The sequence below is a fragment of the Brevundimonas aurantiaca genome (assembly GCF_014199955.1).
GTDB classification, from domain to species: Bacteria; Pseudomonadota; Alphaproteobacteria; order Caulobacterales; family Caulobacteraceae; genus Brevundimonas; species Brevundimonas aurantiaca.
Genome location: NZ_JACHOQ010000002.1, coordinates 57,419 through 112,752, shown reverse-complemented (window position 1 = coordinate 112,752; position 55,334 = coordinate 57,419). Strand labels below are relative to the sequence as shown.

General features: G+C 66.1%; 56 protein-coding genes, 1 other RNA gene and 1 pseudogene (2 of these 58 running past the window's edge). 20 read left to right on the top strand and 38 right to left on the bottom strand.

Annotated features, from left to right (window positions below; genetic code table 11):
• Positions 1–461 carry the 5' portion of an RpiB/LacA/LacB family sugar-phosphate isomerase gene (locus GGQ93_RS04655; protein ID WP_054765843.1) on the bottom strand. 202 nt of this gene lie to the left of the window's left edge, so only the first 461 of its 663 coding nucleotides appear in the window; the start codon lies at positions 459–461; the stop codon falls past the left edge of the window.
• 224 nt (positions 462–685) lie between these two features.
• On the opposite strand from GGQ93_RS04655, the gene kduD reads away from it, so the two are divergent.
• The 3 genes from kduD (at position 686) to GGQ93_RS04640 (ending at position 4,266) form a co-directional block, all read left to right on the top strand.
• Positions 686–1,444: a 2-dehydro-3-deoxy-D-gluconate 5-dehydrogenase KduD gene (gene kduD, locus GGQ93_RS04650; RefSeq protein ID WP_054765844.1), complete on the top strand. Its 759-nt coding sequence runs from the start codon at positions 686–688 to the stop codon at positions 1,442–1,444.
• A gap of 19 nt (positions 1,445–1,463) precedes the next feature.
• Positions 1,464–2,507, top strand: coding sequence for a sugar kinase (locus GGQ93_RS04645; protein WP_183215423.1), 1,044 nt, complete (start codon positions 1,464–1,466; stop codon positions 2,505–2,507).
• 109 nt (positions 2,508–2,616) lie between these two features.
• Entirely contained in the window at positions 2,617–4,266 is a 1,650-nt protein-coding gene (locus tag GGQ93_RS04640; RefSeq protein WP_183215421.1) for a pectate lyase, read from the top strand.
• A 45-nt stretch (positions 4,267–4,311) separates the two neighbouring features.
• Here GGQ93_RS04640 and GGQ93_RS04635 read toward each other — a convergent pair whose 3' ends face one another.
• The 9 genes from GGQ93_RS04635 to GGQ93_RS04595 form a co-directional block, all read right to left on the bottom strand.
• A complete protein-coding gene (locus GGQ93_RS04635) occupies positions 4,312–5,811 on the bottom strand; it encodes a UxaA family hydrolase (protein WP_183215419.1) in 1,500 nt (499 codons plus the stop codon).
• 3 nt (positions 5,812–5,814) lie between these two features.
• Positions 5,815–7,260, bottom strand: a complete 1,446-nt coding sequence (locus tag GGQ93_RS04630) for a mannitol dehydrogenase family protein (protein WP_224764258.1) — start codon at positions 7,258–7,260, stop codon at positions 5,815–5,817.
• A 32-nt stretch (positions 7,261–7,292) separates the two neighbouring features.
• A complete protein-coding gene (gene uxaC / locus GGQ93_RS04625; RefSeq protein ID WP_183215415.1) occupies positions 7,293–8,708 on the bottom strand; it encodes a glucuronate isomerase in 1,416 nt (471 codons plus the stop codon).
• 197 nt (positions 8,709–8,905) lie between these two features.
• Positions 8,906–10,060, bottom strand: a complete 1,155-nt coding sequence (gene rodA / locus GGQ93_RS04620) for a rod shape-determining protein RodA (RefSeq protein WP_054765850.1) — start codon at positions 10,058–10,060, stop codon at positions 8,906–8,908.
• Complete coding sequence (gene mrdA / locus GGQ93_RS04615; RefSeq protein ID WP_152950321.1) at positions 10,057–12,054, bottom strand: penicillin-binding protein 2; 1,998 nt, start codon at positions 12,052–12,054, stop codon at positions 10,057–10,059. The genes rodA and mrdA overlap by 4 nt, the downstream gene beginning before the upstream one ends.
• A complete protein-coding gene (locus tag GGQ93_RS04610; protein WP_054765852.1) occupies positions 12,051–12,569 on the bottom strand; it encodes a hypothetical protein in 519 nt (172 codons plus the stop codon). Before GGQ93_RS04610 ends, mrdA begins: the two co-directional genes overlap by 4 nt.
• Complete coding sequence (mreC, locus tag GGQ93_RS04605; protein WP_054765853.1) at positions 12,566–13,687, bottom strand: rod shape-determining protein MreC; 1,122 nt, start codon at positions 13,685–13,687, stop codon at positions 12,566–12,568. Before mreC ends, GGQ93_RS04610 begins: the two co-directional genes overlap by 4 nt.
• 151 nt (positions 13,688–13,838) lie before the next feature.
• Complete coding sequence (locus tag GGQ93_RS04600) at positions 13,839–14,879, bottom strand: rod shape-determining protein (protein WP_054765854.1); 1,041 nt, start codon at positions 14,877–14,879, stop codon at positions 13,839–13,841.
• A gap of 284 nt (positions 14,880–15,163) precedes the next feature.
• The gene (locus GGQ93_RS04595; protein ID WP_183215413.1) at positions 15,164–15,877 is read right to left on the bottom strand and encodes a TVP38/TMEM64 family protein; all 714 of its coding nucleotides are present in this window, start codon (positions 15,875–15,877) and stop codon (positions 15,164–15,166) included.
• 124 nt (positions 15,878–16,001) lie between these two features.
• Here GGQ93_RS04595 and GGQ93_RS04590 point away from each other — a divergent pair, with 124 nt between their 5' ends.
• Entirely contained in the window at positions 16,002–17,207 is a 1,206-nt protein-coding gene (locus GGQ93_RS04590) for a pyridoxal phosphate-dependent aminotransferase (RefSeq protein ID WP_054765856.1), read from the top strand.
• A gap of 51 nt (positions 17,208–17,258) precedes the next feature.
• Here GGQ93_RS04590 and GGQ93_RS04585 read toward each other — a convergent pair whose 3' ends face one another.
• From GGQ93_RS04585 to serS, 8 genes are all read right to left on the bottom strand, one after another.
• Positions 17,259–18,563: a cation:proton antiporter gene (locus GGQ93_RS04585; protein WP_183215411.1), complete on the bottom strand. Its 1,305-nt coding sequence runs from the start codon at positions 18,561–18,563 to the stop codon at positions 17,259–17,261.
• A 110-nt stretch (positions 18,564–18,673) separates the two neighbouring features.
• Positions 18,674–19,663, bottom strand: a complete 990-nt coding sequence (secF, locus tag GGQ93_RS04580) for a protein translocase subunit SecF (RefSeq protein ID WP_054765858.1) — start codon at positions 19,661–19,663, stop codon at positions 18,674–18,676.
• Complete coding sequence (secD, locus tag GGQ93_RS04575; protein ID WP_183215409.1) at positions 19,663–21,255, bottom strand: protein translocase subunit SecD; 1,593 nt, start codon at positions 21,253–21,255, stop codon at positions 19,663–19,665. The genes secF and secD overlap by 1 nt, the downstream gene beginning before the upstream one ends.
• A gap of 35 nt (positions 21,256–21,290) precedes the next feature.
• The gene (gene yajC, locus GGQ93_RS04570; RefSeq protein WP_054765860.1) at positions 21,291–21,608 is read right to left on the bottom strand and encodes a preprotein translocase subunit YajC; all 318 of its coding nucleotides are present in this window, start codon (positions 21,606–21,608) and stop codon (positions 21,291–21,293) included.
• Positions 21,609–21,712: 104 nt separating this feature from the next.
• The gene (locus tag GGQ93_RS04565; RefSeq protein ID WP_260171165.1) at positions 21,713–22,750 is read right to left on the bottom strand and encodes a peptidoglycan DD-metalloendopeptidase family protein; all 1,038 of its coding nucleotides are present in this window, start codon (positions 22,748–22,750) and stop codon (positions 21,713–21,715) included.
• Positions 22,751–23,037: 287 nt separating this feature from the next.
• Positions 23,038–23,682 (bottom strand): protein-L-isoaspartate(D-aspartate) O-methyltransferase, encoded by a 645-nt coding sequence (locus tag GGQ93_RS04560; RefSeq protein ID WP_054765861.1) that lies wholly within the window; start codon positions 23,680–23,682, stop codon positions 23,038–23,040.
• The gene (gene surE / locus GGQ93_RS04555) at positions 23,679–24,470 is read right to left on the bottom strand and encodes a 5'/3'-nucleotidase SurE (protein WP_183215407.1); all 792 of its coding nucleotides are present in this window, start codon (positions 24,468–24,470) and stop codon (positions 23,679–23,681) included. Before surE ends, GGQ93_RS04560 begins: the two co-directional genes overlap by 4 nt.
• A gap of 126 nt (positions 24,471–24,596) precedes the next feature.
• Positions 24,597–26,027: a serine--tRNA ligase gene (serS, locus tag GGQ93_RS04550; RefSeq protein WP_183215405.1), complete on the bottom strand. Its 1,431-nt coding sequence runs from the start codon at positions 26,025–26,027 to the stop codon at positions 24,597–24,599.
• A gap of 268 nt (positions 26,028–26,295) precedes the next feature.
• On the opposite strand from serS, the gene GGQ93_RS04545 reads away from it, so the two are divergent.
• The 4 genes from GGQ93_RS04545 to GGQ93_RS04530 are packed head-to-tail and all read left to right on the top strand — an operon-like array spanning position 26,296 to position 28,303.
• Positions 26,296–27,147, top strand: a complete 852-nt coding sequence (locus GGQ93_RS04545; protein WP_183215402.1) for a thymidylate synthase — start codon at positions 26,296–26,298, stop codon at positions 27,145–27,147.
• A complete protein-coding gene (locus GGQ93_RS04540) occupies positions 27,147–27,446 on the top strand; it encodes a nucleoside triphosphate pyrophosphohydrolase family protein (RefSeq protein ID WP_183215400.1) in 300 nt (99 codons plus the stop codon). The genes GGQ93_RS04545 and GGQ93_RS04540 overlap by 1 nt, the downstream gene beginning before the upstream one ends.
• On the top strand, positions 27,443–27,973 hold the full coding sequence (locus GGQ93_RS04535) for a dihydrofolate reductase (RefSeq protein ID WP_054765866.1): 531 nt from the start codon (positions 27,443–27,445) through the stop codon (positions 27,971–27,973). Before GGQ93_RS04540 ends, GGQ93_RS04535 begins: the two co-directional genes overlap by 4 nt.
• A 9-nt stretch (positions 27,974–27,982) precedes the next feature.
• The gene (locus GGQ93_RS04530; RefSeq protein WP_054765867.1) at positions 27,983–28,303 is read left to right on the top strand and encodes a YbjQ family protein; all 321 of its coding nucleotides are present in this window, start codon (positions 27,983–27,985) and stop codon (positions 28,301–28,303) included.
• A 34-nt stretch (positions 28,304–28,337) separates the two neighbouring features.
• On the opposite strand, the gene GGQ93_RS04525 is transcribed toward GGQ93_RS04530, so the two are convergent.
• Positions 28,338–29,435 carry an NADH:flavin oxidoreductase gene (locus GGQ93_RS04525; protein ID WP_183215396.1) on the bottom strand — a complete coding sequence of 366 codons (1,098 nt, stop codon included), beginning with the start codon at positions 29,433–29,435 and terminating at the stop codon, positions 28,338–28,340.
• A gap of 75 nt (positions 29,436–29,510) precedes the next feature.
• Positions 29,511–30,584, bottom strand: a complete 1,074-nt coding sequence (locus GGQ93_RS04520; RefSeq protein WP_183215394.1) for an Mrp/NBP35 family ATP-binding protein — start codon at positions 30,582–30,584, stop codon at positions 29,511–29,513.
• A gap of 74 nt (positions 30,585–30,658) precedes the next feature.
• Here GGQ93_RS04520 and miaA point away from each other — a divergent pair, with 74 nt between their 5' ends.
• The 4 genes from miaA (at position 30,659) to GGQ93_RS04500 (ending at position 33,313) form a co-directional block, all read left to right on the top strand.
• Positions 30,659–31,540, top strand: coding sequence for a tRNA (adenosine(37)-N6)-dimethylallyltransferase MiaA (gene miaA, locus GGQ93_RS04515; protein ID WP_267904128.1), 882 nt, complete (start codon positions 30,659–30,661; stop codon positions 31,538–31,540).
• Positions 31,541–31,556: 16 nt separating this feature from the next.
• Positions 31,557–31,924: a transfer-messenger RNA gene (gene ssrA, locus GGQ93_RS04510) on the top strand.
• A gap of 90 nt (positions 31,925–32,014) precedes the next feature.
• Positions 32,015–32,485, top strand: coding sequence for an SspB family protein (locus GGQ93_RS04505; protein ID WP_182713053.1), 471 nt, complete (start codon positions 32,015–32,017; stop codon positions 32,483–32,485).
• Between the two features lie 63 nt (positions 32,486–32,548).
• Positions 32,549–33,313 carry a C13 family peptidase gene (locus GGQ93_RS04500; protein ID WP_183215390.1) on the top strand — a complete coding sequence of 255 codons (765 nt, stop codon included), beginning with the start codon at positions 32,549–32,551 and terminating at the stop codon, positions 33,311–33,313.
• On the opposite strand, the gene GGQ93_RS04495 is transcribed toward GGQ93_RS04500, so the two are convergent.
• Together GGQ93_RS04495 and GGQ93_RS04490 are read right to left on the bottom strand one after the other, a co-directional pair.
• On the bottom strand, positions 33,282–33,638 hold the full coding sequence (locus GGQ93_RS04495; RefSeq protein WP_054765871.1) for a RusA family crossover junction endodeoxyribonuclease: 357 nt from the start codon (positions 33,636–33,638) through the stop codon (positions 33,282–33,284). The two genes, GGQ93_RS04500 and GGQ93_RS04495, sit on opposite strands and share 32 nt — an antisense overlap.
• Complete coding sequence (locus tag GGQ93_RS04490) at positions 33,635–34,252, bottom strand: peptidylprolyl isomerase (protein ID WP_183215388.1); 618 nt, start codon at positions 34,250–34,252, stop codon at positions 33,635–33,637. The genes GGQ93_RS04495 and GGQ93_RS04490 overlap by 4 nt, the downstream gene beginning before the upstream one ends.
• 81 nt (positions 34,253–34,333) lie before the next feature.
• Between GGQ93_RS04490 and fumC the strand changes: the two genes are divergently transcribed.
• Together fumC and GGQ93_RS16525 are read left to right on the top strand one after the other, a co-directional pair.
• On the top strand, positions 34,334–35,725 hold the full coding sequence (gene fumC / locus GGQ93_RS04485) for a class II fumarate hydratase (protein WP_183215386.1): 1,392 nt from the start codon (positions 34,334–34,336) through the stop codon (positions 35,723–35,725).
• Positions 35,726–35,729: 4 nt separating this feature from the next.
• Positions 35,730–36,311: pseudogene (locus GGQ93_RS16525) on the top strand (AAA family ATPase); the annotation flags it as partial.
• Between the two features lie 159 nt (positions 36,312–36,470).
• On the opposite strand, the gene GGQ93_RS04475 reads toward GGQ93_RS16525, so the two are convergent.
• Positions 36,471–36,857 (bottom strand): YccF domain-containing protein, encoded by a 387-nt coding sequence (locus GGQ93_RS04475; protein ID WP_183215384.1) that lies wholly within the window; start codon positions 36,855–36,857, stop codon positions 36,471–36,473.
• A gap of 88 nt (positions 36,858–36,945) precedes the next feature.
• Positions 36,946–37,185, bottom strand: coding sequence for a DUF2171 domain-containing protein (locus GGQ93_RS04470; protein WP_183215382.1), 240 nt, complete (start codon positions 37,183–37,185; stop codon positions 36,946–36,948).
• 144 nt (positions 37,186–37,329) lie between these two features.
• Between GGQ93_RS04470 and GGQ93_RS04465 the strand changes: the two genes are divergently transcribed.
• Positions 37,330–38,565, top strand: a complete 1,236-nt coding sequence (locus GGQ93_RS04465; RefSeq protein ID WP_183215379.1) for a patatin-like phospholipase family protein — start codon at positions 37,330–37,332, stop codon at positions 38,563–38,565.
• Between the two features lie 2 nt (positions 38,566–38,567).
• Positions 38,568–38,756 carry a DUF4169 family protein gene (locus GGQ93_RS04460; RefSeq protein WP_183215377.1) on the top strand — a complete coding sequence of 63 codons (189 nt, stop codon included), beginning with the start codon at positions 38,568–38,570 and terminating at the stop codon, positions 38,754–38,756.
• Positions 38,757–38,759: 3 nt separating this feature from the next.
• Here the strand turns inward: GGQ93_RS04460 and GGQ93_RS04455 are convergent, their stop codons facing one another.
• On the bottom strand, positions 38,760–39,653 hold the full coding sequence (locus tag GGQ93_RS04455) for a DMT family transporter (protein ID WP_183215375.1): 894 nt from the start codon (positions 39,651–39,653) through the stop codon (positions 38,760–38,762).
• 138 nt (positions 39,654–39,791) lie between these two features.
• On the opposite strand from GGQ93_RS04455, the gene GGQ93_RS04450 reads away from it, so the two are divergent.
• A complete protein-coding gene (locus GGQ93_RS04450) occupies positions 39,792–40,016 on the top strand; it encodes a ribbon-helix-helix domain-containing protein (RefSeq protein WP_183215373.1) in 225 nt (74 codons plus the stop codon).
• Positions 40,017–40,040: 24 nt separating this feature from the next.
• Positions 40,041–40,760 (top strand): SIMPL domain-containing protein, encoded by a 720-nt coding sequence (locus GGQ93_RS04445; protein WP_054765881.1) that lies wholly within the window; start codon positions 40,041–40,043, stop codon positions 40,758–40,760.
• Here GGQ93_RS04445 and GGQ93_RS04440 read toward each other — a convergent pair.
• The gene (locus GGQ93_RS04440) at positions 40,741–40,968 is read right to left on the bottom strand and encodes a hypothetical protein (RefSeq protein WP_152950337.1); all 228 of its coding nucleotides are present in this window, start codon (positions 40,966–40,968) and stop codon (positions 40,741–40,743) included. The two genes, GGQ93_RS04445 and GGQ93_RS04440, sit on opposite strands and share 20 nt — an antisense overlap.
• 146 nt (positions 40,969–41,114) lie before the next feature.
• Between GGQ93_RS04440 and GGQ93_RS04435 the strand changes: the two genes are divergently transcribed.
• Together GGQ93_RS04435 and GGQ93_RS04430 are read left to right on the top strand one after the other, a co-directional pair.
• The gene (locus tag GGQ93_RS04435; RefSeq protein ID WP_054765882.1) at positions 41,115–43,472 is read left to right on the top strand and encodes an ATP-dependent helicase; all 2,358 of its coding nucleotides are present in this window, start codon (positions 41,115–41,117) and stop codon (positions 43,470–43,472) included.
• A gap of 95 nt (positions 43,473–43,567) precedes the next feature.
• Positions 43,568–44,659, top strand: a complete 1,092-nt coding sequence (locus GGQ93_RS04430; protein ID WP_183215371.1) for a PLP-dependent cysteine synthase family protein — start codon at positions 43,568–43,570, stop codon at positions 44,657–44,659.
• Positions 44,660–44,972: 313 nt separating this feature from the next.
• On the opposite strand, the gene GGQ93_RS04425 is transcribed toward GGQ93_RS04430, so the two are convergent.
• The 12 genes from GGQ93_RS04425 to GGQ93_RS04370 all read right to left on the bottom strand — a co-directional run.
• A complete protein-coding gene (locus GGQ93_RS04425; protein WP_183215369.1) occupies positions 44,973–45,287 on the bottom strand; it encodes a hypothetical protein in 315 nt (104 codons plus the stop codon).
• A 778-nt stretch (positions 45,288–46,065) separates the two neighbouring features.
• Complete coding sequence (gene lpdA, locus GGQ93_RS04420) at positions 46,066–47,472, bottom strand: dihydrolipoyl dehydrogenase (RefSeq protein WP_183215367.1); 1,407 nt, start codon at positions 47,470–47,472, stop codon at positions 46,066–46,068.
• A 2-nt stretch (positions 47,473–47,474) separates the two neighbouring features.
• On the bottom strand, positions 47,475–47,954 hold the full coding sequence (locus tag GGQ93_RS04415) for a glutathione peroxidase (RefSeq protein ID WP_183215365.1): 480 nt from the start codon (positions 47,952–47,954) through the stop codon (positions 47,475–47,477).
• Between the two features lie 15 nt (positions 47,955–47,969).
• Complete coding sequence (locus GGQ93_RS04410) at positions 47,970–49,283, bottom strand: pyruvate dehydrogenase complex dihydrolipoamide acetyltransferase (RefSeq protein ID WP_183215363.1); 1,314 nt, start codon at positions 49,281–49,283, stop codon at positions 47,970–47,972.
• The gene (locus GGQ93_RS04405) at positions 49,280–50,659 is read right to left on the bottom strand and encodes a pyruvate dehydrogenase complex E1 component subunit beta (protein WP_183215362.1); all 1,380 of its coding nucleotides are present in this window, start codon (positions 50,657–50,659) and stop codon (positions 49,280–49,282) included. Before GGQ93_RS04405 ends, GGQ93_RS04410 begins: the two co-directional genes overlap by 4 nt.
• A 3-nt stretch (positions 50,660–50,662) precedes the next feature.
• Positions 50,663–51,691 carry a pyruvate dehydrogenase (acetyl-transferring) E1 component subunit alpha gene (gene pdhA / locus GGQ93_RS04400; RefSeq protein ID WP_054765890.1) on the bottom strand — a complete coding sequence of 343 codons (1,029 nt, stop codon included), beginning with the start codon at positions 51,689–51,691 and terminating at the stop codon, positions 50,663–50,665.
• A 133-nt stretch (positions 51,692–51,824) separates the two neighbouring features.
• Positions 51,825–52,124 (bottom strand): FtsB family cell division protein, encoded by a 300-nt coding sequence (locus GGQ93_RS04395; RefSeq protein ID WP_054765891.1) that lies wholly within the window; start codon positions 52,122–52,124, stop codon positions 51,825–51,827.
• Between the two features lie 139 nt (positions 52,125–52,263).
• Positions 52,264–53,541 (bottom strand): phosphopyruvate hydratase, encoded by a 1,278-nt coding sequence (eno, locus tag GGQ93_RS04390; RefSeq protein ID WP_054765892.1) that lies wholly within the window; start codon positions 53,539–53,541, stop codon positions 52,264–52,266.
• 89 nt (positions 53,542–53,630) lie between these two features.
• Positions 53,631–54,230, bottom strand: coding sequence for a hypothetical protein (locus GGQ93_RS04385; RefSeq protein WP_183215360.1), 600 nt, complete (start codon positions 54,228–54,230; stop codon positions 53,631–53,633).
• 113 nt (positions 54,231–54,343) lie between these two features.
• Positions 54,344–54,526 (bottom strand): 50S ribosomal protein L32, encoded by a 183-nt coding sequence (gene rpmF, locus GGQ93_RS04380; protein WP_054765894.1) that lies wholly within the window; start codon positions 54,524–54,526, stop codon positions 54,344–54,346.
• Positions 54,527–54,659: 133 nt separating this feature from the next.
• The gene (locus tag GGQ93_RS16395; protein WP_182713070.1) at positions 54,660–55,211 is read right to left on the bottom strand and encodes a sugar O-acetyltransferase; all 552 of its coding nucleotides are present in this window, start codon (positions 55,209–55,211) and stop codon (positions 54,660–54,662) included.
• Positions 55,208–55,334 carry the 3' portion of an NAD(P)/FAD-dependent oxidoreductase gene (locus GGQ93_RS04370; protein WP_183215358.1) on the bottom strand. Its footprint extends 989 nt past the window's final position, so only the last 127 of its 1,116 coding nucleotides appear in the window; the start codon falls outside the window, past its right edge; the stop codon is at positions 55,208–55,210. Before GGQ93_RS04370 ends, GGQ93_RS16395 begins: the two co-directional genes overlap by 4 nt.

Sequence of the window (55,334 nt, the reverse complement as noted above, 5' to 3'; positions counted from 1 at the left end):
TTCTTGCGCATGATCTCCGCACGTTCCTTGGGATAGCCCAGGCCGCGCTCGCCCTCGAACAGTTTGCGATACACGTCCTGAAGGTTCAGCTCCGCCGCCCAACCGAACCCCTTGGCATAGGGCATGGAGATGGCGTTTCCGTCATTGATCTGGCCGAACAGGAAGGCGTCGGTCGGATCAATGACCAGGCCGCAGAAGACGCCCGGCATGCTGTTGCAGGCCAGCATCGATCCCATGCCGGTGCCGCAACCGGTCACCACGAAGTCGGCGGCGCCGGAGTTGAGCAGGATGGCGGTCAGCACGCCGTTCATCACATAGGTCAGCGACGCCTTATCCTCGGCGGCGTACATTCCATAGTGGAACACCTGATGCCCCAGCGGCTCCGCGACGGCGGACAGAGCCGCATGCACCGTCTCGCTTTTTGCGGCCTGGCTGTTTTCGATAATGAGCGCGATCTTCATGGGGACTCCTCAAGGCGAGTTCAGGCGACATCGAACCATGTCGCGCGATTATGGGCTAATGGATTGCATCATAATATGACACCGGTTACCTAGTCCACATGGGGAGAGATGCAAGGTCAGCCGGATCGATTTCCCGGCGAGGCTGACAGAGCGGAACATTAGCCCTTGCCGCATCACACCCGCTAAACGGCGTCGCAAAAGGCGCAGACTAGAGGAAACACAATATGACCACTCCATTCGACCTCACCGGAACAGTCGCCCTGGTCACCGGCGGCAATGTGGGCTTGGGCCAGGGAATCGCTCTGGCTCTGGCGGAAGCCGGCGCCGACATCGTTTCGGTCGCCCTGTCGGATTCCGACGACACGGTCGCCAAGGTGAAGGCCATGGGACGCCGCGCTCATGCGGTCAGCGCCGATCTGACCTCGATCGAACCGGTCGAGCGCGTGGTTCAGGAAACCCTTGAGGCGATGGGCCGGATCGACATCCTGGTCAACAATGCGGGCCTGATCCGCCGCGCCGACGCCGTGGACTTCACCGAGGCCGACTGGGACCTGGTGATGAACATCAATCTGAAGACCGTCTTCTTCCTCAGCCAGGCCGTGGCCCGTCACTTCATCAAACAGGGCGAAGGCGGCAAGATCATCAACATCGCCTCCATGCTCTCCTTCCAGGGGGGCATCCGGGTGCCCTCCTACACCGCCTCCAAGTCGGGCGTGGCCGGCCTGACCAAGCTGATGGCCAATGAATGGGCGCCGCACGGCATCACCGCCAACGCCATTGCGCCTGGGTATTTCGCCACTGCCAACACTCAGGCGCTGCGCGAGGACCCCGTCCGCTCGGCTGAAATCCTGGGCCGCATCCCGGCCGGCCGCTGGGGCGAGCCTTCGGACCTCGGCGGGGCCGCCGTCTTCCTGGCGAGCCGAGCGTCCGACTATGTCCAAGGCGCCATCCTGCCGGTCGACGGCGGTTGGCAGGCGCGCTGAGCGACGGCTAGTCTGAAGCATGACCCACAGCGCATCTCCCCGCCGCATCCTCTGCTTCGGCGAGATGCTGCTGCGGTTTTCGCCCAATCAGCACGAGTTGCTTCTGCAGTCTCCCGCCCTGACGGTCCGTCCAGGGGGCGCGGAGGCGAATGTCGCGGTCTCCCTGGCCCAATTCGGCGCCCCCACGGGTTTGGCGACAGTCTTGCCCGACAACGTCCTGGGTCGCGCCGCGCGTGACGAAGTGCGCCGACACGGCGTCGATACCTCGACGGTCCTGTTCAAGGCCGGTCGAATGGGCCTGTACTTCCTCACCCCTGGGGCCGTAAGGCGCCCATCGGAAGTCCTGTACGACCGCGCCGGCTCCGCCTTCGTCGAACATGTCCATACGGCGTTCGACTGGGACGCCTTGCTGGACGGGGTGGAATGGCTGCACGCGTCCGGCGTCACGCCGGCTACGGGCCCTAACGGCTCGTCCGCCGCCGTCGCCCTGATAGACGCTGCGGCGCGCCTGGGGGTTAAGGTCAGTTATGACGGCAACTTCCGCGGAAAGCTGTGGGAGCAATGGGACGGCGATCCCCCGAGGGTCTTGGGCCGCATGCTGAGCGGCGCGACCCTGGCCTTTGCCGACGATCGCGACTTCGGCCTGGTGCTGAGGACGCGGTTCGACGACGCCGACCCCGCCGTCCGGCGTCGCGAGGCCGCAAAGGCCGCCTTCGACGCCTTTCCTCGTCTTCAGCGCATCGCCTGCACCTTGCGGGTGCAAGACAGCGTAGCCGACCAGGCGCTTTCGGCGGTGATGCTGACGCGAGACGGTGGACGGATCGTCGAAACGCAGGCGGACGCCCTGCACATGGCCGGTGTCGTGGACCGGGTAGGCGGTGGCGACGCCTTCGCTTCCGGCGTGCTGTTCGGGCTCTGGAGCGGCTGGTCGGATCAGCAGGCGCTGGATTTCGGCTTGGCGGCCGCCGGCCTGAAACACTCGGTTCCGGGCGATTTCAACATGTTCTCGGCCGATCAGGTTCGGGCGGCCATGGGTGACAACGGGTTCGACATTCGCCGTTAGATCCCAGCCGGATCCCGTCGAGACTCCCCTAGGAAACCGGTGTCAATCGTGCTTGATTGAGTCTCCAACCGGCCGCGAAGAGCCGTTTCAGAGGTCCAGGAGTTTCAGCATGCATGCCCCTTCCATGAGCCGTCGCGCCGTCTTGGCCGCCGGCGCCGCCGCCACATTCGTCGCCGCCTCAGCACCCGCCCTCGCTGTCGCCGCCTCGGCGCCTCAGCGGGACGCCATCCTGGCGGGGATGAAGCGGGCCGCACGCTTTATGACCGATGAGGCTGCAGTCGAAGGCGGTTATGTCTGGCAGTATCTGCCCGACTTTTCTCGGCGTTGGGGCGAGCTGGAAGCCGGCCCGACCATGATCTGGGTGCAGCCGCCTGGAACCGCGACCATGGGGCACCTGTTCCTGGACGCCTACCATGCGACCGGCGACGAATTCTATTATGAGGCCGCCAAGTCCGCCGCCGACGCTCTAGTCCGGGGCCAACACCCGGCCGGCGGCTGGAACTATGTCATCGACACGGCCGGCGAGGCTTCGCTGAGGCGGTGGTACGACACGGTCGGCAAGAACGCCTGGCGGTTGGAAGAATTTCATCGCTACTACGGCAACGCCACCTTCGATGACGCGGGTACGGCTGAGGCCTCGCAACTGCTTCTTCGCCTGTACCTCGAAAAGCGAGACCGCAAATATCTGGCGCCTCTGAACAAGGCGATCGATTTTGTCCTCGATAGCCAGTATCCGAACGGCGGCTGGCCTCAACGTTACCCCTTCGTGCAGAATGGCGGCGTCCACGGGCACGCTGATTACACGCCCTACATCACCTTCAATGACGATGTCGCAGGCGAGAATCTGGAGTTTCTGATCTACGCCTGGCACGGACTGGCGCGGAACGGACGCGGCGATCCGCGCATCCTGGATGCGATCAACCGCGGCATGGATATCTTCGTCAGAACCCAACAGCCTCAGCCACAGCCCGCCTGGGGCCTGCAGCATTTCCCCGACACCCTAAAGCCGGCCGGCGCGCGGACGATCGAACCTCAGGCCTTCGTCACCCATGCGACGGGCACCAACATCAAGTCGATGCTCGGCTTCTACCGATTGACGGGGGACCGGAAATTCCTTGACCGCCTGCCTGAGGCCCTGGACTGGCTGGATCAGGTCGCGACCAAGCCGCCGCTCAATACACCGGGGCGGACCCATCCCACCTTCATTCTCGAAGGCGCCAACACCCCGATCTACATCCATCGTCGGGGGTCCAACGTCGCCAACGGCCAGTACTACGCCGACGACAATCCCGAGAATCTGATCGTCCACTACGGTTCGTTCCGGAACGTGGACACGCCCGCTCTTCGCGCGGAGTATGCCCGCCTCTCCGCCCTGCCCGTCGAGGCTGCGACGCAAGGGTCGCCGCTGAAGGCGCGACCGGGCTCTCTACGGCTTCCGACGTATTTCACCCTTCAGGACGTCGATGTCTGGGACATGTCCAGCGAGGCCAAACGGCCGTCGCCGGTCAGCGAAAGCCGCGTAGCCGAGGTTCTGGCGGGACTGAATACGCGGGGCTATTGGCCGACGCCGCTGACGACGACGTCGAACCCCTACAGGGGCGACTCTCCGACCGCCGTGACCGGCGGCGAATATCAGATGACACGCGTCGGCGACGTCTGGGACACGTCGCCCTATCGGACCGACTACCCGGTCGAGGGCGTTTCCACCTCGGTCTTCATTCGAAACATGGGCGATCTGATCCAGGCCCTGGTCGCCTGACCGGAGCGGGCGGCCCGAATGATCGGGCCGTCCGGCGTCCGGCCCTTAGAGATAGGCGCCCACCTGCCAAGGGACGAACTCATTGTCGCCGATGCCCAGCGCCTCCGACTTTGAAGGCTCGCCAGAGGCCACGGCCAGCATCTTTTGGAAGATCCGTTCGCCGACGTCGGCCAGGCTGGCGCCCGTAAGCACCGGCGAAGCGTCGATATCCATGTCCTCGTCCATCCAGCGCGCCAATTTGGCGTTGGACGCGATCTTGATCGAGGGCGCCGGCTTGGCCCCGAAGACTGAGCCACGGCCGGTGGTGAAGACGATCAGATTGGCGCCCGAGGCGATCTGGCCCGTCGCCGAACAGGGATCGTAGCCTGGGCTGTCCATGAAGCTGAGCCCCCTGGCCGCCCGCGGTTCGGCATAGCCGATCACATCGTTGAGCGGCGTCGAGCCCGACTTGGCGACGGCCCCCAGAGACTTCTCCAGGATGGTTGTCAATCCGCCCTTCAGATTGCCCGGAGAGGGGTTGTTGTTCAGCTCCATCTGATGCCGCGCCGCATAGTCGCGCCACCAGGCCAGGCGCGCCTGCAGCTTGTCGGCGACGGCCTGTGACGCTGCGCGGCGCAGCAGCAGGTGTTCGGCGCCCCAGATTTCGGGTGTCTCCGACAACAGGGCCGACCCGCCGTGGCTGACCAGCCGATCGACCGCCTCGCCCAAGGCCGGGTTGGCCGTGACGCCGGACCAGCCGTCCGAACCGCCGCACTGAAGGCCGACCGTTAGATGCTCGGCCGACACGGTCGTGCGTCGCATCTTGGCGGCCTCCCTAATCAGGTCGCGAACGATCGCGACGCCGGCCTCGATCGCGCGCCCTGTCCCTCCAGCCTCCTGTATGGTCAGGGCATGAAGTGTGGGACCGGCGTTCAGCCCCTCATTGGCGAGCCAGGCGGGGATCTGATTGGCCTCGCACCCCAGCCCTACGATCAGCAGGGCGTGAAAGTTCGGGTGGCGGGCATAGCCTCCCAGGGTGCGCTGCAAAAGGGCGACGTCGGAAGACAGGGATGAGCCCCCGCATCCCCCCTGGTGGGTGAAGGCGACCACCCCGTCGACGCCGTCCGGCAGGCCGTCATCAGGAAAGGCGTCGGCGATGCGGCGCGCCACTGTGGCGGAACAGTTCACGCTGGTGAGCACGCCGATATAGTTTCGCGTCCCCACTCGCCCGTCCGGGCGCACGATCCCCTGAAAGGTCGCGTCAGACCGCAGCGGCGGCGAACGCAGATCTGCCCCCACCTCGGCCTCTCGTCCATCGTCGGTCATCATCAGATTATGGATGTGAACGTGGTCTCCCGGCGCGATCGCAATGCGGGCGCGGCCGATGACCTGACCATAGCGACGAACCACTCCTCCCGCTTCCACAGCATGACGCGCGATCTTATGACCCGTGGGGATGTGGGTGCGCGCGGGGACGTCCAAGCCTTCGGGAGTCTGGCCTTCGGAAATGTCATCCAGGGCGATGGCGACGTCGTCGAGTGAATTTAAGACCACAATGCGAGACATGATCTAGACCGCCGCCTCCCGCGCCGCCTCGACCGCTCCTTTGCGACACAGCGACAGATAGGCGTCCGTAACCGCCAGGGCGAAGCGGTCGTCCGCCGCCAGGCGCTGCGGAAAAACGGCCGCAAGCCTCAGAAGACTCAGCACCTGGTCGGCTTCATTGTCAGCCTCAGCCAGACGCCGCGCCGTTTCGGCGGCCAGCGGATCATCGACCTCGAAGCGCTCTCCCCCTTCCGTCAAACCCGATTGCCACCTCATCCAGGCCGCTACGCCCAGCGCCGTCGCCTTGATCCCGAGCCCTGCCGCCAAACGATCTGAGGCCGTCGCCAACAGCCGCTGCGGCAGCTTCTGAGAACCGTCGATGGCGATCTGGCGTGTGCGATGCATCAGGGCGGCGTTGCAGAAGCGCGCCATCAGGGCCCGCCGATAGTCGGCGATCACCAAACCGGGCGGCGGCTCCAACGTCGTCTCGACCTCGTCCCACAGGGCTTCGACATAGGTGCGGAAGGATGGCACACCCACCACCTCATGCACATGTTCGAAGCCGGCCAGGGCCCCAAGGTAGGACAAGGCGGAGTGAGCGCCGTTCAGGAGTCTCAGCTTGGCGTTCTCCCAAGGCTCGACGGACTCCGCCAACTGAACGCCCAGCCCTGGAAAGTCCGGTCGCTCGCCGGCGAAGTGGTTTTCGATCACCCACTGGGTGAAGGGCTCCGTCTTGACCATGCCTTGATCCTCAAAGCCGAGCCGGCCGGTCAGTCGCGCCACATCGTCGGGGGTAGTCGCAGGAACAATGCGGTCGATCATGGTCTGCGGGAAGGCGCCATGACGCCTGATCCAGTCGGCCAAATCAGGGTCGATACGGCCCGCCATCGCCAGCACGGCCGCCCTGATTCTTTGCCCGTTCTGCGGAAGATTGTCGCAGCTGATGACGGTGAAGGGTTTAAGGCCCGCAGCCTTGCGCGCCTTCAGCGCCGCAACAAGGAATCCGGGGGCCGTGCGCGGCGCCTCCAGATCGATCAAATCCGCAGCCACGTCCGGATCATTGAAAATCAGATCGCCGCTTGCGGGGTCGATACGGTAACCCTTTTCGGTGACGGTCAAGGTGACGATGTGAACCTCAGCCCTCGCCATGGCGGCCACCAGGGCGGCGGGGTCTTCTGGGCCGACCAGGACGCCGCAGCCCGCGCCAATGATGCGAAGATCCTCGCGCGCCCCGTCACGCAGCACCAGGGTGTACAGTCCGTCTTGGGGATTCAGTTGGTCTCTGACGCCCGGCGACCGCAGCGAGGCCCCGAGAACCCCCCAACGCAGGTCGCCGCCGGCCAGGGCGTCGTCGAAAACAACCGCCTGATGGGCGCGGTGGAAGGCTCCCACCCCCAGATGCACTACGCCGGTCTTCACCTCCGCACGGTCATATTTGGGCTGAGCGACGTCCAAAGGCAGTTGCGACAAAGCCCCTGAGTTCAGCCGGGACGTTTGACCGCTCACAGCTTGTAAGCCGCCTTGACCAGGCCATAGGTCAGGGCGTGGGCGACCTCGTGCGCCTCGTCCTCCTCGATCCTATGCTCCACCACAAGCCGGGCCAGGAAGCTGCAGTCCATGCGCCGCGCCACATCGTGACGGGCCGGGATCGACAGGAAGGCGCGGGTGTCGTCATTGAACCCGACCGTGTTGTAAAAGCCGGCGGTCTCGGTGACCTGTTCGCGGAAGCGGCGCATGCCCTCTGGGCTGTCGTGGAACCACCAACTGGGGCCCAGTTTCAACGCCGGATAATGACCGGCCAGCGGAGCCAGTTCGCGGCTGTAGCTGGTCTCGTCGAGGGTGAAGACGATCAAGGACAGGCGCCTGTCCGCTCCAAAGCGATCCAGCAGCGGCTTCAACGCCCTGACGTAATCGGTCGGGGTGGGAATGTCGCATCCCTTGTCGCGTCCAAAGCGATCAAACACCGTCGCCGAATGATTGCGGAAACTGCCGGGATGCAGTTGCATCACCAGGCCGTCCTCGACCGACATGGCGGCCATTTCGGTCAGCATCTGGCCGCGAAACAGCTCGGCGTCCGCAGCTGTCGCAGACGCCGTGGATACGCGACGGAACAGAGCCTCGGCCTCTCCTCTCGGCAGATCCGCCGTAAAGGCGGTCGGATGGCCGTGGTCGGTCGAGGTCGCGCCCCTTTCGATGAAGAAGGCGCGACGGTCGCGGAGGGCTTGAAGATAGCCGTCCCAGCTCATGACGTCGCGACCGGTAAGATCGGCCAGGCTGTGCAGATTGTCGCGGAAACCCTCATAGTCCGGATCCAGGACCAGGTCGGGTCGAAACGCGGTCAGCACCCTGCCTTTCCAGCCTGACGACGCGATGGTCTTGTGGTGATCCAGGGTGTCGAGCGGGCTCTCGGTGGTGGTCAGAACCTCGATATTGTAGCGTTCGAACAGCGCGCGTGGTCGGAAACCGTCGGTTTTGAGGGCGGCGTCGATGACATCGTAATAGTGGTCCGCCGTCTCGCCCGACAGACGCACATCTAGGCCGAACACCTCGGCATAGACCCAGTCATGCCAGAGGCGCGAAGGCGTGCCGCGAAACAGGTGATAGTTCTCGGCGAACCGGCGCCAGATTTTCCTGGGATCCGTCTCCACAGGCCCGCCGTCGACGCGCGGCACGCCCAGATCCTCCATCGCCATCCCCTGCGAATACAGCATTCGAAAGACGTAATGGTCGGGCGTAATCAGCAGCTCAGCCGGGTTGGCGAAGGCTTGGTTCAGGGCGAACCAGCTGGGGTCTGTATGCCCGTGCGGACTGATGATCGGCAGATCTTTGACAGCGTCGTACAGCCGCCGCGCGACTGCGCGGGTTCCCGCATCGGCCGGAAACAGGCGGTCGGGATGTAGTCGGAGCGGCTGGGTCATGAAATCCTTCCCTCAGTTCCCGCCGGTCGGACGCGACGAGTCGTTTCTGTTCCTCCTGTTACAGGGCTGAGGACAAAAAAGACACCGGTTACCTTAGTAGTCTAGTCTGCCTACGGCGCACGCTGAATCTGCGGCGCTGTAATCAAACGTGCGAGGTCTAGGCGGACGGCCTGCCGAGGCGCGCTTTTCAATCGGCCTCAGATCAGCCCATGGCCCTTCGGCAGTTCGGCGTATCGATGCACCCGCGTCGCCATGACGAGGCCGAAGCCGATCATGACGGTCAGCATCACCGTGCCGCCGTTGGACAACAGCGGCATGGGCACGCCCACGACTGGCGCAAGCCCCATAACCATGGCTCCGTTGATCAGCACATACATGGCGAAGGTGGCGATCACGCCGGACGCCGCCAAACGGCCGAAATGACTGTGGGACAGGGACGCTATTCGCAAAGAGATCAATATGATGGCCGCATAGGCGCTGAGCAGGAAGAAGGCGCCGACGAAGCCGAACTCCTCGGCGAAGGCGGCGAAGATGAAGTCGGTATGACGCTCGGGCAGAAACTCCAGCTGGCTCTGGCTGCCCAGGCCGTAGCCCTTGCCAAGAAGCCCGCCCGAGCCCATCGCGATCTTGGATTGGACGATCTGATACCCCTTGTCGGCCATGTCGGCCTCAGGGTTCAGGAAGGTCAGGACCCGGTGGCGCTGATAGTCGTGCATGCCGAACATCACATAGGGAGGCACGGCGACCGTGGCGACGGCGGCGACGGCGGCGATGATCTTCCAGTTCAGACCGGCCATGAACATGATGGCCGCGCCGGTCAGGCCGATCAGCATGGCCGAGCCCAGATCCGGCTGGTGCGCCACCAGCAGGAAGGGCATGCCGATGATGGCGACGGGAATGATCAGCTTCCAGTGAAAGCTCGCCTCCTTGGCCGAGGCCCCGTGGTACCAACGCGCCAGGGCCAGAACCACGCCGATCTTCATGATTTCCGAGGGCTGTATGCGGGTCACGCCCAGGTCAAGCCAGCGCGTGGCGCCGAGCGCGGTGTAGCCCAACGGCGTCTCGACGAGAGCCAGTAGGAACAGGGCCACGCCATAGATGGGATAGGCCAGGGCGAACCAGTAGCGAATGTTGATCATCGACAGCCCCAGCATCAGCACCAGGCAGACGCCGAACCGGATCAGGTGTTTAGCCGCCCAGGGTGACCACGAGCCGCCCCCCACCGAATAGAGCATCATTGCGCCCGCGCCGCCTACGGCGCAGATGAGCAGCAGAAGCCGCCAGTCGAGCTGGCTGATCTTGGTCGAAACGCGCTCGCGCTCGCCGGGACGAGACAGGGCGGAAGCGGTCATAAGCGCGGCTCCGTCGATGGGGGAAGCGGATCAACCGCCTCCGGCGTCGGCGCCGCCGGCTCGACGGTCGAAGGCTGGGTCAGGTCCGTCGTCTCTGTCGGCTCGGGCGCCGGCGGGCGTTCCATTCGCGCGCGCATCTCCGGATCCTTCAGCAAGGCGACCTTCATCACCTCCCGCGCGCGCGGCGCGCCGGCTGTACCGCCGCCCATGCCGCCGTGTTGCACAATCACCGACACGGCGTAGCGGGGATTGTCCGCCGGCGCGAAGGCGATGAACAGGTTGTGGTCCTTCTGGGCCCAGGGCCGGCCCGCGCCCTTGCGGGAGCCGGCGCCGTAGTTCTGCGCCTGGGCCGTCCCGGTCTTGCCCGCCATGCGGATGTCGCCGAGGCCCAGTTGGCTGTTCCTGAAGCCGGTCCCGCCGACGTCGGTCACCGCCTCCATCCCTTCCCGCATCACCTGCACGAAGGCCGGATCATAGGGCAGGTCGGCGAAGCTGCGGTCGCCCCCCTGCTCCACTCCCCCGATCGACTTGATCAGCCGCGGCGTCACGGCCTTTCGGCCATTGGCCAGTCGCGAAGCATAGACGGCCAGTTGCAGGGCGTTGACCGTCAAGGCGCCTTGACCGATGCCGTAGCTCGGCGTTTCGCCCGGATACCATTTGCCGTCGCCCCGCACGGGATTCTTCCGCCGCCATTCTCGGTCAGGCACCAGGCCCGGCTTCTGGCCGGAGATGCCGATGTCGTAGGTCTGGCCAAAGCCCATTTCGCGCGCCGTCTCGGCGATGGCGTCCGGCCCGACCTCGACCGCCAGGGTCATGAAATAGACGTTGCAGGAGTTCTTGATCGCCGAACGCATGTCCTGCGAACCGTGCCGTCCCAGGCAGGCGAACCGCCGCCCCAGATAGTAGGCCCCGTTGCAGACGATCCGTCGGTTCGGATCGCCGCCCCGTTTTAACGCCGTCAGCCCCACGACCGGCTTGAAGGTCGAGCCGGGCGCGAACGTCCCCGTGAGAGCCTTGTCCAGCAGCGGGCGACGCTCATAGTCGGCCAAGGCGCGATAGATGCTGGAAGGCACGCCCCCCACAAACAGGTTGGGATCGAACGAGGGGGCGGAGGTCATCGCCAGAATGTCGCCGTTGCGGACGTCCATCACGACGCAGGCGCCGGACTCCTCGCCGAACACCTCCAGCGCCCGGTTCTGAATGTCGGCGTCCAGGGTCAGAACCACTTCCTGCCCGGGAACCGCCGGGCGGGAGCCGCCCACATCCTCGGCCACCACCCGACCCCGCGCGTCCACCTCGACGCGATTGCCGCCGGGCTCGCCGCGCAGGGCCTCGTCCAGCGCCTTCTCCACCCCCTGACGGCCGATGCGGAAACTGGGGTTGAACAGCAGGGGCGGCACTTCTTCGCCCTTGTCGCGGATGGCCTTGACGTCTCGGTCCGACACCTTGGCCACATAGCCGACCACATGGGCGAAAGAGCCGCCGAACGGATAGTAGCGGGCGTCGTTCATGTCGGCCATGACGCCCGGCAGCTCGTTGGCGTACAGATTGACCTTGGCGAACTCCTCCCAAGTCAGGTCGCTCTTGACCGGAACCGGGTTGAACTTGGACGAGGCGTTGACGTCGCGGATGATGGCGCGGCGGCGTTCCAGGGTGTCGGGAAGCAGCCGACCCAGCAGGTCCAGGGTCTGGTCCAGGTCCTTGGTTTCGTCGCGCACCACCAGCACTCGGAAACTGGGGCGGTTGCCGGCGATGACGACGCCGTTGCGATCCTTGATCAGGCCCCGCGGCGGCGGAACCATGCGGAAGTTGAACTGGTTCTGCGACGAGAGGGTCGCATACTCCTGAGCCTGCACGACCTGGAGCTGGGCCAGCCGCCCTACAAGCGCCGCCACGCCGAGGGTCGCCAGGCCGCCGAACACGAAGGTGCGCCGCAGGAACGAGCCCTGTCGTTCATTGACGTCGGCGAAAAAAATGGAAGGTTCGCCGCTCATCGGAAGCGAATGTCTCCATCGTCGAACCGCTCAAGCATCCAGTCAGCGACCGGATAAAGCAGGAGGGTCGGGACGATCTGGCCGATCAGCGACAGAATGGCCGGCGGATTGCCCGCCCGCACCGTCACGATGACATAGGCGAACAGAAACGCCCCCAGGGTGCAGGCCACATACCAGGCGAACCGGATCAGCCCTTCGTGTCCGGCCAAAAGATTGCGCGACAGAAGCAGGACGCCATAGACCCCCATCAGACACAGGGCCCACATGCCGAGCGGGCCGTTCCAAAACAGGTCAAGGAACAGGCCCAGGGCGAACAGCACAGCCGGCGCCGTCATCGACGGACGGATCAAGGGCCAGGCGAAGGCCAGAACCATGGGCACGACCGGCTCCGGCAAGGTCAGGCCGAAAAGCTGGGCGGGGGTGGCCAGGACGATGGTCGCCGCGACCGCCACAAGGGCCGGATAGAGGATCCATTGCAAAGGCCCGACGACGCGGACCGCAACCGGCCGTCTCACGCGGCGCCTCCCGGCGCAGGCGAGGGTCCGCCCGGCGGAGTCTCAGGCGTGGACTGATCCGGAGCGGCGCGCGGAGCCGGACCGCGCTGAACCGACGGCCCGGCGGTTGCGGCCTGCGAAGCCTGGGCCTGCCGCGTGCGTTCGGCCTGGGCGCGTGCGGCCGCTTGCCGGCGTGCGGCAACGTCCGCAATCGCAGCCGCCTGTTCGAGGCTGGGCTCGGGCGCCGTCCCCAGACCCGCCAGGGGCGGCGCATTCAGGGCGTTGGGATCGACCAGTTGGCCGAAGTCCTGGAACAACAGCACACGCACATAATCGACAGCGCCACGATCGCTGAACAGTTTGACGCGCCAGCTGCCGTCAATGCCCTTGGCGGCGACGCCGATCGGTATGCCGCGCGGCAGTCCCCCACCGTCCCCAGAACTCAGAATGCGATCACCCGGCTGCACCGAGCCGGCTCCGCGAACAAACTCCAGACGCGGGTTGTCGCTGCCGTCGCCGGTGAGAAGCGCCCGCGCATCGGTGCGATCCACCAGGACGGGCGTCCGAGACGCCACATCGGTCAGGAGCACCATGCGGCTCACGCCTCCGGTCGCGCCCGTCACGCGACCGACGAGGCCGTGTTCATTGATCACCGGATTGCCGATCCGCACGCCGCGGCGCGTGCCCACGTCCAGAAGCTTGGCCCGATTAAAGGGTCCGCGCGCGTCGGAGATGGCGCGCGCCGTGATCATCGGAACGGGCGGCTCAGTCCGCAGCCCCAGCAAGGCTTCATAGCGCGCGTTGACGTTCTTCAGGGCGATGGCCTGGTCGCGCCACGGTTGGAGTTCCGCCAATTCCGCCTTGAGTTTCCGATTTTCCGACACCGCGAAGAAATAGCCCCCGACATAGTCGGTGACGGCGCCGACCCAGCGCACCGGCGCGGCCAAGATCCCGCTGACAGGTCCAGTCACCGTATCAGCCGCTCCGCGCACGGCGCCATAGCTGGAACCGCCGTCGACGGCCTTGCGATCGCTCACCAACAGGAGGCCGGCGGCCACGATCGACACGACGACGACAACCGCGGCGGTCCAGACCAGCGGCACCTTCAGGTTTTCAAAGGGACCGTCGCGAAACGCCACGGGCGACCTTCCACAAAAGGGGTTGGAATCGACAGGCGATCCCTGTCGTTCTGCCTGCCTATCGCAAAATCAGGGCCGGAATGGAACCGTCGATCACGCAGGGCTGAAAAGGATTTGCGGCCGGACTTTCGCCCAGCCGCGATCGAAAAAATCAGAGCGCCGAGTCGAGCACGCCCTTCATCCAGCGCGGATGCTCCAGCACGCGGCCGCAGCCGATGGCGACGCAGGACAGCGGGTCGTCGGCCACCGAGACCGGCAGGCCGGTGTGGTCGCGAATCTCGACATCCAGGCCGCGCAGCAGGGCGCCGCCGCCCGTCAGCATGATGCCCTTGTCGGCGATGTCGGCGGCCAATTCCGGCGGGGTGGCTTCCAGCGCGACCTTCACGGCCTCGATGATCTGGGTCACCGGCTCGGCCAGGGCTTCGGCGGCCTGGCGTTCCGAGATACGGACCTCGCGCGGCACGCCCTGCATCAGGTCGCGGCCCTTGACCTCGATCGACAGGCCTTCGCCGTCGGCCGGGATGCGGGCGGTGCCGATGTCCTTCTTGATCCGCTCGGCGGTCGTTTCGCCGATCAGCAGATTATGGTTGCGACGCATATAGCTGATGATGCTGTCGTCCATCTTGTCGCCGCCGACGCGGACCGAACGCGAATAGACGATGCCCGACAGAGACAGCACGGCCACCTCGGTGGTGCCGCCGCCGATATCGACGACCATGGAGCCGGTCGGCTCGTGGATGGGCAGGCCGGCGCCGATCGCGGCGGCCATCGGCTCGTCGATCAGGCCTACGCGGCGCGCCGAGGCGTTCAGGCAAGAATCATTGATCGCGCGACGCTCGACCGCCGTGGCGCCGGACGGCACGCAGACGATGATCTTCGGGTTCACGAAGCCCTTGCGGTTATGCACCTTGCGGATGAAGTGTTTGATCATCTCTTCGGCGACTTCGAAGTCGGCGATGACCCCGTCGCGCATCGGGCGGATGGCTTCCATGTGGCCGGGCGTTCGGCCCAGCATCTGCTTGGCCTCAATGCCCACGGCGTGAACGATCTTGCGTCCGCCGACGTTGCGCAGGGCCACCACGGACGGCTCGTTCAGGACGATGCCCTTGCCCTTCATGTAGATCAGGGTGTTGGCGGTGCCCAGGTCCATCGCGATGTCGTTGGAGATCGCGCCGAAAAGGGAAAAGCTCATGGGAATCGATACCGTTGTTCTTTGACCGAGGGCGTCAGTTTCGCAGTCGACCTGGCGACGCCCCGCCGTCCTGACATCCCCTTGCCGGACGGCTTCCTGATCGTCTTCGCCATGCCTACCGCTGGCCCGTGTGCCCGTATGAAACAGGGAATACAACCCCCTTCGCGTGCTGGACACGCGTTCACCCCCAGGCCTGTGGAAGCTTGGCGCTCAGGGCCGTTCACGATAGTGTCATGAGCGGCAGGGACTTCCTGTGAAACATCCTGCCAGCGCCTGCCGCGACGTCAGTCCCCACGCGCCTTTTCGCGACGCCTCACCCACTCCCGGACCCCCAGCATTAGACCCAACCATGCCAGGGCCACGCCCGCCAGGATCGCCGAGGTCCAGACCCCGTCGCCGCTGACGGCCGTCATGAAGGAGCCGCCGAAAAAGGCCACAAGCGCCGTCTTGGGCAAAACCCCCAGGGCGCATCCGGCTAGAAAACCCGGAAAGGACGCCCGCGCCGCGCCAAAGGCCATGTTGACCACGATGAAGGGCGCCGAGGGCACGTTGCGGATCATGAAGCTGGCGTAGAAGGCGTTCTGACCCACGAACCGGGTCAGCCGCCCCACCGTCTTGCCGCCGTGCCGCTCCAGCACCCGCGCGGTCGGCCCGCGCCCCATCCAATAGGTAACGGCGGCCGAGGCGGCCGTGGCGATCCAGCTGTACAGAAACCCGAACCAGGGGCCAAAGGCCACGACGCAGGCGGCGATCAGAATGAACTGAGGCGCGCCGAAGAAGGCTGCGACTGTGAACACGATCACGGCCGCAGGCAGGCCCCACGGTCCGTGCCGGAACCCGCCCAGCCAGGCCTCCAGCCGCGCCTCGGCGTCCAGCCCCAGCTGGCTCTTACCCACGGCGAACAGAGCCGTCATCGCGCCCAGAACGACAACCGTCGCCAGCACGGCGCGCCAGCGCCGCGCCTCCATATTGGACAGGAAATCGAGGATCCAGCGCATCAGACGCGCCGCTTATCACCCCGGCTGTACATTAGCGAGCCTGGGCGGATTGTCCCGGCGGGCCTGCGCGCGTAAGGAACCTCGCCCTCCCCGGCGACAACCTTCCAAGACCGATGGGATTCCCATGTCCAGCCTGCAATCTTCCGCCCTCGCCCGCGTCAAGCCTTCGGCCACCATCGCCGTGACCGCCCAGGCCCGGAAGCTCAAGGCGGAGGGCCGCGACGTGATCGGCCTCGGCGCCGGGGAGCCGGACTTCGACACGCCGGAGAATATCAAACAGGCCGCCATCGACGCCATTAATCGCGGTGAGACCAAATATACCGACGCCGACGGCATGCCCGAACTGAAGAAGGCTATTGTGGCCAAGTTCGCCCGCGAGAACGGCCTGACCTACGACGTGTCGCAGATCCACGTCGCACCGGGCGGCAAGCCGGTCATCTTCAACGCCCTGGTCGCCACCCTGAACCCCGGCGACGAGGTCATCGTGCCCGCCCCCTACTGGGTCTCCTACCCCGATATGGTCCTGCTCGCCGGGGGCGAGCCCGTGACCGTGATCGGCGAGGAGAAGGACGGCTTCAAGCTGCGTCCCGAGGTGCTTGAGGCCGCCATCACCCCCAAGACCAAGTGGCTGATCCTGAACAGCCCCTCCAACCCGACCGGCGCCGCCTACACCCAGGCGGAGTTGCTGGCCCTGGCCGAGGTCCTGCGTCGTCACCCCCACGTCTGGGTGCTCACCGACGACATGTACGAGCACCTCGTCTATGGCGACTTCGAATACACCACCATCGCCCAGGTCGCCCCCGACCTGATCGACCGCACCCTGACCGTCAACGGCGTGTCCAAGGCCTATGCCATGACCGGCTGGCGCATCGGCTACGCCGGCGGCCCCAAGCCGCTGATCGACCTGATGCGCAAGGTGGCCAGCCAGACCACCTCCAACCCCACCAGCATCAGCCAGTGGGCCGCGGTCGAGGCCCTGAACGGCACCCAGGACTTCATCCCCGAGCGCAAGATCGCCTTCGAGAAGCGCCGCGACCTGGTCGTCTCGATGCTGAACCAGGCGACCGGGATCACCTGTGCTGTGCCGGAAGGCGCCTTCTACGTCTATCCGTCCATCGCCGGCCTGATCGGCAAGACGACGGAATCGGGCGTGGTCATCGACGGCGACTCGACCTTCGCCGCCGAGCTGCTGAACGCCGAGGGCGTCGCCGTGGTCCAGGGCGAGGCCTTCGGCCTGTCGCCCTATTTCCGCATCAGCTACGCCACCTCCGACGCCGTGCTGGAAGAGGCCTGCACCCGCATCCAGCGCTTCGCCGCCTCGCTGCGTTGATTTTTCCACCGGACGGACGCCTCTGTGTCCGTCCGGATCGACGGCCCCAGTTCAGGCCGTCGCGCGAGGCGACAGTTGGGCTCCGTCGCCGTCCGGTTCATTCGGATCGCCCAGCTCCCCTCGCTCTCGCGCCCTGCGGCCATAGACCCATTCGAACAGCGGCGACGCCATAAGGGTCGTGATGATGGCCATCAGAACCAGGATGGAGAACAGGGCTGGGCCGATGACGCCGCGCTGAAGTCCGATATTGATGATGATCAGCTCCATCAGCCCGCGCGCGTTCATCAGGGCGCCGATCCCCAGGGCCGTGGCGTTGTCCTGGCCTGTCAGCCGGGCGGCCGCCCAGCAGGCCCCCCCCTTGGCCAGGACGGAGCCGGCCAGGATCACCAGGGTGACTGCGGCCAAACCGATATTGTCCACCATCGTCAGCTGCGTATTGAGCCCCGAAAAGGTGAAGAACATCGGCAGCAGGACCAGAACGGCGAAAGGCTCCAGCTGACGTTTGATCTCCGTCGTCAAAAGGCCGCGCGGCATGGCGACCCCCAGGATGAAGCCGCCGAAGACCGCATGGATGCCGACGGCGTCCATCGCCCAGGCGCTGAGCATGAACAGGATCAGGACGACGCCCAATACGCTCGGTCCGACGCGCCCCTCCCGCTCTGCGATCCGGCCTAGGGGCGCCAGAAGCCGGGGCCCCAAGGTCATCATGAAAAGGGCGAAGGCGCCGCCTCCGGCGATCGCCACCACCGCCACCATCGGGCCGGCGCCGAAGCTGGCCAGGACGATCGCCAATACGCACCACGCCCCGGCGTCATCGATGGCGCCGGCGGCCAGAGACAGCGATCCCAGCCTCGATCCGCTCAGGCCGCGTTCGTGAATGATGCGGGCCAACATGGGAAAGGCGGTGATCGAAATGGCCGCGCCCATAAACAGCATGGCCTGCCAGGTCACGATTCCGTCGCCGAACAGGCCAAGACTCAGTAGCCAGGGCGCGATGGCGACCGCGACCAGAAACGGCGCCGCCATACCGGCCAGCGACACGGCCGCCGCGCTGGTCGCATGGGCGCGGAAATGATCCCGGCGAAACCCCAGCCCGACCAGGAACATGTAGAGACCGACGCCCAGCTGGGCGCCGACGAACAGGATGGACCGCGACTCCTTCGGAAACAGGGCGGCCTGCAAGTCGGGAGCCAGAAGTCCGAACAGGGACGGCCCCAGGATCACGCCTGCGATCATTTCGCCGACGACCTGCGGCTGGCCCAACCAGCGCTTGGCCGCCCATCCCACCACTCGGCAGGCGGCGATGATCACCGCCATCTGCAGGAAAAAGGCGACGCTCAGCTCCGCATTGGTCATGCGATGATCCCTCCCCAGGGCGCGCCGTTCTTGAGAACGATCACAGGTCGCTCACCCTAAACGCCCTCGTCGCCTATTCAAGGCTCCCCCGCAGACCGAGGTCGTCTTGATCAGGGCCGGCTGGCCATGCCCAGCTTAACCGGCTTGGCCTCCTCGTTCAGGGCGCCGCGCTTGACGCCCCAGAGCAGGATGATCGGCGCGCCGACATAGATGGACGAATAGGTGCCCACGATGATGCCGAACATCAGGGCGATCGAGAAGCCGAACAGGGCTTCGCCGCCGAACAGGGCCAGGGCCGCCAGCACCATGACGGCGGTCACGCCGGTGATGATGGTCCGCGACAGGGTCTCGTTCAACGACAGGTCGATCACCTCGCCCAAAGGCATGGTCTTGTACTTGCGCAGGTTCTCGCGGAGCCGGTCGAACACCACCACGGTGTCGTTCATCGAATAGCCGATGACGGTCAGGATGGCGGCGACCATGTTCAGGCTGAACTCCAGCCGGAACACCACGATCAGGCCGAAGGTCAGGACCACGTCGTGCAGCAGGCCGATCACGGCGCCGAAGCCGAATTGCGGCTCGAACCGGAACCAGATGTAGAGGAACATCAGGCCGATGGCGACGGCCAGGGCCAACAGGCCCGAGGTGAACAGCTCGCCGGACACCTTGGACCCGACCACGCTGACGCCCGAATACTGCACCTCGCCGACCGTGCCGCTGATGGCGCGCTCGACCTGGTTCACCACCTGGGTCTGATCGCGGCCTTCCGGCACCTGGAAGCGCAGGATGGCGGTCGAGCCGTCATCGACATTGGTGTCGCGCCGGGCGATGCCCTGCACCTGGACGTCGCCCAGGTTCAGACCGTTCACCGCCTCGCGCACCCGGTCCAGCTCGATGGTCTGGCCGGCGGGCTTGGACACCTCCATCGAGGCGCCGCCCCGGAAGTCGATGCCCATGTTCAGGCCGGGCACGAAACAGCCCACGATCGAGGCGATGCACAGCACCACCGACAGGACGGCGGCGTACCGGGAGTATTTGACGAAATGGAAGTTCGTCTTCTGCGGCAGCAGTTTGATGAGGGGCCATCCACGCATCGCCATTACTCCGCGATCGGCAGTTTTTTGGGCTTGGCGGTCTTGAGCCAGTAGGCCAGCAGCACCTGGGCCACCAGAACCGACGAGAACACCGAGGTGAAGACGCCGATGCTCAGCGTCCAGGCGAAGCCGCGCACGGGCCCGGCGCCAAAGACGAACATGATCGCCGCCGCCACCAGGGTGGTGACGTTTGCGTCCAGGATCGTGCCCCAGGCCTTGGAGAATCCGGCGTCCATGCTGGCGATCACGCTGCGGCCCGTCCGGGCCTCGTCGCGCATCCGCTCATAGATCAGCACATTGGCGTCCACGGCCACGGCGAAGGTCAAGATCAGACCGGCAATGCCCGGCAGGGTCAGGGTCGCCTGGGTCAGCGACATGGCCGCCACGATCAGCACCCCGTTCAGGATCAGACCCAGCACCGACACGCCTCCGAACAGGAGGCCGTAGGCCAGGATCATGAAGACCACGATGATGACGAAACCGACGGCGGTCGACAGGGCGCCTGCAGCCACCGCGTCGGCGCCCAGTTCGGCGGTCACGGTCCGGCGCTCCTCGACGTTCAGCGGCGCCGGCAGGGCGCCCCCATTCAGCAGGTTCACCATCGTCGCGGCTTCCTGGATCGTGAACTGACCCTCGATGATGCCCGAACCGTTGGTGATGGCGCTGTTGATGCGCGGCGCGGAAATGACCTTGCCGTCCAGGATGATGGCGAAGGGTTTGCCGATATTGGCCGAGGTCGCCTCGCCGAACCGGCGGGCGCCCGCGCCGTCGAAGCGGAAGCCGATGGCGGGGCGGCCGCTCTGATCGGCATCGACAGAGGCCCGTGTGAGGTTCTCACCCGAGACCAGAACCCGCTTCTTGACCAGATAGGGCGTGCCCTGTTCATCGGTCAGCAGTTCGGCGTCCGGCGGCACACGCCCCGCCTGGGCCTCGGTCACCGAGTTTTCGGTATCCACCATCTGAAAGGTCAGCTGGGCCGTCTGGCCGATGACCTCCTCCAGCTTGCGCGGATCGCTCTCGCCCGGCGCCTGGACCACGATCCGGTCGGCGCCCTGGCGGGTGATCGAGGGTTCGCGCGTACCCAGGCTGTCGATGCGGCGACGGACGACTTCGATGGACTGATCGACCGCCGTCGATCCCATGCCGGCCAGGGCCGCGTCCGTATAGGCGAAGCGGACCCGGTCCGAACCGACGCGGCTGGCCGTCCGTTCGACCTGGCCGGACGGTCCCGGCGCGCCGGCGAGGCGGCGCAGGGCTTCAAAGGCGGCGGTCTGTTTCGCCGGGTCCGCCAAAGCGACCACGACGCCGCCCGCCTCGCGCTGGAGGCCGTTGGTGGCGATGCCCTCGCCGTTCAGGGTCACCCGCACGTCCTCGATCAGATTGGTGACGCGCTTCTCGCGCATCGCCGGCACGTCCACCTCGAGCAGCAGATAGGAGCCGCCCTGCAGGTCCAGCCCCAGGTTCAGGGCGTTCTTCGGCAGCCAGCCGGGCAGCGCCTCCCGCTGAGCCGGGCTCAGCAGGTTGGGATAGGCCAGCAGGCAGCCGATGATCGCCGAGGCGACGACGAGAATGATTTTCCAGCGCGACAGCTGAATCATGAGGACAGTCCAGGTTCAGCGATACGCTTCGGGTCTCAGGCCTTGGAGTCGTTGGCGGCGACGGCGGTGCGGTTGCGCACCTCGGCGATCATCGCCTTGACGACGCGGATATTGACGCTGGGCGCGATCTCGACATTGACCTCGGCCTCTTCGACGCGGGTCACCTTGCCGATGGCGCCGCTGGACAGGACCACCGTGTCGCCGCGCTTCACGGCGGCGATGGCGGCCGCATGTTCCTTGGCGCGCTTCTGCTGCGGACGGATCAGCAGGAAGTAGAACAGGATGAAGATGGCGACGATCGGCAGGAACTGCATGATCACGGCCATCATGCCGCCGTCAGCTGGGGCGCCCATGGGGTCTCTCCGAACACAAGGCGGGGCGGCCCTCGTCGGCGCCCCCATTAAAACGAGGCGCGGAACCTAGGGCCGCGCTTCGCGGATTGCAACGTAACGAACGATCAGCGCGGCAATACGCTCAGGGGATCGACCGCCACGGGGTCGTCGCCGCGCATCTGGCGGGTCTCGAAATGGATCGACGGGCGGCCGTCCCCGGCGGTCAAACCCACGGTGCCGATCTGCTGACCCGCGCGCACGTCGTCGCCGTCCTTGACCGTGGCCGAGCCCAGATGGCCGTAAACCGTGCGCCAGCCGCCGTTGTGGACGATCAGCACCGTCAGTCCCTGACCCACCAGGTCGTCGCCGACATAGGCCACGCGCCCGCCGGCCGCCGCCACGACCGAGGCGCCGGCCGAGGCGCCGATGTTGATCCCGTTGTTGCGCTCGCCCATGCCCACCGGCCCGAACCGTCTCAGGATGTCGCCCCGCACCGGCCATTGCAGGGCGATGGGTCCGCCGGCGACGGGCGTCGTCGTCGGACCGGGCGCGCTCTCGACCGGCCGCGTCTGGACCGGCCGCGTCTGGGCCGGCAGGGCCGGATTGCCCGAGGGCGGCGGCGGGGGCGGCGGAACCACCCCTGAGTTCGGCACCAGCACCCCGGCCGGGGACGGCCCCGTGGCGTAGGGATCGCGTCCCGTGTCCACGGCGGAATCGGGCAGAATGATTCTTTGACCGCTGGTGATCGCCCCGCGCGGCCCCAGGCCGTTCAGGTCGATCAAGGTCTGGACCGGCGTCTGGAACCGACGGCCGACGCCCGAGATGGTGTCGCCCGGCTGGATCACATAGGCCGCGCCCGGCGTCACCACGGCGGGCGGCGAAGACGGGGCGGGCGTCGCCGGATAGGTCGGCTGGGCCGGCGTGATCGAAACCGGCGGCGGCAGGGCTCCGCCGTCGATCGAGCCGACCGGCGCCGTCACCGGCGGCTGCTGATACGGCTGGGCGGGGGTCTGCGGCTGGGCCGGCTGACCATAGGGGCCCTGCTGGGCCTGCGGCTGGGCGCCTCCGACAGGAACAGGGCGCGTCGAATACTGCGGCTCGGACGGATAGGTCATACAGGCCGCCGCGCTCAGCGACGCCGCCACGATCACAACCGTTCTCATTCCGCCCGACATCACCGCCACCGGCCGCTCCTTACGTGGTTAAATCCGCGCGCCCGGTTTGCCCGCTCGCGCCGCGCAAGCCAAGCCCGCAATCATCGCCAAAGTGGGGCGAGAAGGTTAACGGCCGTCCAGACCCTCTCCCGCTTGCGGGAGAGGTGGCCCGGCGTCCGCGCAGCGGACCAGGGTCGGAGAGGGAAGTTTTCTTTCAAGAAGCATGACTTCCCCCATCGTCAGGCGTGTCGCTTCGCGCCACGACCTGACACTTCCCCCGCAAGCGGGGGAAGGCCTCACCCCTCCTTCGCCGTCCCCTCTACCAGGGGCACGAACCGCACCTCCGTCAGGCTTTCGCGCCGGAACGAGCCGTCGCCCTGCCCCACATAGCGGTGCAGGATCTGCACCGAGGTGCGGCCCACCGGCGCCACCAAAACCCCGTTGGGCTTCAGCTGTTTGAGCAGTTCGGTCGGCTCGCCCGGCGATGCGGCCGTCACCATGATCCGGTCGAAGGGCGCCTGTTCGATCCAGCCCAGGCCGCCGTCGCCGTGGCGGGTGATGACGTTCTCGATCTCCAGGGCGCGCAGACGCGCCTCGGCCTCGACCAGGAGGCTCCGATACCGCTCCACCGAATAGACATAGCGGGCCAGCCGGCTCAGCACCGCGCACTGGTAGCCGCTGCCGGTGCCGATCTCCAGCACCCGGTGACGGGGCTGGACGTCCAGAGCCTGGGTCATCAGGCCGACGATATAGGGCTGGCTGATGGTCTGGGCGCAGTCGATCGGCAGGGCCTGGTCCTCCCAGGCCTGATCCAGGAATTTTTCGTGCACGAAGACCGCGCGGTCGATGCTCTCCATCGCGCCCAGCACCCGGGGGTCCGTCACCCCCTGCTGGCGCAGCGACAGGATCAGCCGCCCGGCGCGGTCGTCGTGCAGGTTCATGCCGCCTTCACCGTCTTCGGCGGCGCCCCGCCCAGCACCTTTTTCAGGTCATGGACGCTGGCCATATGGGTCAGGTCGATGTGCAGGGGCGTGACCGAGATCCGCCCCGCCTCGATGGCCCTCAGGTCCGTGCCCTCGGCATGCTCCTGCTTCTCGCCGCGGAAACTCATCCAGTAATAGTCCCGCCCGCGCAGGTCGGTGCGCCGCACCGCGTGCATCTCGCCCACGTCGCGGAAGCCTTGCGTCGTCACCTCGATCTGCTCGACCCGTTCGGGCGGCAGATTGGGAAAGTTCAGGTTCATCACCACGCCCGGCGCCCATTTCTGGTCGAGCAGACGCGAAATGATGGCCGGGGCGAAGGCTTCGGCCGTCTCCCAGTGGGCGACCACCTCGTCATGGAACCTTTCCAGGCTCTGGCTCAGGGCGATGGAGCGGATGCCGAAGGCCATGCCCTGCAGCGCCCCCGCCACCGTGCCGGAATAGCTGACGTCCTCGCCGATATTGTGCCCCCGGTTCACGCCCGACAGCACCAGGTCGGGCTTCTCCGGCATCAGGTCGTTGACCGCCAGGATGACGCAGTCGGTCGGGGTTCCCGTCACCGAGAACCGCCGCTCGCCCGATTTATGAACCCGCAGGGGCTCGGTCAGGGTGATGCCCCGGCCCTTGGCCGACTGTTCGACGGCGGGGGCGCACACCCAGATGTCGTCGCTCAGGGTCCGTGCGATCCGCTCAAGGGATTCAAGACCTTCCGCCTCGATCCCGTCGTCGTTTGTCAGGAGGATTCTCATGCCATCTCCCCCCCTTGGGGGGAGACAGGCGCGCATAGCGCGCCAGAGGGGGGCAAGGCGGAACCGGCACGGGGGCGGAAGCCCCCCTCCACCGCGTCGCGGTCCCCCTCCCCCAATGGGGGAGGATTAAGCGCCCACATGGGTCAGACCTCCCATATAGGGCTGCAACACCGTCGGCACCGCGATCCGCCCGTCGTCCTGCTGATAGTTCTCCATGATCGCCACCAGGGTCCGGCCGACCGCCAGCCCCGAGCCGTTCAGCGTATGGACGAACTCGGTCTTCTTCTCGCCGGCGCGCTTGAACCGGGCGTCCATGCGCCGGGCCTGGAAGTCGCCGCAGTTCGAGCAGGAGCTGATCTCGCGATAGGTGTTCTGGCTGGGCAGCCAGACCTCCAGGTCGAAGGTCTTCTGGGCCGAGAAGCCCATGTCGCCCTTGCACAGCAGCATCCGCCGGAACGGCAGCTCCAGCGCCTTCAGCACCGCCTCGGCGCAGGCCGTCATCCGCTCGTGCTCGGCCTCGGAGTCCTCCGGCCGCGTGATCGACACCATCTCGACCTTGGAGAACTGGTGCTGACGGATCAGCCCGCGCGTATCCCGCCCCGCCGATCCTGCTTCGGCGCGGAAACAGGGCGTCAGCGCCGTCATCCGCATCGGCGTGGCGAGGTCGTCCTCGGACAGAATGGTCTCGCGCACGAGGTTTGTCAGGGAGACCTCGGCGGTGGGGATGAGGTAGCGGCGGTAGTCCGATTTTTCCGGACCCTCGAGGACGTGTTCGTAAAGTTCGCGATCAACTCCGGTTGCGTCTTGCCCCACTTCTCGCAGTTGATGCGAGCGAAACATCAGTTCGTGAGTGCGAGAGACATGTTCCTCGGCCTGATAGGTCGAGGTTTTAAACAGATCCTCTTCAAACTTCGGCAACTGTCCCGTTCCGAACATCGCCTCGTCCCGCACCAGCAGCGGCGGGTTCACTTCCAAATACCCGTGCTGGTCCGTCTGCAGATCCAACATGAACTGGCCCACGGCCCGTTCCAGCCGCGCCAGCTGGCCCTTCAGCACCGCGAACCGGGCGCCCGACATCTTGGCCGCCGCCTCGAAGTCCAGCATGCCCAGGGCCTCGCCCAGGTCGGCGTGATCCTTGGCCGGGCCGCCTTCGCGTGGGGTTCCCCAGCGCGAGACCTCGACATTGCCCGCTTCGTCCTCGCCGTCCGGCACATCCTCGGCCGCCAGGTTCTTCAACCCCGCCAGCAGGTCGCGCAGTTCCTTGCCGACGCGCGCCTCGACCTCGGCCGCCGCTGCGATGTCGCCCTTCAGCGACTCGACCTCGGCCTTCAGCCGGTCGGCCTCGGCCATGTCCTTCCTGCCCATGGCGGCGCCGATCAGCTTGGAGGCGGCGTTACGCTTGGCCAGGGCGTCCTGGCCCGTGGTCTGGGCGTGGCGCAGTTCGGCGTCCAGCCGCAGGATGTCCGCCACCAGCCCGTCGGCCTGATCGACCCCGCGCGACGACCAGCCCGCGACATAAACCTGGGGGTTTTCGCGAATGGCTCTGATGTCGTGCATGGTCTGAAACTTCGGTTGGGCGGGAGAAGCCGAACGCTCTACCCGCCCGCGCGGTTACGGGCAACGGCAGCGGGAGGGTTCCCCTCCACCACGCTTTGCGCGCCCCCCCCTCCCCCAGAGGGGGAGGAATGCGTTGACCGAAATCCTCCCCCTCTGGGGGAGGTGGCGCGGCGCGAAGCGCCGTGACGGAGGGGGCCGGGCCGTCTTTCCTGTGGACGCCCCTTTGGAACCGCGTGGCGAATCACCCCGACTGGGGCAAGCTGGCGGCATGAACGCTCAGGTCGCCTCTTCAGAACTTCAGGGCCGGACGGCCCCCGCCGACCACCCGGAGCGGCAGTATCTGGACCTGTTGCGCGACATTCTGGACAACGGCGTGCGCCGCGACGACCGCACCGGCACCGGCACCCTGGGCGTCTTCGGCCGCCAGATGCGGTTCGACCTCTCCAAGGGCTTTCCAGTCCTGACGACCAAGAAGCTGCACCTGCGGTCGATCATCGTCGAACTGCTGTGGTTCCTGCGCGGCGAAACCAACGTCGCCTATCTTAAGGAGAACGGCGTCCGCATCTGGGACGAATGGGCTGACGCCGAGGGCGAACTGGGTCCGGTCTACGGCAAGCAGTGGCGGTCCTGGACGGCGCCGGACGGCCGCGTCATCGACCAGATCGAGAAACTGGTCCACGGCCTGAAGACCAATCCCAACAGCCGCCGCCACATCGTCACGGCCTGGAACCCGGCCGACGTCGACGACATGGCCCTGCCGCCCTGCCACTGCCTGTTCCAGTTCTTCGTTGCGGACGGCAAGCTGAGCTGCCAGCTGTATCAGCGCAGCGCCGACGTCTTCCTGGGCGTGCCGTTCAACATCGCCTCCTACGCCCTGCTGACGATGATGCTGGCCCAGGTGGTCGGGCTGGAGCCGGGCGAGTTCGTCCACACCTTCGGCGACGCCCACCTGTATCTGAACCACCTCGAACAGGCCGAGCTCCAGCTCACGCGCGAACCCCTGCCCCTGCCGGTGATGAAGATCGCGCCGAAGACCGACCTGTTCGCCTTCGACCTGTCGGACTTTACGCTTGAGGGCTATGAAGCCTGGCCGCATATCAAGGCCGAAGTGGCCGTCTGATGGATCTCAAGAGTCTTCAAGCCGACGTCCTGCGCATCTCCGACATCTACGCCGCCAACTACGGCATAGACCGCGACCGGGACTGGGCGCTGCTCAAGCTTCAGGAAGAGCTGGGAGAGCTGACGGCTGAACATCTGCGCCTGTCCGGTCGGGCGCGCGGCGCGGGCGACGCCGACGCCCTGGGCGACGAGGCGGCCGATGTTCTGGGCATGCTGTTGATCTATTGCGCGAGCGCCGGGATCGATCTTGAAACCGCGATGCGACGCAAATGGCTGAAGTGGCTGGAGCCTGCGGCGTGACCGGGCCCGCTCGGATCGCCCTGGTCGTGGCCCGCGGCCGGAACGGCGTCATCGGCCGGGACGGCGACCTGCCCTGGCGGCTGCGTTCGGACCTGCAGAGATTCAAGGCGATCACTATCGGAAAGCCCTGCCTGATGGGGCGCAAGACCTGGGAGAGCCTGCCGCTGAAGCCCTTGCCCGGCCGGCTGAACCTGGTCCTGACCAAGGACGAGTCCTATGAGGCCGACGGCATGGCCAAGGGCGCCGTGGTCTGCTCCAATCTGGACGAGGCGATCGAGATCGCGCGCGAGACCGCCGAGGAGGACGGCGTGGACGAGATCTGCATCATCGGCGGCACGGCCCTGTTCGCCGCCGCCCTGCCCCGCGCCCGCCGCCTCTATATCACCGAGGTCGACGCGGCCCCCGAGGGAGATGCGGTCTTTCCGTCGTTCGACGAAACAGCCTGGGTTGAAGTATCTTCCGAAACCCATGCGGCGGGCGAGAAGGACGACCACGCCTTCACCTTCCGCGTTTTGGATCGTCGTTAGGAGCCCCTCATGTACGTCGCCACCACCAATGACCTGCCCGGTTTTCGCGTCACCCGCCACATCGGCCTGGTGCGCGGCGTTACGGTGCGATCCCGCAACGCCATTTCCGACGCCATCGGCGGCGTCCAGTCCATGCTGGGCGGCCGGGTCGGCGCCTATGTGAAACTGGCCGAGGCGGGGCGTCAGGAAGCCTATGACGAACTGGTCAAACACGCCCAGGCCCACGGCGCCAACGCCATTCTGGCCGTCCGCTATGACGCCACCGAGATCATGCCGGGCGTGACCGAGGTGCTGTGCTACGGCACAGCCGTGATCGTCGAGCCGGCCTGACCTCTCGGAAGGCCGGCCGGCCCGACGCCTCGGGTCAGGACAGAGTCATCAGGTCCGAGCGCTCGAAATTGCGCAGTTCCTCGGTGCGCCCGTCCCGAATCTTCTGCACCCAGTGCGGATCGGCCAGCAGCGCGCGGCCGACCGCCACCAGATCGAACTCCTCCTTCTCCAGCCGGCGCACCAGACCGTCCAGCGAGGCGGGTTTGGAGCCTTCTCCACCGAAGGCCGCGATAAATTCGCCGTCCAGCCCGACCGAGCCGACGGTGATGGTCGGCTTGCCCATCAGCTTCTTCGTCCAGCCGGCGAAGTTCAGGTCCGACCCCTCGAACTCCGGCTCCCAGAAGCGGCGCTGCGAGCAGTGGAAGACGTCGACCCCGGCGTCCGACAGGGGCGTCAGCCATTCCACCATCTGGTCCGGCGTCTCGGCGATCCGGGCGGCGAAGTCCTGCTGCTTCCATTGCGACAGGCGCAGGATGACGGGGATGTCGTCGCCGACGCCTTCGCGCACCGCCTTGACCACCTCGGCGCCGAAGCGCGCCCGCTCGGCGATGGTCGGCCCGCCCCAGCGGTCCTCGCGCACATTGACCCCGCCCCAGAAGAACTGGTCGATCAGATAGCCGTGGGCGCCGTGGATTTCGACGGCGTCAAAGCCCAGCTCCCGCGCCGCGCGCGCAGAGCGACCGAACGCAGCGATGGTGTCGGCGACGTCTTCTTCGGTCATCGGCTCATACTTGGCCTTGCCCGGCGCCGTCAGGCCTGACGGACTGTCCACCTTGCCCAAGGGCGTCCAATCAGCACCCTGCCCCCGCGCGGATCCGACGTGCCAGATCTGCGGCGCGATCAGGCCTCCGGCGGCGTGGACCTCGTCCACCACCGTCTTCCAGTGCGGCAGGGCCTCGCCGTGGAAAACGGGTACATTGACGTCGTTGCGGGCGGCGGGACGCTCCACCACCGTGCCCTCGGTCACGATCAGCCCCACACCGCCCTCGGCGCGGCGGCGGTAATAGCCGGCCACATCGGACGTAGGGACGCCGTTCGGGGAAAAGGACCGCGTCATGGGCGCCATGACGATGCGGTTGGGCAGGGTCAGTCCCTTGACCGTAAAAGGGCGAAACAGGGCGTCGACGCTCATTGGATCTCCTCGCGAAATGGCAAGGGTGAAGGTGGCGAATAGAGTTGCGTTTGAAAACCCCACGCCCTGAAGTTTCTACAACCCCAGAGAATCCGCCACTTGCTCGGCGATCACAGCGAACCGCACCGCGATCGCGCCTTCGGGATCCGAGACGACCACCGGCCGCCCCGCATCTCCGCCCTGGCGCAGAGCCGCCTCCAACGGCAGATCGCCCAGGAAGGGGACAGACAGGCGCTCCGCCTCGGCCTTGGCGCCGCCCTGTCCGAAGACGTCGCCGCTCATGTTTTCAATGAGGCCCAGCGTCGGCACATTCACCTTCTGGAACAGGGTGTGCGCCCGCCGGGCGTCGGCCAGAGCCACCTCCTGCGGCGTGGAGACGATGACGGCGCCGTCCAGCGGGGTCCTCTGGATCAGGGTCAGTTGCACGTCGCCTGTGCCGGGCGGCAGATCGACCACCAACACGTCCAGCGGCGCTTCGGCCGCGCCCCATCGGGTCTGGGTCAGCATCTGGGTGATGGCCTGGGACGCCATCGGCCCGCGCCAGATCATGGCGTCGTCCATCCTGGTCAGCAGGCCCACAGACATCGCTTTCAGTCCATGCGCCTGGTGCGGCACCATAGCCCCGTCCTCATAGGCGGGCTGGCCGCTGATCCCCAGCATGGTGGGCAGCGAGGGACCGTAGACGTCGGCGTCCAGAATCCCGACAGACAGCCCCCGTGCAGCCAGGGCTGCGGCCAGATTGACGGCCACGGTCGACTTGCCCACCCCGCCCTTGCCGCTGGCGACGGCCAGGACGCGCCGGACGTGGGCCGGGCGGTCCGTGGGAACCGGCGCCTTGGGACGTCCCTGATCCACGGCGGCTTTCGAAAGGCCGGCGGTGCGCGCGGGCTTGCCGAGCCCAGGCTTGGCCTCCGCCGTCAGGATCACCGAGACCCGGCTCATGCCGGGGATGGCCTTCAGCGCCGCCTCGGCCGCGTCCCTGACGGGGGCGTAGGTCGCGACCAGACTACGGTCCACCTCCAGGGCGAAGCCCGCCCGGTCCTCGGCGACGACCAGCCCCTGAACCAGACCCGAAGCATGGAGGCCCTGGCCCGAAACCGGGTCCGTGACGGCGTCGAGCGCGGCGATGACGGCGGAACGTTCGACCAAGACGGTCTCCACAAGACTTGCAGGCGATAAGGGGCGCGTTCTATCGCCCCTGGATGCCGCCCGCGAGCCTCGATTTGTCCAAGCCGCCGTTAGTCACCCTGATCGCCGGCCCCACCGCCTCGGGAAAATCCGCCCTGGCGTTGAAGATGGCGCGCGAGACCGGGGCGGTCATCATCAATGCGGACAGTCAGCAACTCTACGCCGACCTTCGTATCCTGACCGCCCGCCCCTCGCCGGAGGACGAAGCCCAGGCCGAACATCGGCTTTACGGCGTCGCCGACGCCGCGGAGGCCTGGTCCGTGGGAAAATGGAGTCGCGCCGCCCTGGCCATACTGGCCGAACTCCGGGCGGAGAATCGGCCCGCCATCCTCGTCGGCGGCACCGGCCTGTACTTCACGGCCCTGACCCGGGGCCTAGCGGACATTCCGCCGGTCGCGAGCGCTGTCCGCGACCAGGTCGAGGCGGACTTCTTGGTGCAAGGAGAGGCTCTGTTTCGCACCCGTCTGGCGGAAATCGACCCGGCCGCCGCCCAGGCCATTGAGGCCGGGGATCGACAACGGCTCGTGCGGGCGATGAGCGTCCACGCCGCGACCGGCCGGCCGTTGACCGCGTGGAAATCCCAGACCCAGCCGCTTCTGGCGCCGGAATCCTGGACGGGGCTTGTGATCGAACCTGATCGCCAAGTCCTTTACGCCGACTGCGACCGAAGGGCGGATCTGATGGTCGAAAATGACGCGCTAGATGAGGTTCGTCGCCTCGTCGCGCGCGACCTGTCCCCCGCCCTGCCCGCCATGAAGGCGGTCGGCGTGCGGGAGTTGGCCGCCTATGTCTCCGGCGCACTTGACCGCGAGGCGGCCGTCGCCGCCTTGAAACAGGCCACGCGAAACTACGCCAAACGCCAGCTCACCTGGTTCAGAAACCAGTGCCGCGACTGGAGCCGCATTCCCCGCCCCTGATCCCCTTGGCCGAACTGGACTTGGAAACCCGCCGGGCCACGCCTATATTGCCCTCGTCCGGCTTCGGCCGGACTATGGCGATAAAGGCGCCTGTAATAAGCGGACCGGACCCGGGTGCGATTCCCGGCGGCTCCACCATTCACTTCCCCGCGTTATCGGCGGAGGCGTCATGGGGCCGACTAGCATCGACGGACGTGTAAAGAGGATTGCTTTCGCTCGTCCTGGCCCACCGTATCGGGCCATTTTCTAACTGCGAACGATAACTTCGCTGGAGAAGTCGCTCTCGCCGCGTAATGCGGTTCGGGTGATTTCGAACCTTAAGTCCTAGGGGTTCAGATCCCTAGGCGGGGCCTGTCGGGAGCCTGGCAACAGAATCCCGGCGCTTATCCCGAACATCCGACGTCTTTACCCTATTCGCACCTTTCGCGCGCGCGCCGCCGCCGCTATCAGTCACGCTGAATTTGCGAGGTGACGATGACCGATCAGACCCCTCCGGTCGATGAGATGCAGTACGAGCGACTGGCGCACGAGGCTTTGCGCGGCGTGATCCGGTCTGCGCTCGATCATGTGGCCGCCGAAGGTCTGCCCGGCGCGCATCACTTCTACATCACCTTCAAGACCCGGGCCGCCGGCGTCAGCATCCCGGCGGACATGCTGACCAAATATCCCGACGAAATGACGGTGGTGTTGCAACACCAGTATGAGGATCTGCAGGTCGAGGCCGACCGCTTTTCTGTGAAGCTCCGCTTCGGCGGCGTGCCTCGCACCCTCGCCATGCCCTATACTGCGGTGACCCGCTTCTACGATCCCAGCGTCCAATTCCTGCTGCAGTTCGAAGAACCCGAGATCGTCGAGAATGTGGAAGACGCCACGCCGCCGGAAGATCCGGCGCCGACGTCCGACGGTCCGAAGGTCGTTTCCCTGGACCAGTTCCGCAAGAAGTAGACTCTTCCCTCACCCCGTCCTGGCGCTAAGCTGCTGTGTCACGAATGTGGATGGGGACGTGCGATGTGTCGGTGGACCACGGCGGCGGTCGTGATGTTCAGCCTAGTCGTCCTGGGCTGTTCGGCCCAGGCCCAGAACCGGTTCGACGGCTGGGCCTCCGCCGTCATAGCCGCCGACTGGCGCGACAGCGACGGCCGAGCGATCACCGCCTTCGACAACGCCCAACGCGACCTGTCCAAGGCCTTTCAGCGAGTAGGCTTCGATCCGGCCTCCATGGTCAGCGTCAGCCTGCGTCCGGACGTCGCCGCGCCGGTGGAGGCCAAGGACAGCCTGCGTCGGTTTGCCGAGGCGGCTGAACGGGCGACGCGCGGCTGCCTCTTCTACGTCACCTCCCACGGCTCTCCCGAAGGCCTGGTTTTCGGACCGGAGGCGACGCTGGCTCCAGAGGATCTGATCCCTGTCTTGCGTCAAACCTGCGGCGATCGTCCGACGGTCGTGGTGCTGTCCGCCTGTTTCTCGGGCGTCTTCGTCGACGGCCTGAAGGGACCGAACCGCATGGTCATGACCGCCGCCCGGCGCGATCGCTCCTCATTCGGCTGCGCCGCCGACGCCCTGTATCCCTATTTTGATGAATGCGTGCTGGACGGGCTGAAGACTGCGCCGGATTTCATCGCCCTGTCCCGCGCCGCCACGTCTTGCGTCGCCGCGCGCGAACAGGCGGAGGGGCTCTCTCCGGCCTCCGAGCCTCAAACGGCGATCGGCGCGAACATGCAACTGCTTTTGCCGACGCTGCGGTTCAGGCCCTACGAGGATAGGATCGGATCGTAATCCGCTCGCGCTCGCCTTCCCGCCGCTCCACGAGAAGACGGGCCACCTGGCTGTCGTCGTGGAACAGATAGCCCTTGATCGAGTCGAGCAGGGCTTTGGCCAGGTTGTCGAGGTCCATCCACGGGGGTTCGCCGACATGTTCCATGCGGATTTCGACCACATGATCGCCCCAGGACGGTCTCGACGCCCACTCCTTGCGCATGAACTCATAGACCAGCGGCTTGTAGTATTTGGCTTGGGTGGTCAGGCCGTCGATGACGATCTCGACCGCCTCGCCGTCCTCACGGGCCCGGACCTTGCCGGTTCCGATCCAACCGACGGTCATCGGGTGCAGACGGACGGCGCAGCGTCCAGCAAACGGGCGGAACGGATGACGACCGGCGGCGTCAGCTGCTCTTGCGCGTTCGCGGGCATCTTCTGGATGCGGCGCGCCACATCCAATCCCTCGACTACCCGGCCGAAGGCGGCGAATCCCTGGCCGTCCGGATTGCGGGCGCCGCCGAAATCCAGACTGGGCGTGTCCTGGGTCACAATGAAGAAGCTGGACGTCGCGCTGTCGGGACCGTCACGCGCCATGGACACGGTCCCCGCGCGATGGCGCAGTCCTGTGTCCCGAGTCCGCTCCAGCGGAATGGGCGGACGGGCGTCGTCGTCGCTGCCCCGCGGCGTCGCCGCCTGGATGACGTCGATCGGGTTCGGGTTGGCCGTATTGGTGTCGCGCACCACGGTGCGGAAGAAGGACCCGTTGTCATAGTCGCCGAAGACGACGTAGCTGATGAAGTTGCAGCTGCTGATCGGCGCCGCTTCGGCGTCGAGGGCCAGAACGATTCGCCCAGCCGTCGTGTCCAGGGCGACGCGCGGTCGAGGCTGTTCAGGGGGAAGGCCGGCGCACCCCGCCAGCACCAGCAGAGTCGCCGTTAGAATATGCTTTGGTCCCATGGCCGCCTCGCCTTGCCCTGCTCTTCTCTCGTGCTACACCGCCGCGCATACAATCGCCACGCCTGAGAGCCTTGTCCGCGCATGAGCAACGTCCGCACTGAAACCGACACCTTCGGCCCCATAGAGGTCGCCGCCGATCGCTACTGGGGGGCCCAGGCGCAGCGGTCTCTGGGCAATTTCAAGATCGGCTGGGAGAGGCAGCCCCTGCCGGTGGTCCGCGCTCTCGGGATCGTCAAACGCGCCGCGGCCGAGACCAACCGCGACCTGGGCAAACTCGACCCCGCCCTGGCCGAGGCCATCATCCAGGCCGCCAACGAGGTCATCGAAGGCAAGCTGAACGACCACTTCCCCCTGGTGGTCTGGCAGACGGGTTCGGGCACCCAGTCGAACATGAACGCCAATGAGGTGATCTCGAACCGCGCCATCGAGATCCTGGGCGGCGAGATGGGCTCCAAGAAGCCGGTCCACCCCAACGACCACGTCAACATGAGCCAGTCGTCGAACGACACCTATCCGACCGCCATGCACGTGGCCTGCGCGGAACAGGTGGTCAACGACCTGATCCCGGCGCTGAAGCATCTGCACGCCGCCCTGGACGCCAAGGCCAAGGCTTGGGCCCACATCATCAAGATCGGCCGCACCCACACCCAGGACGCCACCCCCCTGACCCTGGGCCAGGAGTTCGGCGGCTACGCCCAGCAGGTCGCCAACGGCATCGAGCGGATCGAACAGACCCTGCCCAAGCTGATGGAGCTGGCCCAAGGCGGCACCGCCGTGGGCACCGGCCTGAACGCCCCCGTCGGTTTCGCCGAGAAGGTCGCGGCCCAGATCGCCCAGATCACCGGCCTGCCCTTCACCACCGCCCCGAACAAGTTTGAGGCCCTGGCCGCCCACGACGCCATGGTCTTCAGCCACGGCGCCATCAACACGGTCGCCGCCTCGCTGTTCAAGATCGCCAACGACATCCGCTTTCTGGGGTCCGGCCCGCGTTCGGGCCTGGGCGAACTGGCCCTGCCGGAGAACGAGCCGGGCTCGTCGATCATGCCCGGCAAGGTCAATCCGACCCAGTGCGAGGCCCTGACCCAGGTCTGCGTCCAGGTGTTCGGCAACAACGCCGCCCTGACCTTCGCCGGCTCGCAGGGGCATTTCGAGCTGAACGTCTACAACCCGGTCATGGCCTACAACTTCCTGCAGTCGGTCCGACTGCTGGCCGATGCGGCGATCAGCTTTACCGACAACTGCGTCGTCGGCATCGAAGCCCGCGAAGACAATATCGCGCGCGGCCTGAACAACTCGCTGATGCTGGTCACGGCCCTGAACGGCAAGCTGGGCTATGACCTCTGCGCCAAGATCGCCAAAACCGCGCACAAGAACGGCACCACCCTGCGTGAAGAGGCTGTGGGCGGCGGCTATCTGACCGACGCCGAGTTCGACGAGGCGGTCCGGCCCGAGAAGATGATCTCGCCGGGCTGATGAGATGACCGCCCTGGAGCGTCCCTACTGGATCGAGGCCCTTTTCGAGCGCCGAGACGGCTGGGACGCTTCCGTCTATCCCTTCAACCTGCCGGTCGTGCGCTCGCTCGACCGGCTGGCCTTCCACCCGAACGTAACCTTTCTCGTCGGCGAGAACGGCTCAGGAAAGTCCACGCTGATCGAGGCCCTGGCGGTGGCGTGGGGGTTCAACCCCGAAGGCGGCGGTCGCGAACACCGTTTCGGCACACGCGACAGCCATTCGCCTCTGCACAGGTTCGTAAGGCCGGTCCGGTCGGCGCAGAGGGTTCAGGACGGCTTCTTTCTCCGCGCCGAGAGCTTCTTCACCGTCGCCTCCTATCTGGAAAGTGCCGAGGTCATGGGGTCCCGGTATGGCGCCCGCCGGTTGCACGAACAGTCGCACGGCGAGTCCTTCTTCGCCCTTTTCGACAATCGTTTTATCGGCGACGGCCTTTACATACTGGACGAACCCGAGGCCGCCCTGTCACCCAGCCGGCAGCTGTCCTTCCTCGCGCGCCTGCACGAGCTGGTCATGGCGCGGTCCCAGCTGATCATCGCCACCCATTCGCCCATCCTTCTCGGCTATCCCAACGCCTGGATCTACCAGGCGTCCGAACACGGTCTTGAACGGATCGAATACGAGGACACTGATCACTATCAGGTCACGCGCAACTTCCTGACCCGTCGCGAGATGATGCTGGACATACTGCTCAAGCCGGACTGGGGCTCAGACCTTCTCCCGGATCGTCCGCCCCACCGGCGCCACCGCCAGCTTGGCCAGTTCCAGATCCTTCAGGGCGAAGGGGATGCCGATGATCGAGACGAACTCGGCCACCGCGATAACCAGGTGCGACAGGGCGATGTACCAGCCCGCCACGACGAACCAGACGATGTTCAGCACCAGACCCAGACAGCCCGCCACCGGATGGGCGTCCTGCCAGACGATCTCCCGCCCGAAGGGCCAGAAGGAATAGCTGGCGATCCGCCAGGCGGCGAAGGTCCAGGGCAGGCCCACCACGGTCAGGGCCAGGATCGCACCGCCCAGCAGCCACAGCAGGCCCGACAGCCAACCGCCGAAGATCAACCACAGGATATTCAGGATCAGACGGATCATCGCATCTCTCCGAGAACAATGTCCTACAGATAGAACGAAGGCCCCGCCGACGACAGCAGGGCCTTCATTAATTCGCCGACACCGGGCCCTAGTGGGGTTTCTCGGACCAGCGCGCCTTGGCCTCGTCCTGTGTCAGGTTCAGATGGACATGCTTGTCGTCCACCCGTTCCACCCAGCTGACCGGGATCAGGTGATGTTTGAAGCCGCCGGCGAGGTCCAGCTTGGCCAGTTCGATCTGGTCTTCCAGCACATGATCCACGCGCCCGACGTGGCCGCCGTCCGATCCCACGACTTCGAGATGTTCTTTGATGAGCGAGGCGTCGACCATGAGGGTTCTCCGGGTTTGAAGATTGGTCCCATGAAACGGATGCGCCACGAGCGGGTTTCAAACCGCATAGCTTACTGCTGTATAAGGAACCTGGGACGGGCCCGAGCTCGGCCGCCGGCTCCTTCACGGATCGTCGAGGTACATATGAAACGCGCCTGTTCGACCCTGCTGGCGATGATGATGGCCTGGTCCGTCGCCGCCTGCGGCACCCTGCAGCGGCCGGAAGGCCCGCTGCGCCTGGCCGATGGCGCTCTGATCCCGGCTCAGGACCCGCGGATCCGCACGAATGACGCCGTGCGCCTCGAGGCCTTCACTGAAGAAGTCGGCCAGCGCCTGGCTCAGAAACATGATCTGTCGATCCTGGCCCTGTCCGGCGGCGGGGCCAACGGCGCCTATGGCGCAGGCGTGCTGGTCGGCTGGACCGAGCGGGGCGACCGGCCGGTCTTCGACATCGTCACCGGCGTCAGCACCGGCGCCCTGGCCGCCCCCTTCGCCTTCGCCGGTTCCGAATGGGACCCCCAGCTGGGCCACGCCTATACGGACGGGGGCGCCAGCAGCCTGTTGAGCTGGCGCAGCCTGGCCTTCTTCCTCTACCCCAGCCTCTACAGCGCCTCGGCGCTCCGGACTCTCGTTGACGAGAACGTGACCCCCGACCTCCTGGCGGCCATCGCCCGCGAACACGCCAAGGGCCGCCGCCTGCTGGTCGCCACCACCAATCTGGACAACGAGGAGACGGTCATCTGGGACATGGGCCTGCTGGCCAGCCAGAACGACGAAAACTCGCGCGCCCTGTTCAAGGAGGTGCTGGTGGCGTCCGCCAGCATCCCAGGCGTCTTTCCGCCCGTGCTGATCGCTGGCCTTCAGCCGGACCAGACCGTGGTGATGGAAATGCACGCCGACGGCGGGGTCAACACCCCCTTCCTCGCCATCCCGGAGCCCCTGGCCCTGTGGACGCGGCCGCAGGACGAGCCCGGCGGCGGCGCCCTCTATGTCGTGGTCAACGGCCAGGTCGGCCGCAACGAGGGGGTCACGCCCGGTCGGCTGACCGCAATCCTGATGCGCAGCTACGACAGCATGAGCAAGGCTTCGCTGCGCGCGCATCTGGCGACCACCGCCGCCTTCGCCCGGCGCAACGGGATGAGCCTGTCCCTGTCCGCCATTCCCGATAATGTCGAGGCCTCCAGCCTGGAGTTCGACCAGAAGACCATGACGGCCCTGTTCGAACTGGGGCGCCGGCAAGGTCGGTCCGCCGAGGCCTGGACCCGCCTGGATCGGCCGGAACCTTCGCCTGGCTTCCTTCCCGCCAAGGCCCTGCCCGCCGAGGAGGTCCCCGAGCCGCTGAGACCCCACGAGGCCGACAGACCCGAAAAACAGAACTGACCATGGCTGAAATCATCAACCTGAACCGGGCGCGCAAGGCCCGCGCAAAGTCAGAAGACAAGATCCGGGCGGCGGCGAACCGCGTCGTCCACGGACGCTCCAAGGGCGAGAAACAGGCCGCCCGGACCGAGCAGGAGCGGGCGGACCGTCGCCTGGATGCTCAGAAGCGCGAGACGCCGACGGAAGACTGAGCCTTAAGCCGCCTTGGGCGCCCGGATCAGCAACACCTGGCCGACCAACACAAGCGCCAGACCGCCCAGCATGGTCACGCCGACCTCCGCCCCCTCGAACAGAACGGACATGATGACGGCGATCGGCGGGGTCAGGGCCGAGATATAGCTGGCGAGGGCGAACCCCCTCTGTTTCGCCAGGGTGAAGTACAGGCCGAAGGCGATGACCGATCCGAAAAGCGACAGGTGCAGCAGGGACAGAACATAGGCGGGTGTCGCCTCGACCCGCCACTCCACTCCGGTTGCAAGCCCGTAAGCAGCCAACATGGCCGTGCCATAGGCCATGGCCCAGGCTGTGGCGGCCATGACCGGGGCTCCGGCCTGCTGACCGCGCCAGGCAAACCAGTTGCCCAAGGCGGAGGCGAGCACCGCGACGAGGGCCAGCACAATGCCCAGCCCCGGCGCCGATCCGGCGGAAGCCCCCGTTCCCGCCAGTTGGCCAAACGACAGGACCGCGACACCGCAAATCCCCAGCACCGCCCCCTGCCAGGCGCCGGCGGACGCCTTCTGTCGCTCCACCAGCCGGAACATGACGAGGTTCACGAAGGCCAGGGCCGCAAAAATGACCGCCACCACGGCCGAGGCCACCCGCTCCTCGGCCGCATAGACGAAGCCGTAGCTGACCGCGAAGACGAAGGCCCCCTGCCCCACGGCGGCCAGATGCTGGACGCGACTCAGCCTGAGCGGCCGCCGCGTCAGGGCGCAGAAGCCGAACAGGACGACAGCCGCCAGACCGAAACGCCAGACGATCGAGACGATCGGATCAACCACGCCCAGCTGCAGGGTGATGGCGAACCAGGTCGTGCCCCAGATGAGGGCGCAGACGAGGATGGCTAGGACGGTGACGGGGCGACTCATGCAAGACTCCGGTTGGCGGCGTCCGGATACCACCGTCACCCCATCGGCGCCCCTCACGTCTTGCGCCCGAATGTGACACCCGCCGAAAAGGAAGCCCATGCGCCGCGCCCCTGTCCACTCTCCCCGACCCGGGCTGCGATGAGCGGCCTGACCAAGCGTTCAGTGGTCTTGGCGGGCCATGCCACCTCCGTGGCCCTGGAGCCGGAATTCTGGGCGGTTCTGGATCGGATCGCCGCCGCCCGCGGCTTCAGCAAGGCGCAGTTGCTGGCCGATATCGACGCCGGCCGCGGGCGTCGCCCCCTCGCCTCCGCCTGCCGCCTTCTGGCCCTGTCCTGGGTGGCGGAGCACGGTCCGGGCGCGTAACATGGGTCGTCAAAGGAGCCTCGAATGGACACCCCGCGCCTGATCCCCGCCGCCGTCTTCGGCGGCTTGGTCGCCCTGGGCCTGATCGGCGCCGGGGCCCTGATCGGCCAGGGCGTGGTCCACGCCCGCGCCGGCGACCGCACCGTGACCGTGCGCGGCCTGTCGGAGCGCGAGGTGAAGGCGGATCTGGCGGTCCTGCCGCTGCGCTTCACCGCCTCGGGCGAGGTTCTGTCCGAAGTCCAGGCACGGATCGACGGCGACCTGGCCCTGGTCCGCCAGTTCCTGAAGTCCCAGGGCTATCCGGCCGAGGCCGTCGATCTGGGACGGCTGGAGGTGGCCGACACGCGGTCTCGGGAATACGGAGTCCAGAACGGCGGCCCTCGCTTCATCCTGGCCCAGACCGTCATCGTCCGCACCGGCGACGTCGCCCGGGTCCAGGCCACCACCCGCGCCCTCAACGACCTGGTCCGTCAGGGCGTGGTGCTTCAGGATTTCCAGGGCCCCTCCTACATCTTCACCAAGCTGAACGCCGTCCGGCCCGAGATGATCGCCGAAGGCACGGCGGCGGCGCGCACCGGCGCCGAACAGTTCGCCAAGGACTCGGGCACGCCGCTCGGCCCCATTCGCCAGGCGACCCAGGGCTCCTTCGAAATCCTGCCGCGCGACGGCGCGGGCGGCGACGAATCCGGCTCCATCGACAAGAAGGTCCGGGTCGTGACCACCATCACCTATAGTCTGAAATAGGCCCGTCCGGCGCCTGTACCTCGCCCAGCTGGACGATCTCGGACGCGGGCCGTTCGGTGGGTCGCCGCTCGTCGACCTCCCGCTCACCCGTCGATTCGACCAGGGCGACCCACACGGCGATAACGGCGAACATGCCGACCATGCCGAGGACGAAAGCCCGCCAACCGCCTCCGTCCTGTCCAGGTCTTCGGTCCGATGGTCGGGTCATCCTCTGCGCCTTCCGTTGCATCGTCAGGGGAACAGAGCCTCGGCGGAACCGGTTCCGCAGTTCATTTCCGGATCGGTCCTGACATCGCCGTCTGGTCCCCTTATGTTCCCTTCTTCGATTCTGACCGCCCGGACCGCTTGCCGCCTGTGACCGATCTTCCCGCCCCCCGTATTTCAGACCTGGCCCGCGCGCGTGCGCCGCAGGAGGGAGAGGCGCGCGACTATCTGTCCGGACTGAACCCCGAGCAGCGCGAGGCGGTCGAGACGACGGAAGGCCCGGTCCTGGTCCTGGCGGGCGCCGGCACGGGCAAGACCCGGGTGCTGACGACGCGACTGGCCCACATCCTGGCCACCGGCCGCGCCAGACCGTGGGAGCTGCTGGCCGTCACCTTCACCAACAAGGCCGCGCGCGAGATGCGCGAGCGGATCACCCATCTGATCGGCCCCTCGGCCGAGGGCCTGCGCTGGCTGGGCACCTTCCACTCCATCGCGGCCCAGATCCTGCGTCGCCACGCCGAACTCGTGGGGCTGAAGTCCAGCTTCACCATACTGGACACCGACGACCAGGAACGGCTGCTGAAACAGCTGCTGGAAGCCGCCAATATCGACACCAAGCGCTGGACGCCCAAATCCCTGGCCGGCCTGATCGACCACTGGAAGAACCGCGGCTGGACGCCCGACAAACTGCCGCCCGGCGAAGACTTCGCCAACGGCAAGGGCCAGGGTCTTTACGCCGCCTATCAGGCCCGCCTGCGCACGCTGAACGCCTGCGACTTCGGCGATCTGCTGCTGCACAACATCACCATCCTGTCAAAGCACGCGGACCTGGCCGAGGAATACCGGCGACGCTTCCGCTACATTCTGGTCGACGAATATCAGGACACCAACGTCGCCCAGTATCTGTGGCTCCGGCTGCTGACGGCCTCGACCGGCAATGTCTGCTGCGTCGGCGACGACGACCAGTCGATCTACGGCTGGCGCGGGGCCGAGGTGGACAACATCCTGCGCTTCGAGCGCGACTTCCCCGGCGCCAAGATCGTCAAGCTGGAGCGCAACTATCGCTCGACCAGCCATATCCTGGGCGCCGCCTCGGGTCTGATCGCGGCCAACCGCGACCGTCTGGGCAAGACCCTGTGGACCGAGGACGACAGCGGCGACAAGGTGCGGGTGCGCGGCGTCTGGGACGGCGAGGCCGAGGCCCGTCTGATCGCCGATGAGATCGAGACCGCGCGTCGCCCCCACGCCGGCAAGCCGGGGCTGAAATACAAGGACATGGCCATACTGGTCCGCGCCTCCTTCCAGATGCGCGCCTTCGAGGAGCGGCTGGTCATGCTGGCCATCCCCTACCAGGTCATCGGCGGCCCCCGCTTCTTCGAACGCGCCGAAATCCGCGACGCCCACGCCTATCTGCGCCTGATCCAGTCCGAGGACGACGACCTGGCCTTCGAGCGGATCGTCAACGTCCCCAAGCGCGGCATCGGCGACACCAGCGTGCAGAAGATCCTGCAGATCGCCCGCCAGCACGACCTGTCCGCCCTGACGGCCGTGCGCGGCCTGATCAACACCGACGAGCTTCAGGCCCGCACCCGCACCGCCCTGTCCAACTTCGTGCGCGACCTGGACCGCTGGCGCGCCCTGGCCGAGACCACGCCTCACTGGCAGGTCATGGAGACGGTGCTGGAGGAGAGCGGCTACACCGAGATGCAGAAGGCCGACCGCACCAGCGGCCAGACGCGGCTGGAGAACCTGAAGGAACTGACCCAGTCCATGCAGCAGTTCGAGACGCTGCAGGCCTATCTGGAGCATGTCTCCCTGGTCATGGACCTGGAACGGGCGACGGCCGAGGACCCGCACGGCGACGGGGCGGTCCAGATCATGACCCTGCACGGCGCCAAGGGACTTGAGTTCCCGCTGGTCTTCCTGCCCGGCTGGGAGGAAGGCGTCTTCCCCAGCCAGCGCAGCATCGACGAAAAGGGCGAGAAGGGCCTCGAGGAGGAACGCCGCCTGGCCTATGTCGGCGTCACCCGCGCCAAACAGGACGCCCGCATCTCCTTCGCCGCCAACCGCCTGGTCTATGGCCGCTGGACCTCGCAACTGCCCAGCCGCTTCGTCGACGAACTGCCCATCGCCCACGTCGATCCACAATCCGACACCGGCTACTACGGCGCCTCGACCGGCATGAAGGAGGCCAAGAGCCGCTGGGACGACGCGCCCAGCTTCGGCAGCGGCTATTCCTCCCCCGGCTGGAAACGGGCCCAAAGCTTCACCGCCGCACAGACGCCGAACCGCATCCCCGCGCGCAAGGCCGTGATCGAGGGCGACGGCCGCCTGATCGCCACGGCGGACCCGAAGTCCAGCTCAGGATGGGCGCGCGGCCAGCGCGTCTTCCACCAGAAGTTCGGCTACGGCCACGTCCGCGTCATAGAGGGCAACAAGCTGCTGGTCGATTTCGAAAAGGCGGGCGAGAAACGGGTGATCGACAGCTTCGTGGAGAAGGCGGACTGAACGGAGCGACGTCGGCGTGGCGGCGATCATCCGCCTTTGCCGTCGGCCAAGCTTTGGCCTAAGCCATCGCCTTCCTGTCTGCGACCGAGTCCGCCATGTCCGCCCCTGCCCGTCCCACCGTTGATCGCGCCTGGTTGAGCTGGGCCATGCGGCGGATCGAGGCGGACTACAACCGCTCGGCCGACACCCATCTGATCCCGGTGGACATGCCGGCCCTGTCGGACATCGCCCTGTATCTGAAGGACGAATCCAGCCACCCGACCGGCAGCCTGAAGCACCGTCTGGCGCGGTCGCTGTTCCTCTACGCCCTCAGCAACGGCTGGATCGGCGAGGGCATGACCATCATCGAGGCGTCCAGCGGCTCGACCGCCGTGTCCGAGGCCTATTTCGCCCGGATGCTGAACCTGCCCTTCATCGCCGTGGTGCCGCGCTCCACCGCCCAGGAGAAGATCGCCGCCATCGAATTCTACGGCGGACGCTGCCATTTCGTGGACGTGCCCGGCGACGCCTACGCCGAGAGCCAGCGGCTCGCCGACGAACTGGGCGGCCACTACATGGACCAGTTCACCTATGCCGAACGGGCCACAGACTGGCGCAGCAACAACAATATCGCCGAATCCATCTTCGCCCAGATGCGACGCGAGCCCTGCCCCATCCCGCGCTGGATCGTGTGCGGCGCCGGCACCGGCGGCACCTCGGCGACCATCGGCCGGTTCGCCCGGTTCAATCGCCACGACACCCGGATCTGCGTCGCCGACCCGGAAGCCTCGGTCTTTCACCGTCACTGGGCCGACGCGGCGGTCCAGAGCAGCGCCGATCGACCGTCCCTGATCGAGGGCATCGGCCGGGCGCGGGTCGAGCCCTCCTTCATCCCCAGCGTGGTGGATCGGATGATCGTCGTCCCCGACGTCGCCTCCATCGCCGCCACCCGCGTCCTCAGCCGCCGCCTGGGCCGCCCCTGCGGCGGATCGACCGGCACCAACCTGTGGGCCTGTGTCGAACTGGCCCAGGAGATGGCGCAGGCGGGCGAATGCGGTTCGATCGTCTCGATCCTGTGCGACCACGGCGACCGCTACGCCTCGACCTATTTCGACGACGCCTGGATCGCCGCCCAGGGCCTGGACACCGTCCCTTGGGAGGCCCGCCTGGACGCCTTCTTCGAAACCGGCGTCCTGCCCAAGGCCTGAACCGGCTGTCTTGTCGGGATGGACAGGACTAAGAAGAGCCGAAAGGTCGGCCGCATGACCAAGGACATCGCCGCGGAGTTGGGCAAAAGGCGGTAGATCAACAGGATTGCAGGTCGGGTTAGGCCACTTAAAAGCAGCCCCTTAAGTAGTGGTGTGAATCCTTCTAATTTTCGGCGCGTGCTCGACCACGGCCCGATGTAAAATAGGCGTCATTCAGCGCGAGGTCACAGACCATATCGCGAGCGCCTTCATGGACTGAATTCAGATTCTGCCGGACAAGCTAGCCTAACTGCGCCTCATCTTAAGCGACCTATCAGAACGCATGGGAAACTTCATCGTAGATCGCTTCACATTTTGCAAGCAATCGCGTTGAAATTTCTACGCTTTTACCGAAGCAGCGTCCCGCGAACCAATAATCTGGGTCAATATTCAGTCGCTCGATCGAAAAATGATGACAGGTTCGATCAATCGCGACCTGCGGATCCGCAACCATAGCGTCGTAATCTAGCACCAAAAATCTCGGATCTTGAAAAAGTCCAATATGATGAGCAAACGAATGCGCCCACAGGTAATAACATGCTCCTATGTTTGCAACCGAAGCCCCAGATATTGCAATTTCTTCAAGCATTAGCTGCGCCTTATTAATTGCAATTTCGGTTGCAATAGTATCACCACGACACATACGTAATAGTATGCCGCCACGCTCCTTTGCGGCCGAAGAAAATCGTTGGAGCCATACACGCGCCCCAGCCTCGCCAAATTCGTTTACAAACGATCCTATACAGTCACCCGGCTGCCTAATTAGGTAAACCGCGCGAGAACCGGGGTAGCTTTCGAGTAGGCACCGCGCTCGCGGAGTATCATGAAATGATTTGAAGAAAACAGGCTTAGGCGCCGATTTCGCCAACACAGCATCGATGTCAATTTTGTCCCTAAGTACAAACTGATCGAAACAATCGGGGCTATCTTCGTTCCGCACAGAGATCTGATCAGACGTTTCTAGCGCCCACGTAAGAGCGTTTGTTCCGGATCTCGCCGCACCAAACAAGAAAAAAGGTACCACTCTCACGAAACACCTATTTAAAAATTAATCGATCTACACGATATGTCGACTGGGTGTCTGCACCCTTACGAACTACGATCACAATGAGCGTCTTTCAGTCCAAGACGATGGCCCCTGTGTCTGTACAGGTATATGAGATCCCCAACCAAGAGTGGAGTCGGACATTTTTATAATCGTGGTGTCAGCGGGCCGATTCCGGTGAAGCATCGGGCAAACTGTTGAAACAGTTTCTCACCGAGCAAGTCACCGCGCTGCGAGCCCAATAGAAGTCGATAAGGCCGTTGCACTGGGCCCCTCGCCGTCATCCCCCAGATCGCGCTGGAGGATGACCGTCACGGCAGGATTAGATGTGCAGGACCCGCCCATAGGCGTCCAGCGCCGCCTCGTGCATGGCTTCCGACATGGTCGGGTGCGGATAGACGATGCCGTGGATGTCCTCTTCCGTCGCCTCCATGGTGATGGCGGTGACATAGCCCTGGATCATCTCGGTCACTTCGTGGCCGATCATATGGGCGCCGATGAGGGCGCCGGTTGCCGCGTCAAAGATCACCTTGACGAAGCCGTCCGGCTCGCCCGAGGCCACGGCCTTGCCGTTCACGCGGAACGGGAAGCGGCCGATCTTGACCTCGCGCTTCTCGGCGCGGGCGGCCTGTTCGGTGACGCCGACCGAAGCGACCTGCGGCTGGGCGTAGGTGCAGCCGGCAATGGGCGAGACGACATTGGGAGTCTTGTAACCGGCGATATATTCGGCGGCGTGAATGCCTTCGTGGCTGGCCTTGTGCGCCAGCCAGGGCGCGCCGGCGCAGTCGCCGATGGCGAACAGGCCCTTGACGTTGGTCTGGCAGTGGCTGTCGGTCTTGATATGGCCGCGGTCCAGTTCGACGCCCAGGGCCTCCAGGCCGATGCCGTCGGTGTTGGCGGTGATGCCCACGGCCGAGATGCAGACCTCGGCCTCTAGGGCCTCGGCCTTGCCGCCGACCTCGATGTCCACCTTCACGCCCGCGCCGGTCTTGGAGACCTTGGTCACCTTGGCCCCGACCTTGAACTTGATGCCGCGCTTTTCGAACGACTTCTGGGCGGCCTTGGAGACCTCCTCGTCCTCGACCGGCATGATGCGCTCGACCGCCTCGACGACCGTCACCTCGGCGCCCAGGGCGCGATAGAAGCTGGCGAACTCGATGCCGATGGCGCCCGAGCCGATGACCACGAAGGACTTCGGCAATGTCTTCGGCGCCAAGGCGTCGCGATAGGCCCAGATCTTGTCGCCGTCGGCCTCCAGCCCGATCTGCGGCAGGGCGCGCGCCCGCGCGCCGACCGCCAGCATCACCGACTTGGCCTCGACCGTGCGCGACCCGCCGGCCTTCAGGGCGATCACGACCTTGGGCGCCGCAGCGCCCTTCTCCAGCTTGGCCGAACCCTCGATCACCTCGATCTTGTTCTTCTTCATCAGGAAGGCGACGCCCTTGTTCATCGTCGCCGCCACCCCGCGCGAACGCTGGATGATGGCGTCGAAATCGAACGTCGCGCCGGACGCCGACAGGCCGTAGTCCTTCAGATGGCTCAGGCTCTCGAACTTCTCGCCCGACTTCAGCAGGGCCTTGGTCGGGATACAGCCCCAGTTCAGGCAGATGCCGCCCAGGTTCTCGCGCTCGACGATGGCGACCTTCAGGCCCAGCTGGCTGGCGCGGATGGCCGCGACGTAACCGCCGGGGCCCGAGCCGATGACGACGAGATCGAATTCAGCAGCCATGATCAGATCAACTTCTCGATGTCGGCCTTGATGGCCTCGGGTTCAGTCTGCGGAGCATAGCGGGCGACCACCCTGCCCTCGCGGTCGGTCAGGAACTTGGTGAAGTTCCACTTGATGGATTCGGAGCCGAACAGGCCGCGCTTCTGCTTCGCCAGCCAGGCATAGAGTGGATGCCGGTCCGGCCCATTGACCTCCACCTTGTCGAACAGGGGGAAGGTCACGTCGAAGCTGGTGGCGCAGAAGGCGGCGATCTCCGCCGCCCGGCCCGGCTCCTGCTCACCGAACTGGTTGCAGGGAAAGCCCAGCACCTCGAACGGCGCATCGGCGAAATCCCGGTGCAGCTTCTCCAGACCTTCGTATTGGCCGGTGAAGCCGCACTTGGACGCCGTATTGACGATCAGCAGCGCCTGACCGCGGAACCGGTCCAGCGACACCTCGGCGCCGTCGATGGCGCGGGCGGAGAAGTCATAGACCGAGGTCATGACCCCACCCTCCCCTTACGCCAGCATCGCGACAGGATCTTCGATCAGCGGCTTAAACGCCTGCAGGAAGCGGGCGCCGGTCGCGCCGTCCACCACGCGGTGATCGCAGGTCAGGGTGACCGTCATCACGGTCGCCGCCACGATCTGACCGTCCTTGACGACCGCACGCTGCTCGCCCGCGCCCACGCTCATGATACAGCCCTGGGGCTCATTGATGATCGAGGTGAACTGTTTGATGCCGAACATGCCCAGGTTGGACACCGAGAAGGTGCCGCCCTGGAATTCTTCGGGCTTCAGCTTGCGGTCGCGGGCGCGCTTGGCCAGGTCCTTGGACTCGGTCGCGATCTGCGCCAGACCCTTGGTCTCGGCCTTCCTGATGATCGGGGTGATCAGGCCACCGTCGATCGCCACCGCCATGGAGATGTCGGCGTTGTGGTGCATGGCGATGCCTTCGGGGGTGTAGGAGGCGTTCGCCTCCGGCACCATCTTCAGGGCCAGGGCGGCGGCCTTGATGACGAAGTCATTGACCGAGACCTTGATCCCCTGCGGCTCCAGCATCTTGTTCACCTTGGCCCGGACGGCCATCAGCTGGTCGATCTCGCAGTCGATGAACAGGGGGAAGTGCGGCACGTTCTGCACGCTCTCCACCATCCGGCGCGCCACGGCCTTCTTCATCCCGTCCAGCGGGATCAGGTCGTAGCTGCCGTCCGGAATACCCATCTGGGCCAGGGACAGGGCCTTGCGGGGCTCGGCGGCGGCGGCCGTCGAAGCCGCGGCGGCGGGCTGGACAGCTCCCTTGCCGGCGGCTTCCACGTCGCGACGCACGATGCGCCCGTGCGGACCGGTGCCCTTGACCGACTTCAGATCGACGCCGTTCTGAGCCGCGATCCGACGCGCCAGGGGCGAGGCGAAGATGCGCTGGCCGCTTTCGGACTTCGGCGCCGGTGTGCTCTTAGGCGGCAGAACGGCCTCGGCGGATTTGACGCCTTCGGGCGTGGCCACGGCCTGTCCGCTTTCATGGCCGGCCGGGGCCGGCTTGTCGCTCGCCGGCGGGCCGGCGGGCTTGTCGGCCTTCGGGGCCGCCGCGCCGCCCTCGTCCTTCAGTCGGGCGATGGGCGTATTGACCTTCACCCCTTCCGTGCCTTCAGCGACCAGGATGTCGGTGATCTCGCCTTCGTCCACGGCCTCGACTTCCATCGTGGCCTTGTCGGTTTCGATCTCGGCGATCACGTCCCCGGCGGAGACGACGTCGCCCACCTTGACGTGCCACTTGGCCAGGACGCCCTCTTCCATCGTCGGAGACAGGGCCGGCATCAGGATGTCGGTCATGCCATCACCTGCTTCACGGCTGCGATGATCTTGTCCACGCCGGGCAGCGACAGGGCTTCCAGATTGGCGGCGTAGGGCAGAGGCACGTCCTCCTGGTGCACCCGCAACGGCGGGGCGTCCAGATAGTCAAAGGCGTGTTCGATGACGCGGGCCACAACCTCGGCGCCGACACCCATCGGACCCCAGCCCTCTTCGGCCGAAACCAGGCGGCTGGTCTTCTTGACGCTCTCGACGATGGTCTCGTGATCCAGCGGGCGCAGGGTGCGCAGGTCCACGACCTCGCACTCGACGCCTTCCTCGGCCAGCTTCTCGGCGGCCTGGAGGGCGAAGCCGACCATGCGGCTGTGCGCCGTGATGGTCACGTCCTTGCCTTCGCGACGGACCTTGGCCTTGCCGATCGGCACGACATAGTCCTCGACCTCGGGCACGTCGAACTCGAGGCCGTACATCATCTCGTGCTCAAGGAAGACGACCGGGTTCGGGTCGCGGATGGCCGCCTTCAGCAGGCCCTTGGCGTCGGCCGCATCATAGGGGGCGATGACCTTGAGGCCAGGAACCTGGGCGTACCAGGCCGAATAGTCCTGGCTGTGCTGGGCGCCGACGCGCGAGGCCGCGCCGTTCGGGCCGCGGAAGACGATGGGGGCGCGGATCTGACCGCCCGACATATACAGGGTCTTGGCGGCCGAGTTGATGATGTGGTCGATCGCCTGCATGGCGAAGTTGAACGTCATGAACTCGACGATCGGCTTCAGGCCCGCCATGGCGGCGCCGACGCCCAGACCGGCGAAGCCGTGCTCGGTGATCGGGGTGTCGACGACGCGCTGGTCGCCGAACTCCTGCAGCAGTTCGCGGCTGACCTTGTAGGCGCCCTGATACTGGGCGACTTCCTCGCCGATCAGGAAGACCTTGTCGTCGCGGCGCATTTCCTCGGCCATGGCGTCGCGCAGGGCGTCACGGATGGTCGTCTTCACCAGCTTGGCGTCGGCCGGAATTTCCGGATCGCGCAGTTCGACCTTGGGGCTAGCGGTCTGGGTCGGGGCCTTTTCGGGATCGCCGGTCTTGCCCTCTGCGGTCGCCGTCGGCGCATCGGCCTGTGCCTTGTCGGACTCGGCCTTCGGCGCGGGCGCAGCCGCCCCATCTTCGCCGGCCAGACGCGCGATCGGCGTATTGACCTTCACATTCTCCGAGCCTTCGGCGACCAGGATCTCCAGCACTTCGCCTTCATCCACGGCCTCGACTTCCATCGTGGCCTTGTCGGTTTCGATCTCGGCGATCACCTGGCCGGCCGACACGGTGTCGCCCGCCTTGATGTGCCATTTGGTCAGCGTGCCCTCTTCCATCGTGGGGGACAGCGCCGGCATGAGGATGTCGGTCACGGATCAGGCCTCCACGTAGACGTCGGTATAGAGCTCGGACGGATCGGGTTCCGGGCTTTCTTGAGCGAATTGAACGGCCTCTGCGACGATGGCCTTGATCTCGTTGTCGATGGCCTTCAGCTCGTCTTCCGTCGCATTGGCGGCGGCCAGCAGGGTCTTGACGTGATCGATCGGGTCGCGGGTCTTCTTGACCTCGTCCACCTCTTCCTTCGTCCGGTACTTGGCCGGATCGGACATGGAGTGGCCGCGATAGCGGTAGGTCTTGACCTCAAGGATGTAGGGACCTTCGCCGGCGCGGGCGCGCTCGACCGCCTTCTTGACCGCATCACGGACGGCCAGAACATCCATGCCGTCGACCTGTTCGCCGGGAATGCCGAAGCTGGCGCCGCGCTGGCTGAGCTGGGTCGTGGAGGACGAGCGTTCGATGCTCGTGCCCATGGCGTACTGATTGTTCTCGATGATGTAGATGGCCGGCAACTTCCACAGCTGGGCCATGTTGAAGCTTTCGTACACCTGACCCTGGTTCGAGGCGCCGTCGCCGAAATAGACGAAGGCCACCGAATCGTCGCCGCGGTACTTGCCTGCAAAGGCCAGGCCCGTGCCCAGCGCCACCTGGGCGCCGACGATGCCGTGGCCGCCGTAGAAGCCGGTCGGCACGTCGAACATGTGCATCGAGCCGCCCTTGCCCTTCGACGAACCGCCGATGCGGCCGGTCAGCTCGGCCATGACTTCCTTCGGATCCATGCCCGCAGCCAGCATATGGCCGTGATCGCGGTAGCCGGTGATGATCTTGTCATGGCCCTGTTTGACGCTCTCCTGAACGCCCACGGCCACGGCTTCCTGGCCAATGTACAGGTGGCAGAACCCCCCGATCAGACCCATGCCGTAAAGCTGGCCCGCCCGCTCCTCGAAGCGGCGGATGAGCACCATCTCACGGTAATAGCGGAGGAGGTCCTCCTTGGAGGCCGAAGGCGTGTTCGGCAGTTTGTCAGGCGCAGTGGTCTGAGCGGCTTTGGCTGGGGCTTTCGCCATCCGGCATCTCCCGGCTAGGCGCCGGGGAGCGACGCCTTCTTATCGTTACGGAAGGGGGCTTTAGCAGCCTTCGTTCCCGAAACGCAAAGGGGGGCGGGCCAAGCTGTAACAATAGTTCAAGTGGGGAGGATTTTCACCCCTGAACGGATTGCGCCTGAACAGCAATCACATAGTCGCGCGGGTCCGAAAACCCGAGAACGGCGCGCGCCCGCTCCTCCAGCAGATCCTTGGACAGGCTGTCGCTGCGCAGATAGCGCACGCGGGTTTCCAGATCGCGCCGTTGTTCCGTCAGATGGGCGAGCTGCGCCTCGCGCTGCCCCAGCAGGGCGTCCCGCGACGATCCGCTCAGCAGGCCGCGCTCGCCCGTCAGGGCCTGCACCCCAAGATAGGCGAGCAGGAGCAAAAGGACGATGGACAGGCGGTACGGCTTCATCCGTTCGGGCAAGACAGACGCTCCTTCTGAGCGCGAGAGACACAGTTCATTAACTGTGCCCGAAAATGCCTAACGAAAAGTAGCTTGGCCTTAAGAAAGTCGGCAAAGAACGCTGATTCTTCGCCGACAATTCACTGGTTTAGCGCAGCAGCATGCCGTCGCCGAAATAGACGGCCTGGTCGCCCAGCATCTCCTCCAGGCGCAGCAGCTGATTGTACTTGGCCACCCGGTCCGAGCGGGCCAGCGAACCGGTCTTGATCTGTCCGCAGTTGGTGGCCACGGCCAGGTCGGCGATGGTCGAATCCTCGGTCTCGCCCGAGCGATGGCTCATGACGGCGGTGTAGCCGGCGCGGTGCGCCATATCGACGGCGTCCAGGGTCTCCGACAGGGTGCCGATCTGGTTGACCTTGATCAGGATGGAGTTGGCCAGACCCTCGCCGATGCCGGCGGCCAGACGCGCCGGATTGGTCACGAACAGATCGTCGCCGACCAGCTGGACCCGGTCACCCAGACGTTCGGTCAGCAGGCGCCAGCCGTCGAAATCGTCCTCGGCCATGCCGTCCTCGATCGAGACGATCGGGAACCGCTCGCAAAGATCGACCAGATAGGCGGCCATGCCCTCGGCGTCGACGGTCTTGCCCTCGCCGGCCATGACGTACTTGCCGTCCTTGAAGAACTCGGTCGAGGCGACGTCCAGACCCAGGTGGAAGTCTTCACCGGCCAGATAGCCGGCGGCCTGACCCGCCTTGGTGATGAAGCTCAGAGCCTCCTCGGCCGAGGCCAGGTTCGGCGCGAAGCCGCCCTCGTCCCCGACGTTGGTATTGTGGCCGGCGTCCTTCAGCTGCTTCTTCAGGGCGTGAAAGATCTCCGTACCCATGCGCAGGGCGTCGGTGAAGGTCTCGGCGCCCGTCGGCAGGATCATGAACTCCTGGATGTCGATCGGATTGTCGGCATGGGCCCCGCCGTTGATGATGTTCATCATCGGCGTCGGCAGGACGCGGGCCGAGACGCCGCCGATGTAGCGGTGCAGCGGCAGGCCGGCCGAAATGGCGCTGGCCTTGGCGGCGGCCAGGGAGACGCCCAGGATGGCGTTGGCGCCCAGACGGCCCTTGTTGGGCGTGCCGTCCAGCTCGATCATGGCTTCGTCGATCCGACGCTGGTCCTCGGCGTCCATGCCGGACAGGGCGTCGAAGATCTCGCCGTTGACGGCGTCGACCGCCTTCTGCACGCCCTTGCCGCCCCACATATCCTTGTCGCCGTCACGCAGTTCGACGGCCTCGTGGGCGCCGGTCGAGGCGCCCGAGGGCACGGCGGCGCGGCCGAAAGAGCCGTCATCCAGGATCACATCCACTTCCACCGTCGGATTGCCCCGGCTGTCGAGAATCTGGCGGGCGACGATGTCGGCGATGTCGGTCATGGCTCGGCTCTTTGGCTCAGGCGAAAAACAGGTCCGAGGGGTTTAGCCGTCTCCCTGCGAATCGCCAATGGCTGCCGCGCCCCTCGCCGTCAGGAACAGCCCTCGACCAGCTGTATCGACGGATCGCCCGCATGGATCGCTTTCACCTTGCCGTCGGCGCCGACCTCATAGCGAAGGCCGCGCGCCGCAGGATCGACGACATAGGCGGTGGAGCCGCCGCGCGACCAGACGAACAGATCCTCCGCAGGAGCCGGCTCATATTTGTGCGGCTGGGCGAAGACGGCGCCGCCATAGGCCTGTTTGATCGCCATGCCGTCTTCACCGACGCCGAAGCCGCGGTCGGTCTTGACCGTCGCCTCACGGGCGGCGGTGATCCGGGTCAGGACGCCGTTCTGAATGATGACCCTCACATCCGCGGGCGCCTTCGTGGGATGGAACTCGTCGCAGGTCTCGGGATCGGGGCCGCCGACAGCATTGGGCTGCGAATCCTCGCCCCAGACCTGAACCAGTTCGGCCCGCGTCATGCCGATTCGCGCCGGGCCCAGGCCGTCGCTGGTCAGGGCGTTGGGGTCTGCGGCCGCCGGCGTGGTCTGCGGCGGGGAAACCGGCGTGGGCGCCGGTTCATCGCGACGTTCACAGGCTGAGAGGGTCAACAAGGCCACGGCGCTGACGGCGGCGAAACGGATCATCGGCAAGGTCTCCAGAACAAGCTTCGCCGCCATGAACGCACGAAAACGGCGCGCGGATCACCGCGCGCCGTAAATCTCTTCGTCCGGTCGGCGACCGGGCCGGGAGGAAAAGACTAGTCTTCCTTCGGCGTCAGAACCTGACGGCCGCGATAGGTGCCGGTCTTCAGGTCGATGTGGTGCGGGCGCTTCAGCTCGCCGGTGTCCTTGTCCTCGACATAGACGTTCGAGGTCAGGGCGTCGTGGGCGCGGCGCATGTTGCGACGCGAGGGGGATACTTTGCGCTTCGGAACGGCCATGTCCGTCTCAATCTTCTAAGTCGGGCGCCGCCCAGAGCCGAAGCCTGTCTGGCGCGAAAACAATAGCGGCGGCCCACCGGACCGCCACGCGAGGCGCGGCTTATGCATGAACCGCGCGACGATTTCAAGGCGTTTAAGCGGGCGTCAGGCGGCGGACGATCTTGGCCGGATTGCCGACCACCACGACGTCCGCCGGAACGTCTCGGGTGACGACGCTGCCGGCGCCGATCACCGCCCGATCGCCGATGGAGACGCCGGCCAGGATGATCGCCCCGCCGCCGATCCAGACATCGTCGCCGATGACGATCGGCCGGGCGGATTCCCTCCCCCGCCGTTCGACGGCGTCCAGCGGATGTTCCGGCGTCAGCAACTGCACGCCGGGACCGGCCTGGAAGTTGTCGCCGATTCGAATCTCCGCGCAGTCCAGAAACACGCTGTTGGCGTTGACGAAGGCGTTCGAGCCGAAATGGATGTTGACCCCGTAGTCGCAGTAGAAGCCCGGCATGATGATCGCCGCGCTGTCCGACGCCCGGACCAGTTGGTTGACCAGGGCGCGGCGCCGGTCTCGATCCGGTTCGGCGTTGATGGCGACGGTCAGGGCCACGGCGCGGGCGCGGCCGTCGCGCAGGTCCGGATCGCCCGGATCATAGGGCAGGCCGGCCAGCATCTTTTCTCTTTCTGTCATGCGGCCTCCGTCAGGGCGGCGGCCACGGCCTCGCCGATGGCCAGGGAGCTGGTCAGACCTGGGCTTTCGATGCCGAACAGAGCCATCAGCCCCTCCATGCCGTGGCGCTCGACCCCGTGCAGT

What these genes read in the sequence shown, in the direction of transcription:
- lpdA (WP_183215367.1), bottom strand. Translation starts at nt 47,472, where the DNA reads ATGGCTGCTGAATTCGATCTCGTCGTCATCGGCTCGGGCCCCGGCGGT.
- surE (WP_183215407.1), bottom strand. Translation starts at nt 24,470, where the DNA reads ATGAGAATCCTCCTGACAAACGACGACGGGATCGAGGCGGAAGGTCTT.
- GGQ93_RS04415 (WP_183215365.1), bottom strand. Translation starts at nt 47,954, where the DNA reads ATGACCTCGGTCTATGACTTCTCCGCCCGCGCCATCGACGGCGCCGAG.
- GGQ93_RS04425 (WP_183215369.1), bottom strand. Translation starts at nt 45,287, where the DNA reads ATGCTTGAAGAAATTGCAATATCTGGGGCTTCGGTTGCAAACATAGGA.
- rpmF (WP_054765894.1), bottom strand. Translation starts at nt 54,526, where the DNA reads ATGGCCGTTCCGAAGCGCAAAGTATCCCCCTCGCGTCGCAACATGCGC.
- GGQ93_RS04470 (WP_183215382.1), bottom strand. Translation starts at nt 37,185, where the DNA reads ATGGTCGACGCCTCGCTCATCAAAGAACATCTCGAAGTCGTGGGATCG.
- GGQ93_RS04460 (WP_183215377.1), top strand. Translation starts at nt 38,568, where the DNA reads ATGGCTGAAATCATCAACCTGAACCGGGCGCGCAAGGCCCGCGCAAAG.
- GGQ93_RS04430 (WP_183215371.1), top strand. Translation starts at nt 43,568, where the DNA reads ATGTCCGCCCCTGCCCGTCCCACCGTTGATCGCGCCTGGTTGAGCTGG.
- serS (WP_183215405.1), bottom strand. Translation starts at nt 26,027, where the DNA reads ATGCACGACATCAGAGCCATTCGCGAAAACCCCCAGGTTTATGTCGCG.
- GGQ93_RS04645 (WP_183215423.1), top strand. Translation starts at nt 1,464, where the DNA reads ATGACCCACAGCGCATCTCCCCGCCGCATCCTCTGCTTCGGCGAGATG.
- GGQ93_RS04455 (WP_183215375.1), bottom strand. Translation starts at nt 39,653, where the DNA reads ATGAGTCGCCCCGTCACCGTCCTAGCCATCCTCGTCTGCGCCCTCATC.
- GGQ93_RS04505 (WP_182713053.1), top strand. Translation starts at nt 32,015, where the DNA reads ATGACCGATCAGACCCCTCCGGTCGATGAGATGCAGTACGAGCGACTG.
- GGQ93_RS04385 (WP_183215360.1), bottom strand. Translation starts at nt 54,230, where the DNA reads ATGATCCGTTTCGCCGCCGTCAGCGCCGTGGCCTTGTTGACCCTCTCA.
- GGQ93_RS04475 (WP_183215384.1), bottom strand. Translation starts at nt 36,857, where the DNA reads ATGATCCGTCTGATCCTGAATATCCTGTGGTTGATCTTCGGCGGTTGG.
- GGQ93_RS04395 (WP_054765891.1), bottom strand. Translation starts at nt 52,124, where the DNA reads ATGAAGCCGTACCGCCTGTCCATCGTCCTTTTGCTCCTGCTCGCCTAT.
- GGQ93_RS04525 (WP_183215396.1), bottom strand. Translation starts at nt 29,435, where the DNA reads ATGAGCGTCGACGCCCTGTTTCGCCCTTTTACGGTCAAGGGACTGACC.
- GGQ93_RS04635 (WP_183215419.1), bottom strand. Translation starts at nt 5,811, where the DNA reads ATGTCTCGCATTGTGGTCTTAAATTCACTCGACGACGTCGCCATCGCC.
- eno (WP_054765892.1), bottom strand. Translation starts at nt 53,541, where the DNA reads ATGACCGACATCGCCGACATCGTCGCCCGCCAGATTCTCGACAGCCGG.
- GGQ93_RS04410 (WP_183215363.1), bottom strand. Translation starts at nt 49,283, where the DNA reads ATGACCGACATCCTGATGCCGGCCCTGTCTCCGACGATGGAAGAGGGC.
- GGQ93_RS04490 (WP_183215388.1), bottom strand. Translation starts at nt 34,252, where the DNA reads ATGGGACCAAAGCATATTCTAACGGCGACTCTGCTGGTGCTGGCGGGG.
- secD (WP_183215409.1), bottom strand. Translation starts at nt 21,255, where the DNA reads ATGATTCAGCTGTCGCGCTGGAAAATCATTCTCGTCGTCGCCTCGGCG.
- GGQ93_RS04585 (WP_183215411.1), bottom strand. Translation starts at nt 18,563, where the DNA reads ATGACCAATGCGGAGCTGAGCGTCGCCTTTTTCCTGCAGATGGCGGTG.
- GGQ93_RS16395 (WP_182713070.1), bottom strand. Translation starts at nt 55,211, where the DNA reads ATGACAGAAAGAGAAAAGATGCTGGCCGGCCTGCCCTATGATCCGGGC.
- pdhA (WP_054765890.1), bottom strand. Translation starts at nt 51,691, where the DNA reads ATGGCGAAAGCCCCAGCCAAAGCCGCTCAGACCACTGCGCCTGACAAA.
- GGQ93_RS04590 (WP_054765856.1), top strand. Translation starts at nt 16,002, where the DNA reads ATGTCCAGCCTGCAATCTTCCGCCCTCGCCCGCGTCAAGCCTTCGGCC.
- GGQ93_RS04560 (WP_054765861.1), bottom strand. Translation starts at nt 23,682, where the DNA reads ATGAACCTGCACGACGACCGCGCCGGGCGGCTGATCCTGTCGCTGCGC.
- GGQ93_RS04640 (WP_183215421.1), top strand. Translation starts at nt 2,617, where the DNA reads ATGCATGCCCCTTCCATGAGCCGTCGCGCCGTCTTGGCCGCCGGCGCC.
- GGQ93_RS04445 (WP_054765881.1), top strand. Translation starts at nt 40,041, where the DNA reads ATGGACACCCCGCGCCTGATCCCCGCCGCCGTCTTCGGCGGCTTGGTC.
- GGQ93_RS04450 (WP_183215373.1), top strand. Translation starts at nt 39,792, where the DNA reads ATGAGCGGCCTGACCAAGCGTTCAGTGGTCTTGGCGGGCCATGCCACC.
- GGQ93_RS04600 (WP_054765854.1), bottom strand. Translation starts at nt 14,879, where the DNA reads ATGAGCTTTTCCCTTTTCGGCGCGATCTCCAACGACATCGCGATGGAC.
- fumC (WP_183215386.1), top strand. Translation starts at nt 34,334, where the DNA reads ATGAGCAACGTCCGCACTGAAACCGACACCTTCGGCCCCATAGAGGTC.
- GGQ93_RS04495 (WP_054765871.1), bottom strand. Translation starts at nt 33,638, where the DNA reads ATGACCGTCGGTTGGATCGGAACCGGCAAGGTCCGGGCCCGTGAGGAC.
- mrdA (WP_152950321.1), bottom strand. Translation starts at nt 12,054, where the DNA reads ATGAGCGGCGAACCTTCCATTTTTTTCGCCGACGTCAATGAACGACAG.
- secF (WP_054765858.1), bottom strand. Translation starts at nt 19,663, where the DNA reads ATGGCGATGCGTGGATGGCCCCTCATCAAACTGCTGCCGCAGAAGACG.
- uxaC (WP_183215415.1), bottom strand. Translation starts at nt 8,708, where the DNA reads ATGACCCAGCCGCTCCGACTACATCCCGACCGCCTGTTTCCGGCCGAT.
- GGQ93_RS04530 (WP_054765867.1), top strand. Translation starts at nt 27,983, where the DNA reads ATGTACGTCGCCACCACCAATGACCTGCCCGGTTTTCGCGTCACCCGC.
- GGQ93_RS04440 (WP_152950337.1), bottom strand. Translation starts at nt 40,968, where the DNA reads ATGACCCGACCATCGGACCGAAGACCTGGACAGGACGGAGGCGGTTGG.
- GGQ93_RS04595 (WP_183215413.1), bottom strand. Translation starts at nt 15,877, where the DNA reads ATGCGCTGGATCCTCGATTTCCTGTCCAATATGGAGGCGCGGCGCTGG.
- yajC (WP_054765860.1), bottom strand. Translation starts at nt 21,608, where the DNA reads ATGGGCGCCCCAGCTGACGGCGGCATGATGGCCGTGATCATGCAGTTC.
- GGQ93_RS04545 (WP_183215402.1), top strand. Translation starts at nt 26,296, where the DNA reads ATGAACGCTCAGGTCGCCTCTTCAGAACTTCAGGGCCGGACGGCCCCC.
- GGQ93_RS04565 (WP_260171165.1), bottom strand. Translation starts at nt 22,750, where the DNA reads ATGAGAACGGTTGTGATCGTGGCGGCGTCGCTGAGCGCGGCGGCCTGT.
- GGQ93_RS04500 (WP_183215390.1), top strand. Translation starts at nt 32,549, where the DNA reads ATGTGTCGGTGGACCACGGCGGCGGTCGTGATGTTCAGCCTAGTCGTC.
- GGQ93_RS04540 (WP_183215400.1), top strand. Translation starts at nt 27,147, where the DNA reads ATGGATCTCAAGAGTCTTCAAGCCGACGTCCTGCGCATCTCCGACATC.
- kduD (WP_054765844.1), top strand. Translation starts at nt 686, where the DNA reads ATGACCACTCCATTCGACCTCACCGGAACAGTCGCCCTGGTCACCGGC.
- GGQ93_RS04465 (WP_183215379.1), top strand. Translation starts at nt 37,330, where the DNA reads ATGAAACGCGCCTGTTCGACCCTGCTGGCGATGATGATGGCCTGGTCC.
- rodA (WP_054765850.1), bottom strand. Translation starts at nt 10,060, where the DNA reads ATGACCGCTTCCGCCCTGTCTCGTCCCGGCGAGCGCGAGCGCGTTTCG.